Below are 56,913 nucleotides of genomic sequence, written 5' to 3' on the forward strand. Positions count from 1 at the left end.
AGCAACCATTTTGGCGGATTCATGCCCAACGGCATGACCGCCGTGATCGGTGCGATGCTCACCACAGTCTTCAGCTTCATGGGCACGGAAATCGTCACCATTGCCGCCGCCGAATCCCACAACCCCTCCAAACAGATCACCCGCGCAACCAACTCCGTGGTCTGGCGAATGGGCATTTTCTACATCGTCTCGGTGTTCCTGATCATCTCCATCGTGCCGTGGAACGACCCCATGCTGGTGCAGGTCGGCTCCTATCAGCGAGCCCTTGAGCTGATGAATATTCCCCACGCGAAAATGATCGTGGATGTCGTGGTGCTGATTGCCGTGGCCAGCTGCCTCAACTCGGCCATCTACACCGCATCACGCATGGTCTACTCCCTGAGCAAACGTGGGGATGGCCCTCGGGTACTGCAGAAAACCTCGTCCTCAGGGGTGCCCTTCATTGCGGTGCTGGCCAGCACGGCCGTCGGCTTCCTGACCACTGCACTCAATTACTTTGCACCCAACGAAGTCTTCTCCTTCCTGCTGGCCACCTCCGGGGCGGTTGCGCTGCTGGTCTATCTGGTGATTGCCGTTTCGCAACTGGTGCTGCGCAAGAAAATGAATGCCTCGGGTCAACCGATCGCCTTCAAAATGTGGTTCTACCCTTGGCTCAGCTACCTGGTGATTGCCTCCATCCTGAGCATTCTGCTGGTCATGCTGATTTTGCCCGAGCACCGCATGGAAGTGATCGCAACGGGTGCGCTGACCCTGTCCATCGTCTGCATCGGCGCCATCTTCAACGTCAGGAAGAAGCCAGTGCCAAGCGTTAGAATGGGCCAGGCCGATAACGCCTGAGGTTCATCCACCCACGAAGACACATGCCCCGTTCACCTCTTTGCGGCCCGCTCTCCACCACGAGCAGGCCGCTTTTTTTCGTTGAAAGGTCTGCACCCCGACACCCACACCCCACATGCCTGTTCGTCCCGTCAGGGCCTGCCGGGCAGGCGCCCGGTGTAAGATTCCATCGACCCTCGAACGGGGCCGATAACCACAAAAACAAGATGATATTGACCCTGTCGGCCGACTGCCGCGGGGCACGTCACTGAAGCAGTTGAGGAGCGGCGATAATGGCGACACTCCAAGCGGCGAAACCCGCTGCAGGACGTTCGGCAAATGAACAAACGCCTGTGAAAACCATAGGCTTTTTGATCATCCCCAACTTCACCACCATCGGCTTTGCCTCTGCCGTGGAAACCTTGCGCATGGCCAATCTGGCCGCCCGCAAAACGCTGTACCGCACGGTCATCATTGCTTCCAGCCTGGACCCGGTCATGGCCAGCAATGGCATGCGCGTGCTGCCCGACCACACCATCGCCGACGCCCCCAAACTCGATGTGCTGTTTGTCGTCGGGTCGAATCCGATCGTCTCCGATCACAGCAGCCGACCACTGCTCAATTGGCTGCGCAAGCTGGCCCATGACCAGGTGCCGCTGGGCGGGATCTGCACCGGCAGTCACTTGTTGGCGCGCGCCGACCTGCTCAAGGGCTATCGCTGCACGATTCACTGGGAAGATATCGAAGCACTGAAGGAGCGTTTCCCAGGGATCATCATTTCCAACCAGCTGTTCGAGCTGGACCGCGATCGCTACACCTGCTCCGGTGGCGTGGCCTCCATGGACATGACCCTGCAATTGATCGCACGCAACCAGCCCGACGGTCGTGACATCGCGGCCCACACGGCCGAGTTGCTGCTGTGCGATCGGGTGCGGGGGGCGCAGGAGCAACAGCGCGTGCCATTGCGGCAAAAGCTCGGCACTTCGCAGCCCAAGCTCAGCCAGATGGTGGCGATCATGGAAGCCAATCTCGAGGAGCCGGTGGGCCTTGAGGAGCTTGCGCGGTTGAACGAGGTGTCGGTGCGGCAACTGGAGCGCCTGTTTCACAAGCACTTGCAGCGCACGCCGAGTCAGTACTACCTGGAATTGCGCCTGGCACGGGCACGGCAGTTATTGCTGCGCAGCGAATCGCAGGTGCGGGATATCGCCCTTGCCTGCGGTTTTGTTTCGCCGGCGCATTTTTCCAAGTGCTATAGCCGGTTCTTCGGGGTATCGCCGATTGGTGAGCGCAAGCAGGTGGCGGCGGTGCATTGATTTGATGTTGACCTGACTGGCCTCATCGCGGGCAAGCCCGCTCCCACAGGTTCTGTAGTGAACACAGATTGTGTATCCACTGAAGATCCCTGTGGGAGCGGGCTTGCCCGCGATGGCGTCCGAGAGAACACCGACTGAATATCAGTCCTGCAACGCCTTGTACGCCGTCTCCCGGCTCGCCAGCATCGCAATCAACGCCACCGCCGCAGCCGCCAGCAGGTACCACGCCGGGGCCATTTTGTTGCCGGTCAGCTGGATCAGCCAGGTCGCGATAAAGGGCGCCGTGCCGCCGAACACCGCGTTGGCGATGTTGAAGCTGAAGGCAAAACCGCTGAAGCGCACGCGGGTGGGGAATATCTCGGCGAGGAAGCACGGCAAGGTGCCGTCATTCATCGCCAGGATCGCACCGAAGGCAATCTGGATCATCAGGATCACCACCAGCGGCTGATGCTCCAGCATCCCGAACAGCGGGAAGGTCAGCACCAGGAACAATACCGAGGCGGTCAACAGCATGGTCTTGCGCCCGAACCTGTCCGAGAGCTTGCCCATCAGGAAAATCAGCCCGATATAGGTCGCCAGCGACACCGTCGACGCGAGGAACGAATCGCTCTCGCTCATGCCCATTTCGGTGGACAGGTAGGTCGGCATGTAGCTGAGCAACAGATAGAACGCCACGGCATTCAGGCAGGTCGCACCGATCCCGATCATTACGCTGCGCCGGTGCACGGTCAGCAGTTCACGCACCGGAGCATGGGTGGCGCACTCCTTGGCCTCAAGACGTTTTTCCATCTCCAGGAACTTGGGCGTGTCTTGCAGGCTCATGCGGATATAGCGCCCCACCAGCCCGAACGGCGCCGCCAGCAGAAAGGGCAAGCGCCAGCCCCAGTCGTGCAGGTCTTCGACACTCATCCACGCATGCAGCCCGGCGACGAACAGCGCACCGAACAGCAGGCCGGCCGCCGTGCTTGCCGGGACAATGCTGGTGTACAAGCCGCGCTTGCCCTCGGGCGCGTACTCGGCAAGAAAGGCCGATGCCCCGGCGTACTCGCCTGACGCAGAGAAGCCCTGGAACAGGCGAATCAACAACAGCAAGGCCGGGGCCCACAGGCCGACATGGTTGTAGGTCGGCAGGATGCCGATGCAGAAGGTCGAGACCGACATGATCAGGATCGACCAGGACAGCGCGCTGCGTCGCCCGTACTTGTCGCCGAAGTGCCCCCAGACCAGGCCTCCCAGCGGACGGACGATGAACGACAGCGCGAACACGGCAAAGGTCGCCAGCAGCGCGGTGGCCTTGTCGGTTTGCGGAAAAAACGTCAGTGCGATGACGGTTGCCAGGTAGCCGTAGGCCGCATAGTCGAACCACTCGACGAAGTTGCCCATGAAGCTGGCACTGGCGGCGCGGCGCAGGGCCTTGCGTTCGGCGGTCTGTTCAAGTGCCTGTGCCTGGCTCGGCGACAGGCTTGCGGTTTGAGTGCTCATCGGGCACCTCCGGTGTCAGAGGTGCGGTTGTCGAAACGAAGCGTCGAGGCGTAGGACATGACAAAACCCTCTATTGTTTTACTTGGCAGGGTTAAGGCTCGGTAGATCTTGTGGCGAGGGAGCTTGCTCCCGCTGGGTGGCGCAGCCGCCCCATTGACTATGCGATTCTACGACTGCTGCGCAGCCGAACGGGAGCAAGCTCCCTCGCCACAAAGGCTCTATCAGCTTACTTCTTGATGATGTTGTGTTCAGGGCCATACGGGAATTTGGTGATGTTTTCCCCACCCTGTTCGTTGACGATCAGGATGTCGTGTTCACGATATCCACCGGCACCCGGAAGGCCTTCGGGCAGCATAATCATCGGCTCGATCGACACCACCATCCCCGGCTCCAGCACGGTGTCGATGTCTTCGCGCAATTCCAGCCCGGCTTCGCGGCCGTAGTAATGGCTCAGGGTGCCGAAGGAATGGCCGTAGCCGAAGGTGCGGTATTGCAGCAGGTCGTGCTCGAGGAAGATCTCGTTCAGTTGCAGTGCGATGTCGCAGCAACGCATGCCCGGCTTGATCAGTTTCAGGCCGGTCTCGTGCACCTTGACGTTGACCTCCCACAAGCGCAGATGCTCGTCGGAGCAGTGGTCGAGGAACAGCGTACGTTCCAGCGCGGTGTAGTAGCCGGCGATCATCGGGAAGCAATTGAGGCTCAGGATGTCGCCCTTGTTGACCTTGCGCGACGTCACCGGGTTATGGGCGCCGTCAGTGTTGATGCCGGACTGGAACCAGGTCCAGGTGTCCATCAGCTCGGAATCCGGGAAGGTGCGGGCAATTTCGCGCACCATCGCCTGGGTGGCGTGCAGGGCCACTTCGTATTCCGGCACCTGGTCACGCAGGGCCTCGACGATGGCGGCACCGCCGATGTCGGCGACGCGGGCGCCATGGCGGATGATCGCGTGTTCTTCGGCGGACTTGATCATGCGCATGCGCATGCAGGGTGCGGCGATGTCCACCAGCTCTGCTTGCGGGTAGCGGCTGGCCAGTTTGTCGCGATTGAGCAGGTTCAGATGGTCGAACTCGATGCCGATGCGCCCCGCCCGGGGCAATGCCTGCTGGATGGCGACGAAGTAGTTGTCGCGCTGCCAGTCGGTGTAGACGATGTTGTCGGTGCCGACGGTACGGCGCCATGGCTGGCCACCGTCGATGTTGGCGCTGATGGTCACGGCAGTGTCCTGGGTCACTACCAGCGCGTAGGGACGCCCGAAGGAGCAGAACAGGAAATCGCTGTAGTAGTTGATGTTGTGATAGGACGTGAAGACTGCCGCGTCGATATTGTTCTGCGCCAGATAAGCCCGCAACTTGGCCTGGCGGTTGGCGTATTCCTGAGCGGAGAAGGTCGGGCTGATTTTTTCACCGTTCTTGATCTGGATGGTTTTCGGCATTTGCATGTCTTTTATCCTTGTCATTGATTGAGCGACAGAAGGCGCCAATCTGGCGGGCCGCTGGAGATCATTCGAACAGATGCAAAGTGAGGTTTTTTGCGCGAATCCGACCTGTAGTTGGTCAGATCCGCTGTTTGCCAAAAGCCCCTTTTTTTGGCCACCCGGAAAACACGAAGCCCCCGCCAGGCGAGGTAAACCACTTGGCAGGGGCAGGAAATTCAGGATCGAGGATCGCGGCTTTTGTCGGCGGCGCTTCTATCGCGCTTCAGGCACGGGTTTGCTCGCGGCGACCTTGTACCCGGGTGATTGGAGTCGCGCCCATATGGTCGCGTGGGTGTACGCCGAAGTATTGGCGATAGCAGCGAAAGAAATGCTGCACGGAGACGAATCCACAGCCACGGGCGACCTCCGGCAGGGACTGTTCACCGCCTCGCAGCAACTGACGTGCCTGTTGCAGCCGCAAGTCCAGGTAGTGTCGGGATGGCGAGCAACCCAGGCTGCGCTTGAACAGTCGCTCCAGATGCCGCCTGGAAACGCACAGGGCGTCGGCCAGTTCGTCGATACCCAGGGTCTGGCTCAAGTTGTCGTTCATCAATGCCAGGGTTGCCTGAAGCTTTGCCGGCGCGTCATGCACGGGTAAAAGCGCTCGCGCCTGGCGTGCCGCGTGTTTTTCCATGCGCAGTATCAGGCCACGGCCATGGGTGCGGGCGAGCAGTTCGTGCATCAGCCCTTGCACGGCTTGCGGGCCGACACAGGTCAGACGCTCGCGGTCGACACAGAACGGCGCGGCCACGGGTGTCAGTTCGCTGAAAGCGGCAAAGGCCATCGACGCGGCCAGCTCAGGCAAACTGCAGCGAAAGCCATCCAGTGCGCCAATCTGCGCCAGCAGCCAGCCTGCCTTGCCCAATGCCCCCAGACCGACCGGCTGCGCCGCCCAGTGGGTCAGCTGCGCCAGCAGGTCCGGGTACTCCGCTTGCAGGTTCGGCTCATCTCCACCACAGAGGATCAGCACATCGAGCCCGTGTGCCTGATCCAGCCGCGCAGTCGTGGTTGTGATGCCATTGCTCGCGAGCAGTTGCCCTGCGCCCAGGCTAAGCACTTGCCACTGGCAAACGCTGCGCCCCGCCAACTGGTTGGCAAGTCGCAAGGGCTCCAGCGCATTGGCCAAGGCGTAAAAATCGAAGGCTGGCGTCAACCAGAAACCAATGTTCAGTGTCGGCGGCTGTGGCGAGTCGGGGACAGCCGGCGCCGACTGCAATCTTGAACAGGTCAAAACACTGATAGCCATCGCCGATCTCCACGCCACTTCAAACACTCAGGAATGCACCCGATTGTCGGCGCCTGGGATCATCGGCGGATGTCAGATTTCGACCCCTAAGTGTTCGCCACTACCGGAGTCGAGGGTGATGCGAAAACGGGCTTGTTCGCGAAGGCCGTGACCGATCCCGCGCGAGATCGGCTGCCTATAGCCTGTTTTTCTTTTTAGTGATCGCTTTCATGCGAGCCGTGGCTTTCTGCACGGTCGCCATCTTTTCCGGCCGTTTCATGCCGCGCCATTTGCGGATTTCTTCCCGGGTGCGTCCGCAGCTCACGCACATTTCGCTGTTGAGCTGGCACAGCGAAACGCAGGGGTTTTCAATGTCTTTAGCCATGCTTGCCGCTCATGTTGTGCGGTATTCCACTGTCAGGTGCGTGACCTCATGGACAGGCTTCAACGCACTGCGCACGTCGTCGGCAGACCACTGCGCCGGACCCTGCACGCTGACGATGGCCGCCCGCGCCTGCGGGCCCACGCGCCAGACGTGAAGGTCGGTGATGTTGAACTGCGCGGACTGCCCGAGCAGTTCACGGATCTCTTCGGCCACGTGCTCATCGGTCTTGTCCAGCAACACGCCAGCGGTGTCCTTCATCAGCAACCAGGCCCAACGGGCGATGACGACTGCGCCGACGATGCCGATGACCGGATCGAGCCACACCCACCCGAGGAACTTGCCTGCCAGCAGCGCGACGATGGCCAGGACCGAGGTGACAGCGTCCGCCAGCACGTGAACGTAGGCCGACCTGAGGTTGTTGTCTTCGCCGTGGGAGTGTCCGTGGTGATGATGACCATGATCGTGGGCATGCCCGTGATCATGGCCCGCGCCGCCCGCCAACAGCAGTGCACTGACGACGTTCACGATCAGGCCGACCACGGCAATCAAGGTTGCCGTGCCGAACTGCACCTGGGTCGGTTGCAGAAGACGCATGACCGACTCGACGCCGATACCCAGCGAGATCAGGCCGAGGATCAACGCCGAGGCGAATCCGCCAAGATCCCCCACCTTGCCGGTGCCGAAGCTGTAGGCGGAGTTTTCCGAATGCTTGCGCGCGAACGCGTAGGCAGCGGCCGCGATCCCCAGCGCCCCGGCGTGGGTCGCCATGTGGAAGCCATCGGCCAACAAGGCCATGGAGCCGGTGATGTACCCGGCGGCGATTTCGCCGACCATCATCACCAGGGTCAGGATCACCACCCAGAGCGTGCGCCGGGCGTTGTCGTCGTGACCGGCCCCGAGGAAGTTGTGGCTGTGAATATAAGCGCTCATGCGTGCCTCACTTCGAATAACGGCGGATGGCTTCGAGTAGCTCTTCGACGCCCTGTGCCCGCTCCTCGTCGGTCAGGCCCGGCCTGGCGACGTGCTCCCGGGCGTGGTCTTCGATGATTTCATCGAGCAAGCCGTTGATCGCCCCACGGGTTGCCGCCACCAGATGCAGGGTCTTGGCACAGTCCCCTTCACCCTCCAGCGCACGCTCGATGGCCTGTACCTGGCCCGCGATGCGCTTGACGCGTTTGAGCAATTCGTCTTTTCCAGCCCTGGTGTGACCCATAGCATACCCCCCTACCCTATATTGGCGAGCATGATGCGCCTGGCTGGCGATGTTGGCAAGGTGGGTCTGCGACCCTAAAAACATTGTGGGTTGAATGACGTATGGTCGACACAAAACCTGTGGGAGCGAGCCTGCTCGCGATGGCGGTGGGTCAGTCAACGATGATGTCGACTGACACGCCCTCATCGCGAGCAGGCTCGCTCCCACAACGATCTGATACCATTCAAAAAGTTACAGACCGAGTAGAAACCATGAATCGCCGCAAAAAAATCAAGCAGTTGCTGGAAGCTCACGCGAAAAAGGCCAATGCCAAACTGGCCCCGAAGAACAAGCCCAAGTACATCAGCAAAGCCGACCGCTTGAAGCTGGCGGCTGAAGCCAGTGATGACTCAACCGCTTCCTCCGAAAGCTGATCCCCGTCGCTGGAGCCCCACCGGAATTTACAACCCGGTGCTGCTCGGCGCTCCTTACCAGAACTTCCAGGTGTAGGTCGTGGCAAAGCGGTACTCGTTGTAGTCGTAGCCGTACTTCTGTTTCACGTCGATGTTGCGCAGGTCCAGCGCCAGGCCTTGCAGTGGCCCGCTCTGTATGACGTAGCTGAGCATCAGGTTGCGTTCGCTTTCCTGGTTGTCGCTCAGGTTGCCTCCACGGTCCCAGTTGGTGCCCTTGGTGTAACGGCTGTAGAACTTCAGCCCCGGTATGCCCATCCCGACAAAGTCATAGCCGTAGCGCGCCGACCAGGACTTCTCATCGGGGCGAATGAAGGCCAGCGACGACCAGTTCACCAGGTAAGGTTGCGGGATATAGCCGTTGAGCGTCGGGAAGACGCTGTCACCGAGCATGCGCTGGTAACTGACGCCAAACATGTGTGCACCCTTGAGCAAGGTGAACAAGGCGCCATACGCACGGTTATCGATCTCACCGTCCAGCGCATTGCCGTCTTCATTGTTATTGAAGTAGCGCAAGTCGGTCTTGAGTTTATAACCGCCACCCAGATCAGCCATGTGCGTCAGGCCGAAGTAGTGCTGCTGATAAATATCGTGCACCACGCCATAGAAGTAACTGGCTTGCAGGTTCTTGGTGATGTCGTAAGTGGCCCCGCCAAAATCCAGGCCATCACTGTCCAGATTATCGGTAGTTCCCCACTTATAGAGTTTCTCGTGGTTGGAAGACTCCCGGGTAACGGCCGACCAGAAACGGCCGCCGGTCAATGTCAGGCCATCGACATCCTTGGATTCGACCACAGCGCCCTGGTAGATGGTGTCCAGCTGCCGGCTGGTGTCATCGAACGCCACCGGCAGTTGCGGACGCATGTCACCGACCTTCAACTCGGTCTTGGCGTAGCGCATCTTCAGGGTCGCACCGGCGCGGCTGTAGTCATCGGCCGTCTGCTGCTGGCTGACGCTGAACGGCAACGAGCCGTCGTTGCCCGATGAATCCAGGCGCACGGCGTATTGCGCATCCACATCCAGGCCGATGGCCAGGGCCGTATCGGTATAGCCGGAGGTGAACTGCGCATCGAAACCCTGGGACCAACTATGCACTTCGGACGCCGGCGCATTGGTATTGGTGTAGTTGCGGTGCAAGTAGAAGTTGCGTGTGTCCAGCTTGAAGTGACTGTCATCAATCACATCGGCATGTGCCGTCAGTGGCGAACAGGTCAAACCCAGTACGCTGGCCATACCCAGCCCACGGCAAAGCCGGTTTCCATGAACCATCTCACATCTCCACGTTTGTATGTGCCTGGGCACTGTGCTTATAGGAGTTCAAGCAAAAGGATGTTTGGGTCAGGGTCGCGCCAGGGCCCCCTCGAACGTTGGCGTCAGCCCCGACAGCTCCAGCTTGCGCACGAAGTCCCCGAGTCGCTGCTGCTTGTAGGCGTCCACATCCAGGTCGCGGTAGTCGTAGAAACCCTGGCCATCGCGCAACCCGTTACGGCCGTTTTGCATGTTGTCGGCAATCACCTGCGGCGATTCGAAACGCGGTGCCAGCGCACCACTCAGATAGCGCGAGGCGTAGTAGAGAATGTCGCCGCCACCCCAGTCGATAAACTCGAGCAGGCCCAGCACCGAGAAACGCAGGCCAAAGCCGACGCGCACCGCCGTGTCGATATCCTCGGCACTGGCCACGCCCTCCTCGACCATCCGTGCCGCTTCATTCATCGCCAGCGCCTGGATGCGCGGGACGATGTAGCCGGCCACCGGATTGCACACCACCGGCACCTTGCCGATCCGCTTGAGCAGTTGCAGCAGGCGCTCGACCACCTGTGGGCAGGTCGCTTCGCTGCGGCTGACTTCCACCAGTGGCATCAGGTACGCGGGATTGAGCCAGTGCGCGTTAACGAAGCGCCCGGGCGTGCTGACCATTTCCGCCAGCTCGGTGACCAGGAAGGTCGAGGTCGTCGAAGCGATGATGGCGGACGCCGGGACATGCTCGCTGACCCAGGCGAACGTCTCCTGCTTGACCGCGATGACTTCCGGCACCGCTTCAAACACCAGGTCGCACTGGCGCAATGTCGCTGCGGCACGGGACTTGGCTTGCAGGGTCAGCCGGGACATCGCCACTTCCGCCTGCTCCGGCGCAAGCATGCCCAGGCTCACCAGCATCCGCAGTTCGCCGCGAACGTTGTTGCGCACGCGCTCGAAGTATTCGCGGCGCTCGTCCTCGGCACGCTCCTTGATGTCGATCAGAGTGACAGGCAGGCCCGCATGGATGAACGCCAGGGCTATGCCCTCGCCCATTCGCCCGGCCCCGACCACGCTGACATTTGGCAGCATGGCGTCCATCAGTTGCAGCCTCGGGTGAGCAGTTCTGTCATCTGCACCCGGTCAAGCCCGGCCAGCCCTAGGTTTTCCAGGGTACGGCCTTCGGCATAGAGGTCGCGCGCGGCCACCGCCGAAGCAATGCTCAGCAGGCCCTGTGCGACCGGCGTCGGCACACCGGCCCAGCGACCGACGGACACCAGGAAGGACAGGCCCAGGCGGGTGTCTTCGAGCATGTACCGGTGCTTTTGCAGGTCGATGTCTTCACGCCAGTCGCCGCTGTCGGTCAACTTGCCATGGGCGCCGCGCCCGTACATCCACTCGTCGCCTTCGGTGGTGTTGTAGTGATCGGCCAGTGGAAAGTGCGGCGCGCCGTAGTGCAGTGCCTCGCGTACCGCCATGCGCTCGGCATCGAGCTGGTTGGTCACGCGGCGAATCGATGGCTGGGTGCCTTCGTTATGAATGTCCCAGGACTCGAAATGCTCCAGGGGACCGGCGTTCATCATGATCAGCGGCGGGTGAATGATGGGGCCGGCATTCATCAGCGCACCGCTCAAGGCGTCTTCGATCGGTTCGACACTCGGATAGGCCTGGCGCAGCACCGCGAATGCCTGTTCCGACAGGTTGGCGGGGAACACGCCGGTCGGCAGGCGGGTCGCGTAGCCGCTGATCACCAGATCGCTGGCGCCGTGCTTGCGCACCAGGTACGGCAGTGTGCCGGTTTCAGCGAAGGCGACCTGGCTGCGGTTGCCCGCATCGGCCATGGCCTTGGCGAACACGTAGCTGCCAAAGGTGCCCGGCGGCAGGAACACCACTTGGCCGTCGCGCAGGTGCGGCGCGACGTGCCTGGCCAGGTCTTCGTGGGAGGTGGACGGCAGCGGGATGATGACCAGTTGCGCGTCGCCCAGGGCTTCGGCCAGGTTGTCGGTCAGCGACAGCTGGTCGCCCGGCTTGCCGACAGACAGCTGGCGAGTGCCCCGGTAGTCCTTGATGGTCAGGCTGCCGATGTCCAGCAGTTCCTTGAGCGCTGCGCCGTCACGCCGCCACAGGCGGGTCGCATGGCCTTTTTCGGCCATTTCTGCAGCAGCGGCGTAACAGCCGTGACCACCACCCAGCACAGTAATCTTCATGCAAAAGCTCCTCTTGTAAGAGACTCGATCCTATCGAGCCGTACCCCCGGCGACTTACCCGATTGCGCAACCGACTCACCCATTGCGCAAAAGCTTCAGTGCTTCTGGCGCCGCAGTGTGTCCGACGGCAGGCAGCCATAGCGTTGCCGGTAGGCACTGGAGAAATGCCCGAAGCTGTTGATCCCGTGACGCAACAGGATGTCGGTGACGGTCTCGCCGGCCCTGCCCTGCTTCAAAGACTCGTGGATGACGGCCAGGCGGCGGTCGCGGATGTAGTTCACCGGCGCCTGCTGGAGGAACTGGTTGAAGCCGTTTTGCAGGGTGCGCACCGAGACCCCGCACAGTTCGCTCAGGGTGGTCATGCTGATCGGTTCGTCGAGGTGCGCCTCGATGTAATCGCGCGCCTTCTTGACGTGGTGCGGCAGCGGCGCGCGGGAGTCGTTCAGAAGCTCCGCCGAGTAGTTGTGCGGCAGCTGCGTAAGCAGCAGTTGCATCAGGTATTCGGACAGGCTGCCGGCGATGCGCGAGCCGTCGACGCCGCTGCCGTACAGCCGGCAGATGTAGTCCAGGGTGTGGTAGAGGCTGACGGCGCCGGCGCCCAGATGATCGACACTGACATCGAAGATCACCGACTGCTGCAGGCTGCGGTCGAGCAGCCGTTGCAGCTGGGTTTCCAGGGCATCGCGGTCGATACGCAGGATCAGGTTGCGGCATTCGCCGTCAGTGACGATGCGGCTTTGCGCGAACGGCGAGGACACGCTCAGGCAGCCCGTGCGCATCGCCGCGCTGCGCCGCCCGTGGGCCACTTCGCACTGCCCCTGCAGGGTAATGCGAAACAGGTACTGGTCGGCGATGTCGCCGATGGTGACTTCCACCGGCGCGCCGTAACTCAGGTCGAGCAGCGCGGCATCGCCGAAGAACACGCCGTTGAGCCGGGTGTGAATGGGCTCGTCGCGCAGCAGGTTGAAGCTGTGTGGACACAGATACTGGCTGACCTTGTCCTTGATCTCGCGGTAGTCGGCCGAGCTGAGCAAGCTGTGCCGTTCCAGCAGGTGTACGTCATTGAGCATCAGGGTTTCTCCTGATCAGGCGCGTACAGGCCCGGCTCCGATCAAATCGGGCCAGGCCGGACGCAGATCATGGGCATCGTGAATCAGGCCTGGGACGGATACTCCCGGGCATGGCTTTCGCGGAAGCAGCGGCAGCCGCGCCAGAGCAGCAGCACGGTCAATGCCGATGCGCCGACGATCACCAGCGACATCGACGAACCCACCGCCGCCGGCGAGCCGAAATAGCGGTCGGTCAACAGTGCTACCAGCGTGGTCCCCAGCCCCAGGCCCAGTAGGTTGCTGATCAGCAGGAACACCGCCGAGACCTGGGCACGCACCTGATTCGGGGCGAGGATCTGCATGGCTGCGGTCGACGCCGGCATCGGGAACGAGGCGAAGAACATCGCCGGTACCAACAGGGTCACGGACAGCCACAGTTGGTCGACTTGCGGGAACAGCACGGCCGGCACCGCCATGCCGATGGCGCCGATCACACCGGTGCGCATCGCGGCGTCCTGATGACCGCGCTTGGCCAGATAGTCGGTGAGCCATCCGCCGAACAGCACCCCGGCGGTGTTGGCGAGCAACAGCACGGTGCCGAGCATGTAGCCGGCCTCGACCGGCGTCAGGCCGAACTTGCGGATGTACAGCGCCGGGCTCCAGCTCATCATGCAGAACAGGACCATGGCGTAGAACGAGAAGCCCAGGTAGTGGCAGGTGAAGGTGGCTCGGTGACGACCGAGGAAGCGCAAGCCATCGCTGAGCGCCACCTTCTTCGGCCGGCCCTGGGCATCAACCTGCAAGCCCTTGCGTGCCGGATCGCGCACGGTCAGCCAGATCATCACGCCGACCAGGATGCCGGGCAGGCCGACAATGAAAAACGCCAGCTGCCAGGCCTTCATCGCGCCCAGAACCGCGACCTCGATGGTGTTCATGTCCTTGAGCAGCGCGATCACGTAGCCGCCGACCAGGAAGGCCAGGCCGCCACCAACGAACGAACCGATCGAGTAGATACCCACCGCGCGGCCGAGTTTCTCCTTGGGGAACATGTCGCTGAACATCGAGTAGGCCGAAGGCGACAGCGCCGCTTCACCGACGCCCACGCCAATGCGGGCGAGGAACATGTGCAGGAAGTTCTTGCTCAGCCCGCAGGCGGCCGTCGTCAGACTCCAGAACACCACCCCGACAGCGATGATCTTGGGCCGCGAGAAGCGGTCCGCCAGATAGGCAATGGGCATGCCCATGAACGCGTAGAACAAGGAAAACGCCAGCCCGTGCAGCAAGCTGAACTGGGTATCGCTGAGCTGCAAATCGGCTTTGATCGGCTCGATCATCAGCGCGAGGATCTGCCTGTCCACAAATGAAAAGATGTAGGCAACCATGCACAGGCCCACCACATACCACTCGTAGAAGTAAGTCTTCTTTTGCTGCAGGACCGCGTTATCGACCTGGATATTCACTGGTTTTTTGCTCCTTTTTAATCCGCTCGGATGCTTGACCGGGCAACCGGTCAGGCGTGCTGTGTGCTGGGCGATGGAGGGCAGATTTCAGAAGCAATGGAAACGACGGTGGGCTCGGACATTTTCGGATCTCTTGTTGTTATGGATTGACGGCAAGGCGGGTTCGACGCAGCGGACCGCAGCGATGATGCGCATCGCTGCAGGTAAGGTAAGTCAGTGGATGACCGATCGGTATCAAGAGGAACAGCACCTGCTGCCAGTAAATCTCCAATCCGTACTGGGGATTTCTTTAGTCACAAAATCAGCCAGCCACCAAAATCACTGTGGGAGCGAGCTTGCTCGCGATAGCGTTTTGTCAGTCACTCAGAAGTTGAATGACCTGACGCCATCGCGAGCAGGCTCGCTCCTACAAGTTTAGAGGGTGTACACAAAATCCGGGGCAACCCCCGCACTCCTGTAGGAGCGAGCTTGCTCGCGATGAACGTTCAGACAACGCGGCTCATCCAGACAGCCCGCGTTATCGTTGACGTCCATCGCGAGCAGGCTCGCTCCTGCAGGTGGGTATTACGCCAGTTCATGCATAAGGCCGCGGATGACTTCGGCCAGAATTCCGATCCCTTCATGGATCTCCTGCACCGTCAGGCCCGCGTAGCCCAGAATCAGGCCGGCGGGTCGATCAGGCGCTGGTGACGGGGCATCGGCAAACAGCGGTGACAGCGGATACACCCCTACCCCACGCTCCAGCGACATCGCTTGCAGCCGTGCCTCGTCCCGGGCACGAAGCGCCGGCAACAGCAGTACGCCATGCAGGCCCGCCGCCATGCCGACCAGTTGTCCGTACTCCGCCAGATGCAGCTCAAACGCTTCGATCAATGCCTTGCGCCGCTGTTCGTTGCTGCGGCGCAGGCGGCGGACGTGGCGCTCGTAAGTGCCACTTTCGATCAAAGCGGCCAATACGTTTTGTTCCCAACGCGGTGAGTGGCGATCGGTCAGGCGCTTGGCTTCACGAAACACGTGGACCAGTTCCCGTGGCAGCACCAGATAGCCCAGCCTGAGCTGTGGCGACAGGGCCTTGGAGAAGGTCCCGACATAAATGACCCGCGCCTGCGTATCCATCGATTGCAGCGCGTCGATGGGGCGCTGGCTGTAGCGAAACTCGCCGCCGTAATCGTCTTCGATGATCCACGCACGATGTCGGTGCGCCCACCTCAGCAGTTCCTGGCGACGGGCGACGGAAAGCACCGCGCCCATGGGCAGCTGGTGTGAAGGCGTCACGAAGGCCAGGCGCACGCGATCATTTTCCGGCAGCGCGCCGGTATCCAGCCCGGCCCCGTCGACGGCGATGGGCAGCGCCGTCGCGCCCGTGGCCTGGAAGCTGTAGCGGGCCATGCGATAGCCAGGGTCCTCGCAGACGAATGCATCTTCCGGGTTCAAAAGCAGGCGCGCACACAGGTCCAGCCCCTGCTGCGAGCCATGCACCACGAGAATCTGATCGGCCTCGCAGGTCAGGCCCCGTGCCCGTCGCAGATACCCTTGCAACGCAGTGCGCAGGCGCGCCTCCCCTTCGGGCTGGCCATAGGCGAGGCTCGGCTGGCGCTTGACCAGTTCACTGCGGTAGGCGCGTTGCCAGCCCAGGGCCGGGAAATCCCTCGTGGCGACCGAGCCGTAGCGGAAATCAATGCGGGCACGGGGCGTGGCCATGCTGTAGGGCGTCATGACGGCAACCCGCTCGCCATAGCGCGACAGCACCGGCGGCAGCGCCGGCTGCTCACTGGCGCGCCCGGACGGAGCACCGGTCACGCTGGCGACCGTGGCCGCCTTGCCCTTTGTGGTGATGACAAAACCTTCGGCGGCCAGTTGCTCGTAGGCCGCCGTCACAGTGGTTCGCGATACGCCAAGCTCGGCCGCCAGGGCCCGCGTCGACACCAGCTTCGCACCTGCCGCCAGCGTGCCCTGCTCGATCTGCGCCCGCAGCCGGGCATAGATCCGGCGTTCCGCACCGCGAGTGGAAGCATCGGAACGGTTTGAAAACTGGCCCATGGGAAAACCTCGAAACTGGCACTTTTTGTCGGGCAGGTTGTGATTGACATTATGGGTACCCCGCCACGCCGATGAAATCCCCCGTTACAGGAGCGCGCATCTTGGACCTGACGATCACCACGATCCTTGTCACCTTCGCCGGCGTCTTTCTGATCTGTTTCATGAAAGGCGCATTCGGCGGCGGTTTTGCCATCGTTGGCATTCCGCTGCTGTCGCTGGTGATGGACCCGATCACCGCCGGTGGCCTGCTCGCGCCGTTGTTCATCGCCATGGACCTGTTCGGCCTGCGCTACTGGAAACTCTCCACCTGGTCGAAACCGGACCTGAAATTGCTGGTACCCGGGCTGGTGGCGGGAATCGGCATCGGCTACCTGTTCTTTCGGGTGGTGGACCACCGTCTGGTTGCCATAGCGATGGCGGCGATCACCCTGGTGTTTGTCGGCCTCTGGTTCAAGGCCGGCGGTGAAGTCAGGGTGCGCCCGCGCTCATCGCCCAAGGCCGTGGCCGCCGGCTTCACATCCGGCATCACGACGATGGTTGCGCACTCCGGCGGGCCACCGCTGGCGATCTACCTGCTGCCGCTGGGCCTGAGCAAGCAGGTGTATGCCGGGACGACCAGCATGTTCTTTACGGTGGGTAATCTGATGAAGGCCGCGCCCTGGTTGCTGCTGGCCAAACCGACGGGCAGCGTACTGAGCCTGATGGGCATCTGTCTGCTTGCGGTTCCCAGCGGGGTCTGGCTGGGCTGGCGACTGCATGCGCGCCTTGACCAGCGCCAGATGTACCGCGCCTGTTACGGCCTGCTCGTGGTGACGGCGGTGAAGCTGCTGTGGGATGGCGTTTCGGGCTATGTCGCCTCATAGACCATTATTACTGTGGGAGCGAGCCTGCTCGCGAAGAGGCCATCAGCTTCAACATCAATGTTGACTGACACACCGCTTTCGCGAGCAGGCTCGCTCCCACAGAAAGAAAGATTGCCGTTTCTAGAGCGAGGCCTGGATCTTTTTCGCCGCCGCCTCATCGACCCACGCGCGCCAGACTTCCGGGTGTTCCTTGAGGAATATCCTGGCCAGCTTCGGTGATTCGATGCGCTCGCTGGTCATGCGGGCCAGGTTCTGGTTCAACAGTTCGATGGGAATGTTGACCTTCTCCAGTACCGCGACCAGTTCGGGAGCCTGTTGGTGAAAGGTGCTGGAGAGGCCGACCATGGTGACGACGTTTTTGTCGACACCGGGTTTTTCCTCCAGGCGGACGGCATCGATCTGCCCCATCAGCGGGGTCGGCGACCAGTAGTAGAACAGCACCGGTTCACCGCGCTTGTAACTGGACAGGACCGCCGCATCCAGTGCCGCTCCGGTGCCCGGGCGGAAGTTGGTGAAGGTGTCTTGCAGACCGTACTCCTTCAACATCTCGGTGTTGTCCTGCTCACAGATCCATCCCGCCGGGCAGTTGTAGAAGCGCCCCTTGGAGGGTTCCTCGGAATCCTTGAAGACCGTCGGATATTTGCTCAGGTCGGCGACGGTCTTGAGGTCGGGTGCCTGGGCAGGCCGGTTGCGCTTCTTGTCCCCCTCGACCACATAACGCGGGACGTACCAGCCCTGGGTCCCGCCAACGATCGGCGCACCGACACCGATGACCTTGCCGGCGGCCGCGGCCTTCTTCCAGACTTCGCTGCGCTCCATCCATTCTTCGCCAAACACCTGGATGTCATTACCGGCCAGCGCAGTCTCGAGAATGATGGTGTTGCCCACCATCTGGTCTGTGGTGCAGCCGTAGCCGTCCTTGAGCACGATCATCATGATGTCGGTGAGCAGCATCCCGCTTTCCCAGTTCAGGCCGGCGAACTTCACCGGTTTACCTGAATCGCACCATCCCGAGGCCTGGCTTGTGGCACTGCCGGCGAGCAAGCCGAGGGTGAGTAATGAGGCCAGCAAACGCTTGCTGTTTTTCATGATCAGACGCTCCGAATCGTTTTTATTGGGGGCAGCGAACTGTGGTGCGAAAAGGTGAATCCATGGTTTTTGTCGTTATGGGTAAAACCTAAGCCAATGGCTCAACGGAGGTACGCCCGTAGAACAGCTGGCGGGCATAGGCGCTGAATTCGACATTGGGCTGATCGACATAGGCGAGCACCGCGTTGAGCCGCAATCTGTCCCCTTCCACCGGCGTCACCCGATGCAATGAATAGCGGCCACGGAACAAGGTCAGCGTACCCGGCACCTGGGGCAGAACCTCGATCTGTTGGGTGGTCGGCTCATCGAGGAAATCCCTTACCGCGTCGTAGCAATCGTCGTTTTCATTGCGCAGCATACGCACGTATTCGAAATCCCCACCGCTGTTCGCCGCCTGAAGCGACAGGGTGACGCTGAAGTCGGATCGATCGAAATGCCAGCCCAATTGCTGCCCTGCCGTGAAGCCTTGCAGGTTCAGGGCCGCCAGGGGGTCGGCATGGCGATAGAGGGTATCCAGGCCCAAAACGTCCTTGATGAAGGCGAGGACTTCGTCCGACTCGTAGATCCGGCGGATCCCATGGGCGGCAGGAATATCGGCATAGGCAACGGTGTCTTTTTCAGTGCTCATCAAGCGCCGCAACGGATGCTGCGGATCAACGCTTTCATCCTGAGGCTTGAAGTAAACCGTGTGGCTTTCCCGGAACTGGAACATGCGCGAGTGCAACGCCAGCGTCTGGTCCGCCATCGCGACAACCGAGGGTTCGCGAACGAAACCCGGGAAGATCGCCACGCCCTCTTGTCCCAGCAACGACTGGCTGTGAGCGACCAGTTCGAGATAAGCGGCACTGTTGCGATCGGTGATGGGATAAAGCTCCAGATCGACGATATCGCCCAGGGTTGGCGCAGGTGTGAAAGGCAGGGTGGTCATTGTTGTTGGTCTCCAGTGGCTCTGCGGGATCGAGATTGCATCGCCACCAAAAACAAGTCACGCTCATAATTTTCCGCAATTTTGTGAATTATTTTCAGGTCACTCGCCATGAGACTTACGCTCGATCACCTTGTGATGCTGCAAACCCTGTCGGAAGTCGAATCGATCACGGCGGTGGCCGAACGTTTATGGCTGACCCCCTCGGCCGTCAGCCACCGCATACGCGAAGCCGAGCGACGGCTGGGGGTGAGCCTGACGGAACGATCGGGGGGCAAAATGCGCCTCAGCCCCGCCGGCGTGCGCCTGGAGCGCGCGGCCAGGGACATCATCGCGATACTCAATGAGGCCGAATCCGAGGCCCGATCCATGGCCGGCGGCGTCACGGCGTTCGTCCGCATGGGCGTCACCTCCTACGGCCCGTTTCGCTGGATTCCGAAATTCATCAAGCACTATTCCAGCCTGCGCCCGGACATCGAAATCACCCTGGTGACCGTGCCCCGGGATGACGTCTACGCCAGCCTGATGCAGGGCAAGCTGGACGTGTCGATCATCGATGACGGCATGGTGCCCAGCGGTGTCGCCAAACTGCCGCTGTTTCGCGACGACCTGATTGCGATCATGGCCACCGACCATCCCCTGGCGGGCAGGAAAGCCATCTACGCGGAAGACTTCAAGACCTACAACCTGGTGACCTATTCCACCGACCGCGCCAGCGGCTGGGAATACGACCGTTTCTTCGCCCCCGCCAGCATCCTGCCGCGACGCATGATCACCGTTGAGTTGATCGAAGCCATCGTCGAACTGGTGCGCTCGGGCTATGGCATCAGCATCTTGCAACGGGACCTGGTGACCCCGAGCCTTGAGCGTGGCGAGCTGGCATGGGCAGCCCTGAACGACGGCCTGGACATCGCCTGGAACGCCATTGTTCGCCCATCGGAACGGGAAGACAGCGAGGTGAACAAAATGGTCGCGGAGCTTGATAGCTGGATCAAGCTGGCAGGCAAACCTGAGCACGGCTGATCCCTCGCGGGCCGTGCTCAGGTGTGCTGGCCGCTTGTATCTCAGTCGATGTAATCACCCACTACTTCGACAATCCGCCGAGCGATGTAGGGAGCGTGGGTTTCCAGTGCGAAGTGGCCGGTATCGAGCAACTCGACCACGGCGTTCGGGTTGTCGCGCTTGTAGGCTTCGGCACCAGGGGGAATGAAGAACGGGTCGCCCTTGCCCCAGATCGCCAGCGTCGGCACTTGCGCATCACGCAGGAACTGCTGGAACGCCGGATACAGCTTCAGGTTGTTCTGGTAGTCATAAAACAGGTCGAGCTGGATGTCCTTGTTCCCCGGCCGCTCCAGCAGCAGCGCGTCCAGATGATAAGCCTCGGGAGCAATGAGATCGGGATCGCTCACCCCTTCCACATACTGCCAGCGCGTGCCCTCCAGATGCAGGATGGCATCGTTGATCACCTGGCGATTGGCCGGCGACGGATCGGCCCAGTACTGGCGGATCGGCGCCCAGGCCTCCCCCAGCCCTTCAAGATACGCATTGCCGTTTTGCGAAACGATCGCGCTCACCCGCTCCGGGTAGGCCAGTGCCAGGCGCAGGCCGGTGGGTGCGCCGTAGTCGAAGAAGTACATCGCATAACGCTTGAGCCCCAGCACATCGACAAACTGGCGGAGCGTCTCGCCGATGGCATCGAAGGTGTACCGGTAATTGCGTTGCGCCGGGACTTCGGTGAACCCGAAACCAGGCAGATCCGGCGCGATCAGGCGGTACCTGTCCGCCAGCAGCGGGATCAGGTCACGGAACTGGTGCGAGGAGCTGGGAAACCCGTGCAGCAGCAACAAGACCGGCGCATCGGCAGCGCCTGCTTCGCGGTAGAAAACCTTGACGCCATCGGCTTCGGCGAATTTGTAGCTGATGCGAGTGTATTGGGAAGTGGTCATGGCCGGGGCCTCATGTAACTTGTTAAAGTTATTTTTACTGGTTACCTAAATCCATTTTGCACAGATCATGTAACTGGTCAAATAATTTTTATTGGTTACACTCTACCCGTCGACCCATCGAGCAATTGCCATGACCACCCTCCTCCCGCCCCTTGAACTGCCCACGCCACTGCTACTCGCCGACCACCCGGCGCTGGATCTGCTGAACACGCAAATGATGGTCGAGGGTCAAAGGCGCGACCTGCTGAACAGCGATGCCTATGCAGCGCAGTGGCTTGAGCAGATCGGTTTCGGTTCGGCGAGCGAAATGGTGCCGGGTGATGGGCAATTGCTCGCGCAACTGCGTGCGCTGCGCGACTGCATCGAGGACTTGCTCGCAGCCCGCCGGGAAAACCGCGTGGCGGATCCGGCGGCACTGAATGCCTTTCTGTTGCGAGCGGTGCCGCAACTGCTGTGGGAGGAAACGGGCGCGCCAGTACTGGATCGCTTCCGTCAGGGTGATGCCGCCAGCCAATCCCTGGGCCGGCTGGCCTATGCCGCCGCCGAGTTGCTGGCCCAAGGTGATTTCAACCTCGTGCGCAAATGCGAAAGCGCAGACTGCTCAATGATGTTCTATGACCGCACCAAGTCGCACAAACGACGCTGGTGCAGCATGGCCCTGTGCGGAAACCGGCATAAGGTCGCCGAGTTCCGCAAGCGGCGTCAGGGGGTTGCGGACTGAGGCCGGCAAGCTGCCCGATCAGATCGGATACGGCTCGATCCATTGTGCAATGGTGGTCGTTTCAATCTGCCGTTCACCATTGCAGTGCGCGCTCATGACAAGGTCTGCCGGTCCAGCCACGTGCGCGTGCCGGTGAACGCTTGCCGCAACCGCGCAGACGCGTCACTCGCGGCGCAAGGAACTTCCACACTCCAATGCACCTCGGGTGGCAGCGCGTCGAGCAACTCGCTCAAGGCCAACTGCCCCTGCCCCGGCGGCAAGCGACCCTCGCGGGCTTCACGGAGGATGCCCTCGCCGGTGGGGGCCTGTGCCGGCGCATCGCTCCATTGCACGCCATGGAGGTAACGCCGGTCCAGTTGCGCCACGGCAGCGGCATTGCCGCCGGAGCGGAACAGGTGCAACGCATCGAGCAACACGCCACCGTTGTCCTGGCCCGCCGCCGCGATCAACGCGACGGCCTGTTGCAGGTTGCCAATGTGACGCCAGCGCATGAACTCCAGGTCGACACGCAATCCATAACCGGCGGCCAAGTGGCACAGGGCAGCGAAATTGTCCACGAGCCGGGAAGGCTCCGGATCGTCGCCCGATACCGTCAGGCAGCGCGCGCCCAGTTGCGCCCCGGACTCCAGCAGCGATGCAAATCCGGCGACATCGACTTGCGGTTTCAGCTCGACGAATTCGATCTCGTTGACCGCCACGCCTTCACCATCCAGCGTGGCCTTCAACTGTTGCAGCGCCTGGCTGCCCGGCGCCAGCGGGTAAGCGATGCCTCCCGCCATTGCCGGGTGCAGACGCAGCCCCACCGAACTGAAACCTGCGCGTGCGGCCTCGCGTGCAAACAGCTCGGGCGCCAGCTCAAGCGCGGTGAGGTGCGCTACACCCAGGCCGTTCAATAGGTTGCCCTGCCGCCGCTGAGGTCGAACACAAAACCGGTGGTGAAGCTGCATTCGGGCCCGGCGATCCAGGTCACCATGTTGGCGATTTCCTCGATTTGCAGGAAACGCCCCATGGGAATCTTGGCCTTGCTCGCGGCGATGTGCTCGGGGGTCATTTCCGCCATCAGCCCGGTTTCCACCATGGCCGGCGCAATGCAATTGAGCAGTACGCCGTCCTGGGCCAGCTCCTTGGCCGCCGCCTTGGTAAAGGCGATGACACCCGCCTTCGCTGCCGAATAGCCGGAGATGTACTGCACGCCGTCCTTGCCGGCCATCGAGGCGACATTGACGATGCGCCCGTAACCCCGCTCGCGCATATGCGGTATGGCGGTGCGACAGCAATAGAACACCCCCGTCAGGTCGATGGCGATGACCTGGTCCCAGGCGGCTGTCGGGTACTCCCAGGAGGGCGCTACCGGCCCGTTGATCCCGGCATTGTTGACCAGGATATCGACGCGCCCCTGTTGGGCGACGACCTCCTTGAAGGCCACCTCCACAGAGGCCAACGAGGCGACGTTGACGGCCTGGCGCATCACCGGTTCAAAGCCGTTGGCGATGCTGTCCCAGCCATCGACCGCCAGGTCCCAGATGACGATCTGCGCGCCCGCGGTGTGCAAGCGACGGGCAATCCCCAGGCCGATGCCACGCATGCCGCCGGTCACGATGGCCGTCTGGCCTTCCAGGTATCGAGTCATCAGAGTGCTCCTTGTTGAACGGTTTGGATGTCGGGCAGGCGGTGCAGATCGCGCACCATGAACAGGTAACACAGGGCGCCCAGCACGGTGATCGAGGAGACGAAGGCCAAGGCCCAGACGAACGAACCCGTGGTCGTGACAATGACGCCGATGGTCAAGGGGGTCACGATGCCGGCCGCATTGGCGAACAGGTTGAAGACACCGCCGCTCAAGCCGAGCAGGCCCTTGGGGGCGATATCGGAGACGATCATCCAGGCCAGCGCCGACATGCCCTGGGCGAAATACGCCACGCACAGGATGGCGATCACCAGCGCGTCGGATTCCACGTAATTGGCCAGCACGATCACCGAGGCGGTCAAAAGACCCGCGATGACCGGCAGTTTGCGCGCGACATTCAGCGAGTAGCCGCGGCGCAGCAAGGCGTCCGACAGCCAGCCGCCGGCCAGGGTCCCCAGGGAAGCCGCGATGAATGGCAGCACCGCGACCCAGCCCACCTTGAGCCAGGGCATGTGGCGCTCGGTGACCAGATAAGTGGGGAACCAGGTCAGGAAGAACACATTGGTGGAGTTGCAGGCGAACTGCCCCAGGCAAATGCCCAGCATGTTGCGATGCTTGAGCAACGCAGGAATCTGCGACCAGGAAAACCGCGTGGCCTTCTGGCCGCCATCGACCACCCCGCCGCCCTGGGCAATGTAATCAAGCTCGGCCTGATTGGCCGTGGTCGACTCGTGGGGCTCGTGGTACTTGCGCCACCAGACCAGGCCATAGAGAACCCCGAGGATGCCCACGGCCATCAGCAGAAAGCGCCAGCCATAGGCGTGCAGGACCCAGAACAGCAGCGGCGTCAAAAACGCCAGCCCGACGTATTCGGCGAAGGTATAGATGCCCGTCGCCCGGGCGCGCTCACTCTGCGGGAACCAGGTCGCGACGACCCGGCTGTTGGTGGGAAAGCACGGCGCTTCGGTAGCCCCGACCAGCAAGCGAAAACCCAACAGCGACAGAAAGCCCTGGGCCAGGCCCTGCAGGCCGGTGAACACCGACCACAACGTCAGCGCCAGCCAGTAGGTGAACTTGGTGCCCAGCCGGTCGATCAGGATGCCGCCGGGAATTTGCGCGGCCGCGTAGGTCCAGGAAAATGCTGAAAAGATCAGCCCCATCATGACCGCGTTCAGGCCCAGGTCGGCACTGATGCTGGGCGCGGCGATGCCCATGACGCTGCGGTCCAGGTAGTTGATCATGGTGCCGCCGGAGATCAGCGCCAGGATCAAAAACCTCGTGCGGGTCCGGGTACTTTGCTCCGCCGGACAGGCGAGCGTTGCCGCTGCGAATCTATTCTCGGTCGTCATCGGTATGTTCCTTTTTATTATTGGAGGTCTTGCCGGCAGCACGCTGCCCAAACCAGGTTCAACGCTCGCCAAAGCCGAACAGCCGCCGTGGCGTGTCCCACATCACCTTCTTCCTCACACTGAAATCGGGCATCAACTGCTCTGCCAGCTTGAGCAGCGGCCCGTAGTCCACGCGCGATTGCTCGCGAATGAACGGCCAGTCCGAGCCCCACACACACGCATCCGGGCCGAAGGCCTGGAGCAGCGCGCGTACGTAGGTTCCGGCTTGCTCATCGAGATGATCGTGAGCGGCAAACTTCTGCATGCCCGAGATTTTCACGCAGGCCCGGCCGCTGCCGGCCAGCCCCAGCAGCGCCTTAAACCCCGGCTGCGCGAGGCCCTCGCGGACATCGGGACGGCCACAGTGGTCGATCAGCAAGCGCGGCGCCGTCGACTCGATCAGGCCCAGCAGCTCGACCAGCTGGTTGCCCTGGACCTGGATCTGGGCGAACAGGTCCAGTTCGGCGAGCCGGCCGAAAAGTCCAGCCGCATCCTTCATGACGGCCAGGCCTTCCAGCGCCGGATTGAACGCAATCCCCACCACGCCCTGCTCCTTGAGCGCGGCCAATTCATCCAGGGCGGTGTCAGGTTCGACCACGGCAATGCCCTTGAAGCGGCCTTCGCCGTGGGCCAGTGCATGCAGCAGGCAGCGATTGTCCGTGCGGTAACCGCTGGTGGGCCCTACCAGCAAGGCGTGTTGCACCCCGTAGGCGTCCATGACCCGGCCGAACTGTTCCAGCGTCGCGACCTCCTGTCCGGACGGTGCATAAATCGTGTCGGCGCGATAAGCGAACCGCGCCGGGTCAAACAAATGGTTATGGCAATCGATCTTGAATTCGTCGTAGATGCTCAAGCCTGCTCCCGCCAAGCGTCACTGCGCTTGCTCACTGATCTTTGTTATTGTTCGCCGCGCCGGGCGATTCGATGCAGTGAAGATACGACCAGGCGGTCAATAGCGCTCATACCGAGATCGCTCGAACAATAACCAAAGGTTAATGATCCATGCCCTACGGCGAAGGCCCCGACGCCCACACGATGATTTTCAAGCTGCGGCACATGGAAGTGTTCCGCGCGGTGATGCTCACCGGCTCGATCAGCGGAGCAGCGAAAATGCTCTACGTCTCGCAGCCGGCGGTGAGCAAGCTGATCACTTACATCGAGAGCCGGCTGGTCTATCGCCTGTTCCAGCGCATCAACAATCGCCTGGTGCCCACCACCGAGGCGCTGATCCTGTACCGGGAAGTCGAGCGTGTTTACCAGGCCGCACTGGCCGTCAACGAATGTGCGCTGTCCCTGGCCAACGGGCCTCACCGTCAGTTGCGCATCTGTTGCAGTGCGTCACTGTCGACGGTGGTCATCCCGTTCGCCCTGGCCCGGCTCAAGCGCGACATGCCATCGCTGAACATCGAATGGCAAACGACGCTGATGCGCGACATGCCCAACCAGATCCTGTCGAAGAAGGTCGACCTGGCGATCTCGGCATTGCCGCTGATCCACGACCACTTGCACTCACGGGCCTTCATGCGCGCGCACATGGTCTGCGTGATGCCGGCCGATCACCCCCTGGCCCACCGCCCCTCACTGTCACTGCATGAACTGGTCGACCAGCCGCTGCTGCTGTTTCGCCCCGACATGCCTTTTGGCCAGTTGCTGGCCGATGAAATCGAGCGCCAGGGCCTGCACCTGAGCTCGATGCTGAACTTCACCAACGCCAACGAAGCGGTCGCGCTGGTCAAACAAGGCATGGGCCTGACCATCATCGATGAATTCGTGGCCCAGGACAGCGGCCTGAAGGTCGTGCCATTGGTTGAGCCGATTCATTTCGATATCAGCTTTGTCTACTCGCGGTTCGAACCGCTCTCCGAACCCGCCATGCAACTCATGCAGGTGCTGTATCGCCAGGCCGCCAAACTGGGGCGGTTGATTCCAGGCTTCGAATTGCCCAGCGTCGACTGATCACCCGGCCGTTTTCACAGGAGCGCCGGTTTCCCAGCCGCCCCAGTCAAGACGATCTGCATCGAACGCAATACGCTCGGCAGCCATGCCAGTGGCAGCAAAGCCAACAATATCGACAAGCCCGACACACACCGTGTCGGGCCGCTCGATAGCCTTTGCCACCCCCACTACTGGAAGCCTTCATCATGAAAAGCTTGAACATTGAGCACTACAAAACCGCCAGCGTGAACGAACATTCGACCCTCGGCAGCACCGTCACGGCGCTGGGCACCTACGGCATTTATCTCGCCCTGGCCGTCATCTACTTCTGGTTCGGCGGCATGAAATTCACCCACTACGAAGCCACCGGCCTGGTGCCGCTGGTGAGCAACAGCCCTTTGCTGGGTTGGGTGTATGAGATTTTCAGCGTCGATTTGTTCTCGGCCCTGCTGGGTGTCCTGGAGGTCTCGATTGGCGTTCTGATTGCCGCACGCCTGCTGTCGCCCAAGCTCTCATTGATCGGTGGCGCGCTGTCCGCCGGGTTGTTTTTCACCACATTGAGCTTCATGTTCTCGACCCCTGGCGTGATCGAACCCGGCCTGGGCTTTCCGGGCATTTCCGTAGCGCCGGGCCAGTTCCTGCTCAAGGACATCGGCCTGCTTGCCGCCTCTGTGTTTGTCGCCGGCCACTCCCTGGCGGCACTGGAAACCCGCTGAACCCATCAGGGTGCTGTCGATATGGCCTGAAGCAGTTCGAGTGCCCAGGCCATTTTCCCGTCACTGCCTTGCCGCCGGATCCTTCATCCAGTCCCGCGGGCTGTAACCGGTCTTGCGCCGAAACGCACGTGCCAGCGCCGAAGGGCTTTCATAACCGACCTCGGTGGCGATCAGCGCGATCGGTCGCCCTTCACGCAAGCGTTTCTGAGCCAGGCTGATCCGCCAGCTCAACAGGTAATCGGCAGGCGTCTGCCCAATCACGGTACGGAAATGTACCGCGTAGGCGGCGCGCGACATGTTCGACGCGCTGGCCAGTTCCGCAATCGACCAGCCATGCTCGGGCGTGTTGTGCATCTGCACCAGAGAGCGCGACAGCCGCGCATCCGCCAGCCCGGCCATCATGCCGGTGTGCAACTGGTGATGATCGAGCAGATGGCGAAACAACAGGACGATCAATAGTTCGAACAAACGGTTGAGCGCGACCTCCCTGCCGCAATGCCCTGCCGCCGCCTCGGCGAACATCCATTTCAATACATCGGCCAGCAGCGGCAATTCATCCAGTGACAGCACCAGGCAGTCGGGCAGCGAAGCCGTCAGCGGGTTGTCTGTCCCGCCCTCGAATTCCATGGAAGCACACAGCAGCTGCGCACCCTCGGGGGCACCGCCCAACAGCTGATGCCGGCTGGGTCGCGGAAGAAAAATCAGGCTGGGCCGGGTCAGCAAGACTTCCTGGCGATCGGGTCCCCGCAAGGTCATGGCGCCGGCCTGCAGCAAATGGAGATACCCTTGCTGCCCGGCCCCGCCGTATGACGCCTTGCCGCAAAGCCTGCCGTTGTAAAACAGGCTTGCGCGCACACCGAACTGCGACAGCAACGTGGACAGGCGATCCATGGCAATCACTTGGCAAGAGAGAGATGCACCGATCATAGCACCGGCCTTCCGGAGCCCATCGACACCGGCCAGAAGCGACGCTATCGAGACCCCGCCGGGCTGGAATTGCCCACTGCCACGCCCTCCACCGTTTGCCCGTAAAAGCATTGTTCCCCGTGGTGAAACGCATTGGCGGTGCTCGCCAGATTACCGTTGAACCGCGGATCCTGCGGGCGCTCCTGGCTGTTGATGTAGGCGGCGACGTCCCAGGCCTGTTGGGGATTGAGCTGGATGGGTTTGCCCAGCGGCATGTTCTCGAAGATGAATTGCGCGGCGGTATTGATGCGATGCATGCCGGCCCCCCAGTTATAGGAATCGTCACCCCATAGCGCGGGCATGACTGGTACGTCGGCCATTTTGGTGCCCTCTCCATTGGTGCCATGGCAGACAGCGCAGTGCTGCACGTAAACCTGGCGTCCCTGGTCGGGAGAAGGGGGTGACGCTGGCGCGGGCAGGCTGGCGAATCCGCGTCCGGGCATGTTCTGCCGAGCACTGGCATTGGTCTTCTGCGCTATCGGCTCAGGCGGCTGGAATGACTTGTCGTTACCGCCCAGTTGCAGCTGAGCGTCCGTCAGCTCAGGAACTGCCGTGTCGGCCATCCCGGACTTGTCCAGTAATCCCCCCATCAGCAACCAGTACGAATAGGCGGACAGGGCCACCACTTCCGGCGAATCCAGCGCAGGGGCCTTGCCGTTCATGGAGTAGTTGAAACAGCCCTGGAGGCGTTCGGCGAAGGTGTCGACGTGATTGTCTTTGGCCCGGAAGGACGGATAGGCGAGCCACGCCGCCCACATCGGCGCCGAAAAGGCTTTTGCGCCGTTGCCGAGATGGCAGTTGGTGCAGTTGAGCTGGTTGCCGACGTAACTGCCTTTGAGTTGCTGGGTGTTGACGAACAACTCATAGCCTCGGCGCACCTTGTCGCCGAAATCGCCCTTGGGGATGGTGGTCAGCGCCCTGGGCGTGAAGTCCACAGCAGCGGCATCTTTGGTCTGCGCCCGGACTTCCACGCTCATGTCCGGCTGCGCCGCCATGGCCTGCCAGGAAAAGGCTGCGCACACCGCCATCAACCCACGCAATGTCATCGCCCGCTGCTCCTTATCGAATGCCCGAGAGGTAACCGGCCAAGGCATCGATCTCGTCCGCGCTCAACTTCATGGCGATGTTGCCCATCAGGTTGTCGGGATCGCCGCTTCGCTGCCGGTTTTTCCAGGCCAGGAGTTGCTCCTTCAAGTAGGCCGGCTGTTGTCCGGCCAGGCGCGGAAACGGACCGCCGCCCACGGCGCTCGGGCCATGGCAGCTGTAGCAAGCCGGAAGATTGCGCGCCAGGTCGCCCTGGTAGTAAAGCTGCTGTGCAGCTGTGGTCTCGATCGGCTGGCCACGCAAGAGTAACTTGGGCGTCGTGCCTTGACCGGCGAAATAAGCTGCGACTTGGTTGCGTAACGACGCATCGCTGTAGCCCTGGGCAATGGCCGACATCACCGGATTGCTGCGTCGCCCGGCGATGAAGTTCTCGATCTGGGCACTGATGTAGGTGGTCGAGAGTCCGGCGAGCACCGGCCCCTGGGCGGTTCCTTCACCGCTTGCGCCATGACAGGCAACACAGGCCTGCACGGGTGGCGGTATTTCCACAGCGCCTGCCTGCGCCACCACCCCTGCGCCCAGAAGCACGATCACCTTTGCAATCGGCATGTCGCCTCTCCGCCTTGTAGGAGCGAGCTTGCTCGCGATGGACGTTAACGATAACGCTGGAAGCCTGATTCCCCGCGGTGCTCTTGCGTCCATCGCGAGCAAGCTCGCTCCTACACAGGTTCAACCATGGGTGCCTGTCAGTTCGACGTAGCTCGACTCCCCACCACCCGTCGCACCCGACAACCAGCCCCAGACAAAGCTCAGCGTAGTACGTCCTGCCGCATCCACGCCTACCGTGCCTCGCGACCAGCCGGCCAGCATTTCACCCTCGTTCGTCAGGCAATGGAAAAGCAGCTCGATGGAATCGGGGCCCGTCACCCGCCCCACCTGATTGCCCATGCGGATACGACCGCCCTGGTAAGTGCTCGAAATGGCATTTTCCTCGACGCGGTAATGAAACACCGTGCCTGCCCCGGAAAGCCCTTGAGGGTTGCCCGCTACCGTGAAACGCCGATCGTGCAAACGTGCGCTGACTTGAGAAAAAGGGGTGTCCATGAATTTCGCGTCCTTTGGTTGAGAGATTCCATTTGAGCCCCCCATTGTGGCCTGAATCGGCGGCTGGCTGACGGCCGATGGCGAACAATTCCGATACACCTGCCAAGGGGCCAGACGATTAGTCGCACAGATGACATAATCGCCTTCCGTTCATATCAGAGCCGCATAAATGACCGTCGAAAGCTACGACCAGCTCGCGATTTTCTCGGCTGTGGCCCAAGAGCGCAGTTTCACTCGCGCCGCTGCCCGGCTTGGCATGTCTCAACCGGCCTTGAGCCGGGCCATGCGTCAGTTGGAGGAGCGGCTGGGGGTAAGGTTGCTGGCCCGCACGACAAGAAGCGTCTTGCCCACGGAAGCGGGCGAACATCTGCTGCGGGTGATCGCGCCCCGCTTTGAAGAGATCGACACTGAGCTGGCGTTGCTCAGCGAGTTTCGCGACAAGCCGGCGGGCAAGTTGCGCATCACCGCGGGTGAGCATTCGGCGATCACGGTCCTGCATCCGGTGCTGGGGAAACTGTTGCCGGACAATCCCGACCTCAACATCGAAATCATCGTCGACTACGGTTTTACCGACATTGTGGCGCAGGGTTTCGACGCCGGTGTACGGCTGGGTGAACAGGTGGCCAAGGACATGATCGCCATGCGCATCGGCCCCGATATGCGCATGGCTGTCGTGGGTTCCGCGGCCTATTTCGCCCGCTATCCGAAGCCCCTCATCCCCAGTGACCTCATGGCGCACAACTGCATCACCCTGCGCATGCCCACTCACGGCGGCCTCTATCTCTGGGAGTTCGAAAAAGGCGGCCAGGAACTGAACGTGCGGGTCGAAGGCCAACTGGTGTTCAACAACATCAGCATGCGCCTTGAAGCCGTACTCCAGGGATTGGGGTTGGCCTACATGCCGGAGGACCTGGTCCAGGAACATGTGGCGCAAGGCCGGTTGATACGCGTGCTCGAGGACTGGTGCGAACCGTTCTCCGGCTACCACCTCTATTATCCGAGCCGGCGCCAGAGTTCACCGGCCTTCACATTACTGCGCGAAACCCTGCGCTATCCGGGTTGATTGGCCTGCACGCTGTCCAATGCTTCGCCGGCACGCTTGGCCGCAGCGGCATCGCCCTGGTCGGCCAGCAACTGGATCAATTGACGCAACTGCGCGGCAGTCAGGCCAACCCGCAAGCTGGCCGCCATGTGCGAGCGCAGTTGTGACTCAACGCCGGGCGTGACGGCCAATGCGGCGACGGTGGCCAGCTCGCGACTTTGCCAGTCCAGGTTATCGCGCTCGAAAATGTCGCCGAACAGGTGCGTCTGCAAGTACTGATTGATCACAGGGACGAAGTCGAACAATGGCCCCTGGACAGGCGCACCGGCGATTCGCGTCTGGTTGGCCTTGCCCGCCACAAGCAGTGCTTCGGCGGTGGGTATCACGCGACCGGGCTCGCGTCCCGGATCGTCCTGAACGCCGCGCTGCTTGCGCGCCTCGACCACCCTCATCAATTCACCGAGCGCATTGAGGCTGCGCGGGAAACCGCTGTAGGCGTAGAGCTGCACCAGGATTTCCTTCGCCTCGCTGACACTCAGGCCGGCATCCAGCCCTCGATTCAAGGCGGCATTGAGCGCGGACATATTGCTCGTGGCCATCGCGGCGGCAATCAACGGGATGGCCTGCTGCCTGGCCGATAGGGTTTGTGAAACGGGTGGCACAACGGGCATGGCCGGTGGCGCCAGTTCGCCGTGAGCGTTGTACTGCTCATCGGTGACCTTCTCCAGCCATTGCACATTCTTGCCATCCACGGAGCCGGTGATGGCCAGGTGCGTCATGGCGCTTGCCGGTGCCGCGCCATGCCAATGCTTGACGCCCGGAGGGCAGACGATTACGTCGCCCGGACGGATCTGCTGCACAGGCTTGCCCCATTCCTGGACCAGGCCGACGCCGGAAGTGACCACCAGCCGTTGTCCCGCCGGATGGGTATGCCAGGCCGAACGCGCACCTGGTTCGAAGCTGACATAAGCGCCGGAAGCATTGATTTCTTCAGTGGCCGCAAACAGGGGATCGACGCGCACCTGTCCGGTGAAAAAATCCGCCGGTCCCGCCATCGAAGCCTGGGTGCCCGCCCGGCTGATCTGTTGCTCGGCCCGGCGGGACTCACTGGCGTTGCTCGCACCCGCGGCATCGGCAAAGGGCGCCGCAGCGCAGACTGCGATGCCTATCAAGGTATTTTTCATGAGGACCTGTCCCTTCAAGTCAGAGTGTTCTGGCGTAAAACGCGGTCAACTGGCCCATGGCAACGTCCACGTACTTCGGCACCCAATAGGTCTCGATATGGGTCGCGCCATCGATGGTGAACAGTTGCTTGTCCTGTGTACCCGTGGCCTTGGCAAAGGCTTGCTGCGACATGTACAGGCTGTCGGCCTTGCTGCCGGCGATCATCAACAACGGCTTGTCGATCAGTTCGATCTGGTTGGTGGCGTCGAAGCGCATCAGGTCCAGCAGGCTGCTCTGGGTGTATCGGAACGTAGAGTTGGGGTGGGCGTGCGTCTTGCCGTAGTACTCGAAGCCCTGGCGATACAGATCAAACGGCAACCTGGCGATCTGCTCATCGGTCAGCTTGGCATCCCCCACGTAAAGGACCTCCCCGCCTGCCGCTTCCTGGGCACGGGCCGCCGAGGCCTGTTGCAGACGTTCCTCAATGGTGGACAGCTGCGAGTCCTGGTAACCGTTACGGCGAACCAGTCCGGAGTTGAACATGCTCAGGGTGGCGATCGAGCGGAAGCGCTTGTCGGTTTGCGCCGCCGCCAATGAGTAGCCGCCACCGCCGCAGATACCGAGCAGGCCCAGGCGCGCGCTGTCGACACCGGGATAGCTGGCAATGAAGTCCGCCATGCCATGGATGTCTTCGATGCGGTTCGCAGGTTTGTCCACATTGCGCGGCTCACCGCCACTGGCCCCTTGATACGCCGCATCCGCCGTGATCGTGATATAGCCCTGATCCGCCAGACGCTGGGCATACAGGCCCGCGACCTGCTCTTTCACCCCGCCATTGGGGTGCGCCACGACGACCACCGGGTACTTTTTCGAGCGGTCATAGTTGGCCGGGGTGTAAACGTTCGCGGCAATGTCCAGGCCATCGAGTTTGTAGGTGACCGGGTGGATGTTGACCTTGCCCGGTTCGTTTTTCGTCAGTGCACCGCCGTAGGCCAACGTGAACGGATTCTGCTTGTAGTCCGCGGCTAGCGCTTCGCCGCCTGACATGCCGAGCATAGCGGCCATCAGCGTGGCCTTTAACGTGGTTCGCATCATGGCTCTCTCTCGATTTGATATCCGGGAGAGGCAAATTACCTTTCAAGCATTGATCGATAAACGGCGCCAATCACATAGCACTGATATCAAAATCACATAAATCGATGCCGGATAGTCGATGGGAAATATCAACCCGATGCGTTTCTACGCTATTGGATTTACTAAAGCGGGCAGCCCGGTCGACACCCTGCTGGATGTCGACGGCCCCCTTACAGTGACCTTGCGCAGCTTCATCGCCCCGTCAGCTTGAACCTCTCCGCATTGCTCGCGGGCGTTGCCACGTCGGGTGATAAATGGTCATGGGCCTGCACAAAAGGCTGAGGGTTGTGGTGGCTGTACGGCCAGCAAGTCAGGCCGGAGTCGATCACCGTCACTGGCGATGGAGCCGCCAGTTCTTCCAGGTGATGGATGATGTCATCCGGTTTGAGCACCAGTACGTCGCTGTCCAGGGAGTCCAGGACCATCTCGGCGGTATTGCCGATCAAGGTACCGCTCAGCCCCGTACGCCCCACGCTGCCGATTACCGTAAGCGCCGCTTCAAGCTTGTGCGCCAGATACGGAATCAACACCTCCGCCGGGCCCTCCTCGATATGCAGGCGTGAGTCGCTGATGTTGAATTCGGCCTGAAACCTCAGGCACTGCTCCCGATAGAACGCGCGGATGCTGTCCTTGAGTTGAAAGATGGGGTCGCTCGACGAAAGCATGGGATAGGGATGGGCGCTCATCATGTGCAGCGTGCCACCGACCAGTCTGGCGATGTCATAACCGTGGCTGACGATGCCCGAATGCAGGACGTGATGCTCCACGTCGCTGCTGCCGACGTCGACGGCGGAGAGGATGATGCCGCCAGTCCAGGGCCTGGCGGTTTTCACGATCAACACCGGGCTTGGGCAGTATCGCAACAGCTTCCAGTCATCAGGGGTCAGGAAGGCCTTGACCAGCGGGTTGTCGGGCAGGTGCTGCTTGATCACCAGCCCGCACCCCTCCGCCTGTTGTGCGGCAATGATGGTCTTGTGTGGGCTGCCCAGCCAGGCGTGCTGGGCACTGACGCTGTAGCCTTCGAGCAAGAGGGCATTCTGCAGGTCGCTCAACCAGGAAGAATGATGATTGCCCTTTTCGCAGGCCAGTAAATGTAAGTGTGATCGGGTGGTGTTCGCGATCATCCTGGCTCTACCGAGAATCAAATCCCCGGAGTGCCGGGGATCTACGACCACCAAAGTGTTACGAATTGTGTGCATAAGCGTCTTCCTGTGGGGTTCCCTTGCAGTTACACACAGAGACTTAGTTGCAATACCGCAGGAACACTGTCCACGAACTTTTACTTATTAATATTGTTCCGGCAAATTGAACGCGGCCGAACCCGCCGCGCTAAAACCTCGCGGAAAAGCACACATTTTCCTTGTGGCATTCATTGAATTTCTCCCCGAAACCCGGGCTGTGCGCTCGACTTACGGGGCGGCTATTATGATGGTAATTTCGCCAGAAGTTTCAGCAGCTGGTCGGCCAAGTTAGTTGATTTTTATCTAAGGATCACGTTTGGCAGACCCGATTCGCTCTTATGAAACACTAGCGTTTTTCGGATTATTGACAGTTCAAACTTTCAAATTGAACTAGCGGAAAAGAAAACAGCAACAACTTGCAGGAGCGAAGTTCGCAAACGCTCGCTCCTGCATAGTCGCCTTCAATCGTAGAACGGCTCGACCAGCGCCCGGCTGCCGACAAAAAAACTGTCCGCCACCAGTCGCAACGGCTGCAAGTCCAGGTCGCTGGCCTTGTCGTTGATCAACTGTTGGAAATGCCGATACACCGCCGCGTACTCGCCCTCCTCCGAGACGGTTTGGCGTACGCCGTCGATGCTCAACAGGGCGCCGCCGTTGTCCAGGCGCAGGACGCCCTCGGCGCAGCGAATTTCGATGCTCCAGAGTTCGTCATGACCGTGGTCGAAATCGAACTCCGCGCGGACATCGAGGTGGCGCGCGTCGGACATGTTGATGGAGGCGGCAATCGGTGACTGGCAGTTGCTCGGTACACGCAGTTCGGCGGACTCGACGAACAACGGCAGCGGCAGCAGATGGGTGACAATCGACAGTGCGTTGATACCCGGGTCGAAGACACCCAGGCCGCCGGGTTGCCAGATCCACGCTTGGCCGGGGTGCCACTTGCGCACGTCTTCCTTCCAGTCGATCTGCACGCTTTGCAGGGTGCGGCTGGTCAGCCAGTCGCGGGCGGCCTCGATGCCCGGAGCGTAGCGTGAATGCCAAGCGAACAAGCCGCTGACGCCCTGCTCCTCGGCCTGGCTTACCAACGCCATCGCTTCACCCAGGGTGGCGCATGGCGGTTTTTCCACCAGCACATGCTTGCCCGCCGCCAGTGCCTGTTGCACCAGGGCGAATCGCCCTTGCGGGGGTGTGCAAAACGCAATCGCATCGACCTGCAAGCCGCTTTCCAGCAGTTCGCCCAGGGACTTGAAATTCTCCACCCCGGGGCAAGGCTGGCCCTGGGTTGCGACGGCCACCAACTGGAACGCGGGGTTGGCGCTGATGGCTGGAACGTGTTGATCCTGGGCAATCTTGCCGTAACCCACCAGACCGAGACGGATCGGATGCATCGGTGACTCCTGATTATTGTTTTGACAGGCGAGCGGGCGAGATTACCGCTTGTACGGCGGGGAAGTCATTGATCAACTTCGCATCTCAGTAATCGGGAAACTGATCGCGGTAACACACCGGCGAGCTGTACTCGCGCTCCTCATCGAAATCCTCTTCCACCCACGCCAGCTTTTTCACCGCGGGCAAAGCCTGCGCTCGGCAACACAAGTCCCGTAAAAGCAGAAGCCGCAAAAGCTGCGCCCGGGATCGACCGCTCAAACCGAAGTGACCGCATTGGCGTCTGCTGCGCAACCGGGCCCAAGCCGCTTGTTTGTGCGCCATGCTCGTCACCCCCTCCACTCTCGCGGGCTGAGCCCGGTTTTGCGGCGAAATGCCCGCGCCAGCGCCGAAGGGCTTTCATAGCCGACTTCTTCGGCGATCAGCGCAATCGGCTTGCCCTCGCGCAGGCGTTTCTGCGCCAGGCTGATCCGCCAGCTCACCAGATAATCCCCCGGCGCCTGGCCGACCACGCGCTTGAAGTGCTCGGCGAAGCTGGCCCGGGACATGTTCGCCAGCGCCGACAGCTCGGCCACGCTCCAGGCCTTGCCCGGTTCTTCGTGCATCAGGCTCAAGGGCCGGGCCAGCCGCGAATCCGCCAGCCCGGCCATCATCCCCGGTTGCTGGTTGCGCGTGCTCAGGATGTACCGCAGCAGCTGAATCACCAGCAGTTCGAACAAGCGGTCCATCACCGCTTCGCGGCCGCAGGTGCCGTCGAACGCCTCGTTGAACAACCACTCCAGGGTGCTGGCCAGGGTCGGGATTTCATCGAGCTTGAGCACCAGGTACTCCGGCAGCGCCGTGGCCAGGGCATTGCCCGAGCCGCCATCGAAATTCAGTGACGCGCACACCAGTTGAGTGCCGGACGCCTCTGTGGCGAACAGGCGATGACGGTAGGGCCTGGGAAAAAAGATCAGGGTTGGTTCGCTCAGGTGCAGCTCGCGCTCATCGGCGAGTTTCAGGGTGACCTCGCCGGCCTGCAGCAAATGCAGATGGCCGCAGGTCTGGCTGCCATCGAAGGCCGTGGTGCCGCAGAACGTACCGCTGTGAAAGGTGCCGGCGTTGACGCCGAAATGCGCGAGCAAGGTGGACAAGCGATCCATGAGGATTCCCCTGGAAGCAGTTCTGGACGATCTGTCGCATATCGTCGACGATTTGCACCCAATTGACCAGCCCGAATCACTAGCATGACCTCCGTACCCAGCGCCTGTCGCGCTGCACCCTCGGAGAATCACCATGACCCGCATTGTCCCTGTAAGCCTGGAACACACCACCGACGCCACCCGCCCACTGCTGGAAGGCCTGCAAAAGAAAATCGGTTTCCTGCCCAATGTCTTCCGGGTACTGGCCCACGCCCCTGCGGTGCTGGCTTCCTACCTGCAAAACTCGGCGGCACTGGGCAAGACTTCCCTGAGCGCTACCGAGAAGGAAGCGATCTCACTCGCCACCTCGCAGGTCAACGGCTGCGACTATTGCCTGGCAGCGCACACCCTGTTCGCCGGCAAGGCCGGGCTGTCCGGCCAGGAGATTCTCAGTGCCCGTGAAGGCAAGCTCGACGCCTTCGCCCTGCTCGCCCGCCAGATCACCGAAAGCCGCGGTCACCTGACCAGCGACCAGATCGCCGCCGCCCGCGCCGCCGGGATCAATGACGGGAAAATCGTTGAAGTGATTGCACACGTGGCCTCGCAGACGCTGACCAACTACCTGAACAACGTTGCGCTGACCGATATCGACTTTCCGGCGGCCAGCGCCCTGTAAAGACGCCTACCTCCTGTAGGAGCGAGCCTGCTCGCGATGAACGCAAGGACGCTGCGGGGCATCAGGCCTCCAGCGTCATCGTTCACGACCATCGCGAGCAGGCTCGCTCCCACAGTTATCAAATTCTGGAGACTGACAATGAACACCGTAACCCTGTACACCACCGAGACCTGCCCCTACTGCCGCAGCGCCAAGTTCCTGCTGGCCAGCAAAGGCATTGCCATGCACGAGATCAACGTCCAGCGCACGCCGGGCAAGCTTGAGGAAATGCTCGAACGCAGCGGGCGCCGCACCGTGCCGCAGATATTCATTGGCGACACGCATATCGGCGGCTTCGACGACTTGGCCAGGCTCGATCGCCAGGGTGGGTTGATGTCGATGCTGGCATGAGCACTGGCAATGCCACTAGCCAATGTGGGAGCGAGCCTGCTCGCGATGGCGGTGCATCAGTCACATCAGTACTGAATGTGCCGACGCTATCGCGAGCAGGCTCGCTCCTACAGGGGTTATGCCTCGATCACAAAATCGAGCGCCTCCCTTGCACCATCCGCTGAGTTTTCAGGTATTGGTTTTCAGCTTGGTCCACAACCGCGTGGTCAACCGCGCAATCGAGGCCGGCAGGTCTTCGACGGTGAACAGCTTGTCCATCACCGCTTTCGGCGGGTAGATCGCCAGGTCCTGTTTCACCTCGGGCACCACCAGGGCATCGGCCGCGCTGTTGGGGTTGGCGTAGTGGATGCTGTTGCTGATGTTGGCAATCACCTCTGGCTGCAACAGGTAGTTCATGTAGCGGTAGCCATTCTTCTCGTGGGGTGCGTTTTTCGGCATCACCACCATGTCGAACCACAGGGTCGATCCTTCGTCCGGAATCGAATAAGCGATATCAATGCCGTTTTTCGCCTCCCTGGCGCTGGCCGCCGCCTGCACGATGTCGCCATTGAAACCAATCACCGCGCAGACGTTGCCGTTGGCCAGGTCGCTGATGTACTTGGAGGCATGGAAGTACTGCACATACGGGCGGATTTTCAGCAGCGCCTGCTCGGCTTTCTTGTAGTCCGCAGGCTCATGGCTATGGGGCGGCAGGCCAAGGTAGTTCAGGGTGATCGGCAGCACCTGGGTCGGGTTGTCGATGATCGCCACGCCGCATTCGCTGAGTTTCTTGATGTTGGCTTCGTCGAAAAACAGGCTCCACGACTTGGTGACATCGGCGTTGCCAAAGATCGCCTTGATCTTCTCTACGTTGTAGCCGATGCCGGCGGTGCCCCACATGTACGGATAGCCGTACTGGTTGCCGGGGTCGTTGACCTCGAGCTTCTTCATCAGCGTCGGGTCGAGGTTCTTCCAGTTCGGCAATTGGCTCTTGTCGAGTTTCTGGATGGCGCCGGCCTTGATCAGGCGCGACAGGAAATGGTTCGACGGACTGACCACGTCATAACCGGTGTTGCCCGTCATCAACTTCGACTCCAGCACTTCGTTGCTGTCGTGGATGTCGTAGGTGGCCTTGATCCCCGTCTCCTTGGTGAAATTGGCCAGGGTGTCGTCGGCGATGTAGCCGTTCCAGTTGGAAATGTTCAGGGTTTCGTCAGCGTAAGCGGCTGCACAACAAGTTGAGAGAAGTGCCAGCAGGGAAACTGTTTTGACGCGCATGGTCGATCACCTTCGTGCGGAAGTGCTTTTGTTGTTGTTTCAGATTTCTGTTTTGGCCCGGGCCGTCTCGACGCGCATACGCAGCATGGCACCGATGTCGAGCAGCGGCTTGGGCGGCAGCCAGCCGGGCCGGGCGCGCTCGATGACCGATTGCAGCAGGGACGATTCACCGCCCGACGCCAGCTCCGCGAGCAGTCGGCCCCACAGCGTGCCGCGCGCCACGCCGGAACCGTTGCAGCCGGCCACGGCGAACACGCCCTCCTCGACCTTGGCGAAGTACGGTTGCCCGGAGCGTGACGCACTGAGGTGGCCGGTCCAGGTGTACTGGATGTCCTGCTCGCCCAGCATCGGGAAGCGCCGCTGTAACCCCTGCACATGGTGCTGGCGACGGCTCGCCAGCTCGCTGAGCGACAGGTCGCGGGAGCGATACTCGGCGGTGTTGCGGATCATCACCCGCCGGTCCGGCGTCAGGCGCACCGTGGCCCCCAGTGGCCGGGTCGATAGCACGCCCCAGGGCTCGACGGCGCCGATGGCCTGGAATTCTTCGTCGCTCAGCGGCCGGGTCAGGCTGGCGCTGAGTTCCATGGCAAAGGTGCCGCTGTCGCTGATGCCGGAACGCGGAATGAAGGCGTTGAGGCAGACCAGCACCTGCCGGGCTTCAATGCAACCCTGATGGCCGTTGGCGCGAATCCGCCCGTTGCCCAGGCGTTCCATGCCAAGAATTTCGGTGTTCTCGAACAGCGTGACCTGTGCCGGAAGCGCATCGAGCAAGCCCTTCACGTATTTCGCCGGTTGCAGCAAGGCATTGCCATTGCCGCACCAGATCCCGGCCTGGTAATGGCGGGTACCAAGCTGCTTCGTCAGTTGCTCACCTTGCAGGAAATGCGCGCTGGCCCCTACCGCCCGCAGGGTCTGCAACTTCGCCTCGACATCGGCCAACTTGCGCGGATCGCTCACGGCAAAGAAGTAGCCCGATTCGCGAAAGTCGCATTCGATGCCATGCCGGGCAATGCGCTTGCGCACCTCATCGCTGGCGGCACGGGAAATCGAGGTATCGACCTGGAAGCCGGTGAACCCCGCGCTGCCTTGCAACTCGGCCGCGACCGGGTTTTCGTGGGCCACCACAAACCCGGAATTGCGTGCCGACGCACCTTGCGCAGCGCGTTGCCTGTCGACGATCACGATGCGGGCCTGGGGATGCATTTCGGCGAGTGAGTGGGCGGCGCACAGCCCGGTGATGCCGGCGCCGATGACCAGCCAATCGGCCTGTTGCGTACCGCTCAAGGCATCGCGCGACGGAGAGTCCCCGGCCTGCGCGATCCAGCCACATCTGTTTTCCATGCATCACCTCGTTGACGTTCGTTCCGCGACCATCTTTCGTATGAATCCATCGCATGGATGGTTTTGGAAAGTGATCGCCAGAGCTAGAATCTAAAGGCTTCCAGAACCTGCAACCAACGTTATTAATTCATTCAGGCATTCTGAAAACGCATGGATAAAATTCGCCACGTTCCCTCGCTGCAAGGCTTACAGGCGCTGGTCGAGGTTGCCGACTCGGGCAGCTTCACCCAGGCGGCGCAGACGCTGTGCCTGACCCAGAGCGCCGTCAGCCGGCAAATCCAGCAACTGGAAAGTCATTTCGGTGTGGCGCTGTTCGTGCGCAGCAGCCGCAGCCTGCGCCTGACGCCGGAGGGTGAACAGGTGCTCGCCAGTGCGCGCAACATCCTCGACCAGCTCAAAACCCTCGAAGACCGCATCGCGCCGCAAAAGCGGCCATTCCGCCTGCGCATGCACGTGTCGTTGGCGGTGCGCTGGCTGCTGCCAAAATTGAGCGATTTCTACCGCCATTACCCGGAGATTTCCCTGGCGATCGAAACCGTGGCCACGGAAGTCGTGGAACCGGCCGGCGACAGCGATGCGTACATTCTCTATCTGCCCGAGCCCTCCACTGCCCCGGATTGCCTGACGCTGTTCGAGGAAGCCTTGATCCCGGTGTGCGCGCCCAGTCTGGCACTGGCAGCGCTGGATGATCTTGCGGACTTTGCGTTGCTGCATCGCTCGGCGGACCGCAATGACTGGCGGTATTGGCTGGCCGCCAACGGTGGTCATCCGCTGGAGGCGTTTCGGCATATTCCCTTCAACCTCGACGAACTGGCGCTGGATGCCGCCGCCCGTGGGCTGGGCGTGGCCATGACCGACATGACCCTGGCGAGGGAATCGATTGAACGGGGTGTGCTGCACATTCCGTTCGGCCAGCCGTTGAAAACCCGCGGGATTTACTCGTTGTGCCTGCAGCCTTCAGCGGCGTCGCATCCGGCGTGCGGGGCGGTGATGCAGTGGTTTGCGCAGCAGGCTGTGACGCCTGCATAACCCGTGGGATTTGGCCCCCCAATCAACTGTGGGAGCGAGCCTGCTCGCGATAGCGGTGCATCAGTCACATCAGTACTGAATGTGCCGACGCTATCGCGAGCAGGCTCGCTCCTACAGGGGAGTTGTGCCTGGCAGTCAATCGTCTTCGTGCAACTTGATCCCCCGCGCATGCAGCAAAGGCGGCACCACCAGCACCAACAGCGTCAGGGCCATGAAAAACGCCGAAATCGGCTGCGTGAGGAAGATCATCCAGTCGCCCTCGCTGATGGACAGGGCATTGCGCAACTGTTTCTCGGCCATCGGCCCCAGCAGCATGCCCACGATCACCGGCGCGACCGGGAAATCGAAGCGGCGCATCAACACGCCGAACCAGCCGATGGCCAACATCAGCAGCAGGTCGAAGGATGAATGACGCATGCCGTACACGCCGATGGTGGCGAACACCAGGATCCCGGCATTCAGGTACGGCCTGGGGATTTGCAGCAACTTGACCCACACCCCCACCAACGGCAGGTTCAGCACCAGCAGGATGACGTTGCCGATGTACAGCGAGGCCACCAGGGTCCAGACCAGCTCGGCGGAGGTTTCAAACAGCAGCGGCCCCGGTTGCAGGTTGTAGTTCTGGAATGCCGCCAACAGGATCGCCGCGGTGGCCGACGTCGGGATGCCCAGGGTCAGCAAGGGCACCAGCGAGCCGGTGGCGCTGGCGTTGTTGGCCGCTTCCGGGCCGGCGACGCCTTCGATGGCGCCCTCGCCTTTATTGGCGGAAAACTCTTTCGGGTATTTGGAGAGCTTGCGTTCGGTGGAATAGGACAGAAAGGTCGGGATCTCCGCGCCGCCAGCGGGAATCGAACCGAACGGAAAGCCGATCAGCGTGCCGCGTAGCCATGCGGGCACCGAACGCCGCCAGTCAGCGCGGGTCATCCACAAAGAGCTCATCCGATGCCGGCCTTCCATCTGTTCCTGTTGATAGAGCAGGCTGTAAAGCGCTTCGCCGACGGCAAACAACCCCACCGCCACCAGCACCACTTCAATGCCGTCCACCAATTCCGGAACACCCAGGGTGTAGCGGGCGATCCCCGAAGTCGAGTCCAGGCCGATCAGGCCGACTGTCAGCCCGATCCCCAGCGATGCGAAACCGCGCAGCATGGAAGCACCGAGCACCGCCGACACCGTAGTGAAGGACAGCACCAGAATCGCGAAATACTCCGCCGGGCCGAAATTGAGCGCCAACCTGGCCACCACCGGTGCGAACAGGGTCAGCAATATCGTCGCTATGGTCCCGGCCACGAAAGAGCCGATGGCGGCCGTGGCCAACGCCGGTCCGGCCCGTCCGTTGCGGGCCATCCGGTTGCCTTCCAGGGCGGTGACCATGGAAGAGGATTCACCGGGCGTGTTGAGCAAAATCGAGGTAGTGGAACCGCCGAACTGCGCGCCGTAATAGATCCCGGCGAACATGATCAGCGCCCCGGTGGGATCGACCTTGGCGGTGATCGGCAGCAGCAGGGCCACCGTCAGCGCCGGCCCGATGCCGGGCAAGACACCGATGGCGGTGCCGAGCAGGCAACCGATAAAACCCCACATCAGGTTGATCGGCGTCAGCGCCGCGGAAAAGCCCATCAGCAGGCTTGAGAGAATGTCCACGCTGTCGATCTCCTTGAGCCCGGTCAGATCCAGGCATTGACCAGCGGCGGCAGGGAAACCCCCAGCCCGGCGTTGAACAGCCAGTAAATCGGCAGGGTCAAGGCAATGCCGATGGCCAGGTCACGCAGCGGATGACGGCTGCCAAAGCCCCGTGCCGAACAGGCAAACAGCAACCCGGCGGCCAGCACGAAGCCGATCAGGTTGATCAGCACCGCCACCCCCACCAGCCCGCCCGTCACCCAGGCCGCGCCGGTCTTGCCGCCCGGGACCACACCTTGGCTGGTGTCCAGTTCGCGAAAACCGCCGGTGAGCGCCTGATAACTGAGCAGCACCCCCACCACGCCCAGAAACCCGGCAACGAGATAGGGATACACGTAAGCCGGCAGGATCACGAACCCCATCTCGGGTGGAAAGCGCCAGGCACCCACGGCCAACACCGCGCTGAGGGCGATCAGGCCAAGGCCGATCGCCAATTGCGCCGGCACCACAGCACGTGGCGCGGTCATCTCAAAGCAGCCCGACCTTGACCAGCATCGCCCGCAAGCGCACGTGCTCTTCGTCGACGAATTTGCCGAAGTCATCACCGGTCAGCACGCTCGGCGTCCAGGCATTGGTTTGAATGTTTTCCTGCCAGACCTTGCTGTTGCTGGCGGCCACCACCGCGTCAGTCACTTCCTTGCGCTGTTCGGGGGTGAGGCCGGCGGCGCCGTACACGCCACGCCAGTTGCCGATGATCACGTCGTAGCCGCTTTCCTTGAGGGTCGGCGCGTCGATCCCCGGCACACGCTCGGGCGCACCGATGGCCAGCACGCGGATCTGGCCGTTCTTGATGTATTGACCCAGCTCGGCGTAGCCCCCGGTGAGCACCTTGATCTGGCCGCCCAGGGTCTGCGCCACGATTTCGCCCCCGCCGCCGGTGGCGATGTAATTGACCTTGTTGACCGGCACATCGAGTTTGCCCGCCAGCTCGGCGATGCCGATGTGATCGATCGAACCCTTGGAACCACCACCAAAGGTGACGCTGGTGGGCTTGGCCTTGAAGTCCTTGATCAGGTCATCGAGGGTCTTGTAGGGCGAGTCCTTGCGCACGGCAATCACGTTGTATTCGGTGAACAACCGGGCAATCGGCGTCACGTCCTTGAGGGTAATTTGCGGTTTGTTCTGTTCGATACCCGCGACCATGATCGCGCCGACCACCAACAGTGCATCCGGGTCACCCTTGGTGCTGTTGGCGAACTGCGCCAACCCCAGGGTTCCGCCGGCGCCGCCCTTGTTTTCAAAGGTGGTGGACTTGGCCACGTTGGCCTCGATCAGCGCCTTGCCCAGTACCCGCGCGGTCTGGTCATACCCGCCGCCCACGGAGCCGGGGGCCATGAACTTGACGGTATCCAGTGCGAGCGCGGGGGTGGCGAGTGCAGCGGCGGTCAGGCCAACAGCGAGGTAACGATTGAAGCGGCTGAACAAAGCGGACATGGCGTATCTCCCTGGTTCATTGTTTTTATGGGTGCCGGTTGGGTATCGGCCTGCGGATAAGCGTAGGCCATTGTTTCGCTTCTGTAGGAGCGAGCTTGCTCGCGAAAAACCAGAAGGCCCCGCCGGGCGTCAGGCTGCCCGCGTCATCGTTCACGACCATCGCGAGCAGGCTCGCTCCTACAGGGGGTGCGTCGAATACAAAAAATGGTGGTCACCTCAATCCACTGTGGGAGCGAGCCTGCTCGCGATGGACGTCAACGTTAACGCGCGCTGTCTGAATGACCGCGTTGTCCGGACGTTATTCGCGAGCAGGCTCGCTCCTACAGGGGATCAGGTACATCCGACCTTCATTACAAACTTGTCACCGAGTTGTCAGCATCCTCAGCACCCTCGCTCCCTACAGTGAGCCCGTCAGTCACACGCACCGACTGACACCTCTCCCACTGATGAAGACAAGGGTCGACACCATGAAACCATTGAGCAAACTCTGCCTGATCGCCGCCAGCCTGATCATGTTCGGCGCAGGTTCGGCCATGGCCGCTACAACGACCGCACCGGTCAAGGCCAACAACGTCGTGCTGGTGCACGGTTCCTGGGCCGATGGCTCCAGCTGGTCGGACGTGATCGCGCGTTTGCAGGCCGCCGGGCTGCACGTCACTGCCGTGCAAAACCCGCTGACTTCGGTGGCCGACGATGTAGCCGCCACGAAACGGGTACTCGATCAGCAAGACGGTCCGACAGTTCTGGTCGGCCACTCTTACGCCGGTACCGTGGTCAGTGAAGCCGGGGTAGATCCGAAGGTCAGTTCGCTGGTGTATGTGGCCGCGCGCGCGCCGGATGCGGGGGAGGACTTCGTCGCACTTTCGGCCAAATACCCGACCATGCCGGTGCGCGCCGGCACCGAAGAACACGACGGTTACGTCAGCCTCAAGCAGGACGCCTTCCTCAAGTACTTCGCCAGCGACGTGCCCCACGACAAGGCCATGCAACTGTTCGCCGAGCAGCAACCGATCGCCAAGACCCTGTTCACCGACCGCACCACGGCAGCCGCCTGGCACACCAAACCTTCGTGGTATGCGGTGTCCAGCCTCGACCAGACCATCAACCCGGACCTCGAACGCTTCCTCGCCAAGCGCATGGGCGCGACCACCATCGAGCTGCCGTCAAGCCACCTGTCGTTGGTCTCCCACTCCAAAGAGATTGCCGACCTGATCCTCGCTGCCGCCGGTCGCCAGCCGTAACCGGCGTCCATTAATGACAACTTTGTAATCGACTTGTTGGTCGGCTGTCCGGATTGCCTGAGTAATCTGAACTCACTGCCAGGCACCTTGCCGACAGCCCGACACCTGAATAGAGAGACTCATCATGAAACTGTATATCCTCGGTTTTGCCGCCCTCCTCGCCACCGGCTCGGCGTTTGCCGACACCCAGAGCAGCGCGCCTGTCATCCACGACAAGGACGGCGCCTTCGTCCACCTCGACGTGGCCAAGGTCGTCGGCGAAACCGACATTTCGCAACAATGCGGCATCATCCCCGCCCAGCTGAACTACCTCGATCACCAGGGTCGTCAGCATGAACTGGACTACCTGGTGCAAGGCAGCGGTTGCACCAATGAGCATTGATCGTCATCCCGATGTATCGACGGGTGATCGGGCTACACTGGCGGCACGGGCAGGCCGCTGTAGCCCGCCTGCCCGTCAATGAAATGTGCTGGCCCCGAATCTGGTAGGACCCCATGAATATTCTCGTCGTCGAAGATGAACCCAAGGCCGGCAACTACCTGCTAAACGGCCTGCAGGAGCTCGGCTATACCGTGAGCCTGGCGCGCGACGGGGTCGATGGCCTGCACCTGGCGCTGGAACATGACTTCGACGTGATCGTGCTGGACGTGATGATGCCGAAGATGGATGGCTGGGAAGTCCTGCGCCGCCTGCGCAAGGAAGCCGATACCCCGGTGCTGTTCCTCACCGCCCGCGATGACATCGCCGACCGCGTCAAGGGCCTAGAGCTGGGCGCCGACGATTACCTGATCAAGCCGTTTTCCTTCGCCGAACTGGTGGCGCGCCTGCGCACCCTGACCCGCCGTGGCCCCACTCGCGAAGAAGAGCAACTGCAAATCGAAGACCTGCAGATCGACGTGCTCAAGCGCCGCGTGACCCGCGCCGGCACGCGCATCACCCTGACCAACAAGGAGTTCGCCCTGCTGCACCTGTTCGCCAGCCATCAAGGCGAGGTGCTGTCGCGCTCGATGATCGCGTCACGGGTCTGGGACATGAACTTCGACAGTGACACTAACGTGGTGGATGTCGCGGTCCGTCGCCTGCGTATGAAAATCGACGACCCGTTCCCGCTCAAGCTGATCCACAGCGTGCGCGGCATCGGCTACCGCTTCGATACGCAACCATGAGCGCCCTGTCGCGGTTGCACCACTCCCTGACGCTGCGCCTGGCGCTGGTGTTCGCGTTTCTGGCGTTTGTCTCGCTGACGGCGCTCGGCGTGGCGCTGTACCACGACCTGGAACACGAGTTGATCCGCCGTGACGACGCGGCACTGGTGACGCGCATCGATCAGCTGCGCACCTTTCTCAACGACAGCAACACCCTGGAGCTGATCCGCAGCAAACCGTCACTGTTCCAGAACATGCTCGGTAATCGCGAAGCGCTGCTGAGCATCGGCGTACCCGGGCAACCGCCGTTGCTGGTGGTCAATCCGGGCAATCTCCACATGCCGGCCCTGGCACCAATGCCGATGGACCACCCGCTGACTCTTGGCGACGTGCAGCACTTGCCCAACGTCGACGGCGTGCCCTTTTCCGCGTTGGCGGCCATTATCGAGTCCGATGATCAGGGCAGCCTGGAAGTGGTCACCGGGCGCCTGATGACCGAGCGCACCGCCGTGCTCGCCCGTTACCGGCTCAACGTCTACCTGTTCGCCAGCGTGGCGGCGATTCTGCTGGCGTTGTCCGGCTATGTACTGGTGGATCGCGGCTTGCTGCCCGTGCGGCTCCTGGCCCGGCATGCCCACGGTATCGGCATCGGCAATCTCACCGAACGCCTGGATAGCCGGGGCGCACCCCGGGAGCTGCTGCCGATGATCGACGCCTTCAATGCCATGCTCGACCGCCTGGGCAAGGGCTTCGTGCAATTGGGCCAGGTATCGACCGACATGGCCCATGAACTGCGCACGCCGATCAACAACCTGCTGGGCGAAACCCAGGTCGCCCTGCAGCAGAACCGCAGCATCGAAGCCTATCAACAGTTGCTCGCCTCCAACGTCGAGGAACTGGAACGCCTGGCGCGGATGCTCGACAACATGCTGTTCCTGGCCCGCACCGACCCCGCCAGCGCCTTGAGTCAACGCCAGGAACTGGACGCGGCCGAGGAAATGGAGCGCATGGCCGATTATTTCGAGGGGCTCGCGGCGGAAGCCGGCATCCACATCGATGCCCAAGGCAGCGGTTTGATCTGGGCCGAGCCGATGCTGCTGCGCCGCGCCATGGCCAACCTGTGCTCCAACGCGATCAAGTACGGTGCGCCCGATACGCCATTGCAGATTCTCGCCACCCCCTCGGCCGAGGGCATCCGTCTGCAGGTACGCAACCACGGCCAGACCATCCCCGCCGAACACCTGCCCCGCCTGTTCGAGCGTTTCTACCGCGTCGACCAGTCCCGCGAGCGCTCGGCGCAGTCCAACGGCCTGGGTTTGTCGATCGTGGCGACGATCATGCAGTTGCATAACGGGGCGTACAGCGTCAGCAGTGTGGATGGGGTGACCTGTTTTGAGCTGTTCTTTCCGGCGCGACGACAGGGCGAGTGACAACTGCCGCTATCCTGCAAACAACGAACAATCTGTGGCGAGGGAGCTTGCTCCCGCTGGGGCGCGCAGCGGCCCTGAAAGAAGGACTGCTGCGCAGTCCAACGGGAGCAAGCTCCCTCGCCACAGGTTTAATGCAAGGCTTGGTATCCCCCTGACTGCACACATCCGTCCAATAATCCCTCATGGACGCAAGTCATGACCTAACCTCATAGGCTGGGTAACAAACAACCTGCCGGGCACGCCTATGCGCAATGCATTGAAGTGGATGAGGGTCGTGGTTTTCGCACTGTTTGCGGCGAATGGCGCACTGCTGTCGGCGGCGCCCATGTCGGACACGTCTGCCGCCAGCGTAACGGCCGCCTCCGCCAGCATCTCCGACAGCAATCTGCAGGAGCTGCAACTTCGGCTCAACAGCCTCAAGCAGCAGGTTTCCCAGGCCAGTAATTACAGTCAGCTGGAGGCCCCGCAGGACCTGCTCCAGGCGTTGATCCAGGAAATCACCCGGATGTCGGCACTGCTGCTGCCCATTCAGACTCAACTGCAATCGCAATTGAGTGTGCTGGGACCGGCACCGGTTGGCGAGGCCGCGCTGGAGAAGTCCGACATTACCCGGCAACGGGTTGACCTCACCGAACAGAAAAGACAGATCGATTACAAGCTCAGTACGCTGGCGACGCTCAAGGACAGCGGGACCGAACTGCTGACTCAAATCGCCGTCATCCGTCGCGGCCTGCTGGAAACCGAAGTGACCCAGCAGACCTATAGCATCCTCAACCCCTGGTTCTGGGCACCGCTATTGAACCCACCCGAGGATGATCGCCACCGCCTCAATGGCTTCCTGCAACAGATTGGCGCCAGCCTCGACGCCGCCTGGCAGCCGGGCCAGCGTTTCTACACCAGCGTGTTGCTCACACTGGCCCTGGCCCTGTGGTTTGTCGGTCACCGGCTCACCGACCGCGCGCTGACGTGGCTGTGCATTCATCGCATGCCTGAAGGTCGGCTGCGGCGCAGCTCCCTGGCGTTGTCTTCGGTCATCGCCACGGTGCTGGCGGCCTGGCTTGCCCTGCAATTGCTGTTTTATGCCCTGACGCGCCAGCTGCCGCTGACACCGCAACTGGCGGGGTTCTCCCAGGATTTCGAAAAGATCGTCTACACCTGCGTGCTCATCACCGGCCTGAGCCGTGCATTGCTGTCCACCAAGCACCCTTCGTGGCGGCTGCCGGCCATTGCCGATCCGGTGGCACTGGCAATCAAACCCTTCCCCATTCGCCTGGCCTGGGTTTTGCTGATTCTGGTGGCGTTGGCGCAAATGACCAATGTCACCGGCATGAGCTTTCCGACGGTGATCTCGGTCAGAGGCTTCGTCGCACTGATCATCTCCGGGATGATCGGTTCGCTGCTGCTGCGCGTCAGCAGAATTCGCCGGGAACTGGTCGCGACGGGCGAGTCCCCCGAAGCGGGCACGACGCTGGCCGGGGTCATTTATGCTTTCGCCAGCATTGCGGTGGTGGTGTCCCTGCTGGCGCTGCTGATCGGCTACATCTCCCTGTCGCGCTTCATCACTTACGAACTGGTCTGGCTGTTCATCATTTTTTCCGGCTTCTACCTGCTGATCCAGTTGCTCAAGGACGGCTGCGAATACGTGTTTTCCCCCAAGCATCCCAGCGGCAAGGCCATTAAACAGTTGCTGGGCATCGGCGATCCGCGCCTGGAGCAGATTTCCATCGTCCTGTCCGGGGTCGGCCGGGCCGCGCTGGTGCTGATCGCGTTCATTTCACTGGTGGTGGGTGGGGTCGGATCGACGCTTGGGCAACTGGCGACCAATACCCTGGCGATACTTGGCGGCGACGGGCTGCGCAAACTCAACATTGTCCCAGGCAACCTGCTGCATGCCGTGCTGGCACTGTTCATCGGCATCTACCTGACCCGCACGTTGCGCCGCTGGCTGGACAACGAATTCCTGCCGAAAACCGAGATGGACCCGGGCATGTGTGCCTCCCTCAGCACACTGTTTTCCAACATTGGCTACGCGCTGGTGATCCTGCTCGCGCTGTCGTCGCTGGGGGTGCAATGGACCAATCTGGCGTGGATCGTCAGCGCCTTGTCGGTGGGGATCGGTTTCGGCCTGCAGGAGATCGTCAAGAACTTCGTCTCCGGCCTGATCCTGCTGACCGAACGCCCGGTGAAAGTCGGCGACCTGATCAGCATCAGCGGGGTCGAAGGCGACATCCGCCGGATCAACGTACGCGCCACGGAAATCCAGCTGTCCGACCGCTCGATCGTCATCGTGCCCAACTCACAGCTGATCTCGCAGAACCTGCGCAACGTCACCCTCGGCGGCAACGCCCAGGGCGTGGCGATACTGGAACTGATGTTCCCGCTGGACATCGACCCGGAACAAGTGCGCAACCTGCTGTACGACACCTACACCGAGCACGAATCCATCCTCGAAAAACCGGCGCCCTTCGTGCGCTTCAGCCAACTGAAGCCCGAAGGCATCACCTTGACCATCACCGGTTACGTCAGCAGCCCGCGCACGGTCGGGTCGATCAAGAGCGAGCTGCTGTTTGAAATTCTCAAGCGGCTGAGTGCCGCCGGGATAGAGCTGGCGAAACCGCCTACGGCGTGAAAAACCAAACCAAGGCGGCCGGACAGCCAACCTGATTCGGGCAAACACACCTGATCCCCTGTGGGAGCGAGCCTGCTCGCGATGGACGTCAACGATAACGCGCCCTGTCTGAATGACCGCGTTGTCTGGACGTTTTTCGCGAGCAGGCTCGCTCCCACAATGGGAACGCCGCAGGCTATGGCATCAATGCGCGATGCACACCGACTTCAGTTCGGTGTAAGCCTCGATCACAGCACGACCGAACTCGCGGCCCATGCCCGATTGCTTGACGCCACCGAATGGCATCGCCGGGTCGAGCAGAACGTGGGCGTTGACCCAGACCGTGCCGGCTTCGATGCGTGGCACCAGGTTCATGGCCTTGCTCAAGTCGTTGGTCCACAGGCTCGCGGCCAGGCCGTAGCGGTTGTCGTTGGCCAGCGCGATCACGGCGTCTTCGTCATCGAACGGCATCACACCCAACACCGGGCCGAATACTTCTTCGCGAGCCACGGCCATGCTGTGGTCGATGTCGGCGAGGATGGTCGGCTGGACGAAGAAGCCGTCGCCTTCCAGCAACTCGCCACCGGCCACCACCCGCGCGCCTTCCCGGCGAGCCAGTTCGATATGCTTGAGCACGCTTTGCTGCTGCTTGCGCGACACCAGCGGGTTGATCGCCGCGTCACAGTTCATGCCGGCGCCGATCGGCATGGCCGATACCGCTGCCGCCAGGGCTTCGACGAACTTGTCGTGGATCGAGCGATGTACATAGAAGCGCGACGCTGCGGCGCACACCTGGCCGTTGTTCAGCAGGCCGCCAAGGATCGCGCCCTGCACGGCTTTCTCGATGTCGGCATCGGCCAGCACGATCATCGGGTTCTTGCCGCCCAGCTCCAGGGAGAAGCGCGTCATGTTTTCCATGCACGCCACACCCACGCTCTTGCCCACGGCGGTGGAGCCGGTGAAGGACACTTTGCTTACCAAAGGATGCGAGGTCAGCACGCCGCCCACCGAGGCGCCGCCACCGGTGACCACGTTGAACACGCCCGCCGGAATGCCGGCTTCCAGCGCCAGTTCAGCCAGGCGCATGGCGGTCAGCGGGGTTTCCATCGCCGGCTTGATGATCACGGTGCAACCAGTGGCCAATGCCGGCATCAGCTTCCAGGCGGCGATCAGCAGCGGGAAGTTCCACGGCACGATGCCGACCACCACACCCACTGGCTCGCGCTTGGTGAAAGCGGTGAATTTGGCACCCGGCGGTAGCGGGATCGACACATCGAAGGTCTGCCCTTCGATCTTGGTGGCCCAGCCGGACATGTAGCGCATGAACTCCACGGTGGCGTTCAGATCCAGCGCGCGAGCCATGTTGATCGACTTGCCCTGGCTCAGGGTTTCCAGCTGCGCCAGCTCTTCGGCGTGCTCTTCCACCAGGCGGGTGAAGTTGAGCAGGATGCGCTCACGGTCGGCCGGACGCAGCGAAGACCAGACACCGGACTTGAAGGCCTTGTGCGAAGACTGTACCGCTTGCTCGACGATGGCCAGCGGCGCATCGAGGGTTTCGCACAGGGTTTGCCCGGTAGCCGGGTTGACCACGGCAATGCTCTCGCCCTCGGCAAACACCCACTGGCCATCGATGAAGCAGCCGTGACGGCGATCAAGGAATGCAGCCACCTGCGGCAGAATTTCAACGTTGCTCATAAATCACCTTCATTCAAATGTTGGAGCGAGCCTGCTCGCGAAAACGCCCTCAGGGGCGGTGCAAGGCTCAAGGCAAGCCAGCTCCAGCAGGGTTGATAAGCCAGATATCCGGCCGCTTAGTGTTGTTCTTTGAGATAGCACACCACCGCCTGACGATCGTCGGCGGAGGCCAGGCCCATGTAAGGCATGTAGGTGCCCGGCACGAAAGCCTGGGGTTGAGTGATCAGTTGCTCGATGTTCTCGGCCTGCCAGTCGATGTTCTTGCTGCGCATGGCCTGGGAATAGTTGAAGCCTTCCAGCGAACCGGACTTGCGCCCCACTACACCCGCCAGATTCGGCCCCATCATCCCGACCGCGCCCTTGGACACCGAATGGCAGACGCCGCATTCATTGGCGAACACCTGCTCGCCACGACTCTGGACCGGCGCGCAATCGGCAGCGACAGCGGCCTGGGCCAGGGTGAAGGTCAACAAACCAAAGAGAGAAAAACGCAGGGCGGTAAACATAAGAAACGACCTTGAAAATCCACGCGCTCGCCAGCAACGAACGCCAACACAGAAAGCACCGGGACAACGGAGCCCCGGCAGGTTGAAAAGGATTGTCGGCGGTCGGCGAAACGCAGGTTTTTCCCTGCGTGCCAGTTGTGTTGGCGGGGCTGCCAGATCGCTCGGCTGCTTGCTCACACAACCTTGTTGTCATGGAAACCCTGTGGGAGCAAAGCTTGCTCGCGATAGCGTCAGCCCTGCCAACGCGGCGGCGTCTGACCTTCCGCTATCGCGAGCAAGCTTTGCTCCCACAGATGAAGTGATCGCGTTGCCCGGACGTTTTTCGCGAGCAGGCTCGCTCCTACAGGTCATTGTCAGCGCCTGGAGTCAAGCCATAAAACAATAGAACCTCATCGAACTCGTCCTTTGATAATCTTGAATCCCTTAGTTCATTAATCGCTGTTAACAGAGTCAAATCCTGCTTTTGCGATACTTCACGCCTTGAAACCACAAAACCATCAATAGGAAGATTGAGTATCTGGAACTTGTATGGATATAACTTCATGACAGTCCTTTCCATCACTGTTCTGATCAGTGCCAGAACAACCATGCCGAATGGGCTTTGAATCCCTGCCCGCCTCTCTGAAACCTTCGGCCCCAAGCGGGCAAGCACTGATTTCCAACTCTTCGTCGTAGTTGAAAAAGCTGTCACGCAAAAAGTCATTCGTCATTGCTGAATACCCGTCGGTTAGAAAAGTTGTCTCTCCTATGGTTATTAATTTTTTAATGAAGTTACAAGCAGGTATTTTTTAAACGTAGGAAACTTCATGCAACATTAATAGATAGTTCTCACAAGAAAACAGGAACTGCTATTCACCCAAAACCGTGACACAGGTTACTTGTCGAATCAGGCAACTGTAGGAAGCAGTAAGAGCTTTCCTTCGCCGTCACAAAAGCGCCTCGTTTTTACCGACGTTCTTCCCAATCAAAAACGACGAACGGTAATTTCAACCGCACCACCATTCCCCTGTAGGAGCTGCCGCAGGCTGCGATCTTTTGATCTTGATCTTCAGGACCGTCAGGTCGCCAAAAAATCGCAGCCTTCGGCAGCTCCTACAGAGAACGCAGTCCGACAAGCCTCTGTGCTATCACCTCGCCATGCAATCTGGCATGCACAACCAACTAATTGGCAAACAGGCAAAAGGCCAAAAAAAACGCGGCCCTTAGTATCTAAAAAGACCGCAACCCTGCGCCTTAGAACAAGAACGGATGTCATGCCATGCTCAAGTCTCCCTTGCTTCGACTTTCCACGCTCGCGCTGATGATCAGCGCCGGGCAGGCCGGAGCGTATGAACTGTACTCAGACAGCGACACTCACCTGAACGCCACGCTGGAAGCGGTTTTCGGCATTTTCCACAGCCAGGAAAACTACGCCCTGTCGGGTCGTCTCGATGAAGGTTCGTCGTCGTGGCGCGAGGGTTACATCAAGTACGGCCTGGCCTTCGACAAGGGTTTCGCCGGTGCCGGTACCACCTATGGCGCGGCGAATCTGTTGAGTTCCGGTTCCTGGGGCGACGGTGATGCCGCAGGCTTCAGCGACGGTACGGAACGCACCACCAAGTTCGAAGACGCCTATCTGGGCTGGCGTTCGGCCGATCTTTTCCCGGTACTGGGTGCCGATGGCATCGACCTTTCGTTCGGTCGCCAGAACATCGTGGTGGGTGACGGTTTCCTGATCGACGGCGACGCGCTGAACATGGGCAAGGGCCTGGCCGACGGTGAGTTCAACCGTGGCGGCGCCTATTGGCTGGCCGCGCGCAAGGCGTTCGACGAGACCGCCGTGTTGCGCATCGGCGGCAAGGAAGGCTGGCGTGGCGACCTGATGTGGCTGAAATCCGATAACCGCGCCCAGGCCAAGACCGAAATGGTCGTCGGCACCCTGGAGCATGTGTCCGACGTCGGCACCGTGGGCCTGACCTACATCGACACCACCGACGTCGACGAAGAATTCGCCTCGCCGATCCAGCTCGAACGCGACGGCATGAAAACCTACAGCCTTCGCGCCACCGGCAATGCCGGGGTCAAGGACCTGTTCCTCTCCGGCGAATACGCCAAGCAGGACAAACCTCACACTTCCAGCGAAGACGGTTGGTATCTGGAAGCCGGCTGGACCTTCTCCGACGTGAACTGGGCGCCCTACGTCAGCTATCGCTACAGCCGCTTCTCGGAAAACTACGACACCCTGTTCTACGGTTTCAGCCGCGGTTTCGGTACCTGGTTCCAGGGTGAAGTGGCGGGCAACTATGCCGGTCCGTTCAACAGCAACTCGCGCATCCAGCAGGTCAAATTCACCGTCTCGCCACTGGAGAACGTGACCGTCGGCCTGATGCATTTCAACTACGACACCATCGACCGCGACCTGGGCAATACCGACGGTCACGAAACCGACCTGTACGCCGAATGGCACGTCAACGATCACCTGAGCATCATGCCGCTGATCGGCCTGTTCCAGCCGGACAAGAGCTTCGAGCAGGGCGGCACGCAGCTGGGCAACAACGACAAGAACCTCTACAGCCAGGTGATTTTCGCCACGACGTTCTAAACCAACACGCGACCCCCTGTAGGAGCGAGCATGCTCGCGATGAACGCCCAGACAACGCGGGCATCCAGACAGCCCGCGTTATCGTTGACGCCCATCGCGAGCATGCTCGCTCCTACAAGGGCGGGTTCGTTTTCAGGAAAAGGGCCTTTCCAATGCACAGAAAATTTCTGACGATCCAAAGCAAGATCGCCCTGC

General features: G+C 61.4%; 53 protein-coding genes and 1 pseudogene (1 of these 54 cut by a window edge). 18 read left to right on the forward strand and 36 right to left on the reverse strand.

The window, feature by feature from the left end:
* Together gabP and ABTV29_RS19965 are read left to right on the forward strand one after the other, a co-directional pair.
* On the forward strand, positions 1-837 hold the 3' portion of the coding sequence (gene gabP, locus ABTV29_RS19960; protein WP_433766404.1) for a GABA permease. The gene continues 558 nt to the left of window position 1, outside the view; the window shows 837 of its 1,395 coding nt (coding positions 559-1,395); its start codon lies beyond the left edge, outside the window; it ends in the stop codon at positions 835-837.
* A gap of 272 nt (positions 838-1,109) precedes the next feature.
* A complete protein-coding gene (locus ABTV29_RS19965; protein ID WP_433766405.1) occupies positions 1,110-2,129 on the forward strand; it encodes a GlxA family transcriptional regulator in 1,020 nt (339 codons plus the stop codon).
* A 141-nt stretch (positions 2,130-2,270) separates the two neighbouring features.
* On the opposite strand, the gene ABTV29_RS19970 is transcribed toward ABTV29_RS19965, so the two are convergent.
* The 6 genes from ABTV29_RS19970 to ABTV29_RS19995 form a co-directional block, all read right to left on the reverse strand.
* Entirely contained in the window at positions 2,271-3,611 is a 1,341-nt protein-coding gene (locus ABTV29_RS19970) for an MFS transporter (RefSeq protein WP_433766406.1), read from the reverse strand.
* 226 nt (positions 3,612-3,837) lie between these two features.
* A complete protein-coding gene (locus tag ABTV29_RS19975; protein ID WP_433766407.1) occupies positions 3,838-5,049 on the reverse strand; it encodes a M24 family metallopeptidase in 1,212 nt (403 codons plus the stop codon).
* 259 nt (positions 5,050-5,308) lie between these two features.
* The gene (locus ABTV29_RS19980; RefSeq protein ID WP_433766408.1) at positions 5,309-6,331 is read right to left on the reverse strand and encodes a GlxA family transcriptional regulator; all 1,023 of its coding nucleotides are present in this window, start codon (positions 6,329-6,331) and stop codon (positions 5,309-5,311) included.
* Positions 6,332-6,506: 175 nt separating this feature from the next.
* A complete protein-coding gene (locus tag ABTV29_RS19985) occupies positions 6,507-6,695 on the reverse strand; it encodes a DUF1289 domain-containing protein (protein WP_433766409.1) in 189 nt (62 codons plus the stop codon).
* A 9-nt stretch (positions 6,696-6,704) separates the two neighbouring features.
* Positions 6,705-7,625, reverse strand: a complete 921-nt coding sequence (dmeF, locus tag ABTV29_RS19990; protein WP_433766410.1) for a CDF family Co(II)/Ni(II) efflux transporter DmeF — start codon at positions 7,623-7,625, stop codon at positions 6,705-6,707.
* A gap of 7 nt (positions 7,626-7,632) precedes the next feature.
* On the reverse strand, positions 7,633-7,908 hold the full coding sequence (locus tag ABTV29_RS19995) for a metal/formaldehyde-sensitive transcriptional repressor (RefSeq protein WP_433766411.1): 276 nt from the start codon (positions 7,906-7,908) through the stop codon (positions 7,633-7,635).
* A 251-nt stretch (positions 7,909-8,159) separates the two neighbouring features.
* Between ABTV29_RS19995 and ABTV29_RS20000 the strand changes: the two genes are divergently transcribed.
* Positions 8,160-8,321 (forward strand): DUF2986 domain-containing protein, encoded by a 162-nt coding sequence (locus ABTV29_RS20000; RefSeq protein WP_433766412.1) that lies wholly within the window; start codon positions 8,160-8,162, stop codon positions 8,319-8,321.
* A gap of 54 nt (positions 8,322-8,375) precedes the next feature.
* Here the strand turns inward: ABTV29_RS20000 and ABTV29_RS20005 are convergent, their stop codons facing one another.
* From ABTV29_RS20005 to ABTV29_RS20030, 6 genes are all read right to left on the reverse strand, one after another.
* A complete protein-coding gene (locus ABTV29_RS20005; RefSeq protein ID WP_433766413.1) occupies positions 8,376-9,626 on the reverse strand; it encodes an OprD family outer membrane porin in 1,251 nt (416 codons plus the stop codon).
* A gap of 69 nt (positions 9,627-9,695) precedes the next feature.
* Complete coding sequence (locus ABTV29_RS20010) at positions 9,696-10,694, reverse strand: 3-hydroxybutyryl-CoA dehydrogenase (RefSeq protein ID WP_433766414.1); 999 nt, start codon at positions 10,692-10,694, stop codon at positions 9,696-9,698.
* The gene (locus tag ABTV29_RS20015) at positions 10,694-11,800 is read right to left on the reverse strand and encodes an NAD/NADP octopine/nopaline dehydrogenase family protein (protein WP_433766415.1); all 1,107 of its coding nucleotides are present in this window, start codon (positions 11,798-11,800) and stop codon (positions 10,694-10,696) included. The genes ABTV29_RS20010 and ABTV29_RS20015 overlap by 1 nt, the downstream gene beginning before the upstream one ends.
* A 95-nt stretch (positions 11,801-11,895) precedes the next feature.
* Positions 11,896-12,870, reverse strand: coding sequence for an AraC family transcriptional regulator (locus tag ABTV29_RS20020; protein WP_433766416.1), 975 nt, complete (start codon positions 12,868-12,870; stop codon positions 11,896-11,898).
* Positions 12,871-12,953: 83 nt separating this feature from the next.
* Entirely contained in the window at positions 12,954-14,309 is a 1,356-nt protein-coding gene (locus ABTV29_RS20025) for a spinster family MFS transporter (RefSeq protein ID WP_433766417.1), read from the reverse strand.
* 564 nt (positions 14,310-14,873) lie between these two features.
* Positions 14,874-16,349 carry a PLP-dependent aminotransferase family protein gene (locus ABTV29_RS20030; RefSeq protein ID WP_433766418.1) on the reverse strand — a complete coding sequence of 492 codons (1,476 nt, stop codon included), beginning with the start codon at positions 16,347-16,349 and terminating at the stop codon, positions 14,874-14,876.
* A gap of 101 nt (positions 16,350-16,450) precedes the next feature.
* Between ABTV29_RS20030 and ABTV29_RS20035 the strand changes: the two genes are divergently transcribed.
* The gene (locus tag ABTV29_RS20035; RefSeq protein ID WP_433766419.1) at positions 16,451-17,212 is read left to right on the forward strand and encodes a sulfite exporter TauE/SafE family protein; all 762 of its coding nucleotides are present in this window, start codon (positions 16,451-16,453) and stop codon (positions 17,210-17,212) included.
* A 120-nt stretch (positions 17,213-17,332) separates the two neighbouring features.
* On the opposite strand, the gene ABTV29_RS20040 is transcribed toward ABTV29_RS20035, so the two are convergent.
* Both ABTV29_RS20040 and ABTV29_RS20045 read right to left on the reverse strand, forming a co-directional pair.
* Entirely contained in the window at positions 17,333-18,301 is a 969-nt protein-coding gene (locus ABTV29_RS20040) for an ABC transporter substrate-binding protein (protein WP_433766420.1), read from the reverse strand.
* Between the two features lie 88 nt (positions 18,302-18,389).
* Positions 18,390-19,229 carry a HalD/BesD family halogenase gene (locus ABTV29_RS20045; protein ID WP_433766421.1) on the reverse strand — a complete coding sequence of 280 codons (840 nt, stop codon included), beginning with the start codon at positions 19,227-19,229 and terminating at the stop codon, positions 18,390-18,392.
* Between the two features lie 108 nt (positions 19,230-19,337).
* On the opposite strand from ABTV29_RS20045, the gene ABTV29_RS20050 reads away from it, so the two are divergent.
* Positions 19,338-20,249: a LysR family transcriptional regulator gene (locus ABTV29_RS20050; RefSeq protein WP_433766422.1), complete on the forward strand. Its 912-nt coding sequence runs from the start codon at positions 19,338-19,340 to the stop codon at positions 20,247-20,249.
* Positions 20,250-20,290: 41 nt separating this feature from the next.
* On the opposite strand, the gene ABTV29_RS20055 is transcribed toward ABTV29_RS20050, so the two are convergent.
* Entirely contained in the window at positions 20,291-21,172 is an 882-nt protein-coding gene (locus tag ABTV29_RS20055) for an alpha/beta fold hydrolase (protein ID WP_433766423.1), read from the reverse strand.
* 130 nt (positions 21,173-21,302) lie between these two features.
* Between ABTV29_RS20055 and ABTV29_RS20060 the strand changes: the two genes are divergently transcribed.
* The gene (locus ABTV29_RS20060) at positions 21,303-21,893 is read left to right on the forward strand and encodes a CGNR zinc finger domain-containing protein (RefSeq protein ID WP_433766424.1); all 591 of its coding nucleotides are present in this window, start codon (positions 21,303-21,305) and stop codon (positions 21,891-21,893) included.
* A gap of 92 nt (positions 21,894-21,985) precedes the next feature.
* Here ABTV29_RS20060 and ABTV29_RS20065 read toward each other — a convergent pair whose 3' ends face one another.
* Genes ABTV29_RS20065 through ABTV29_RS20080 form a run of 4 tightly spaced genes read right to left on the reverse strand, consistent with a single transcriptional unit; the run spans position 21,986 to position 25,761 of the window.
* Entirely contained in the window at positions 21,986-22,786 is an 801-nt protein-coding gene (locus ABTV29_RS20065) for a sugar phosphate isomerase/epimerase family protein (RefSeq protein WP_433766425.1), read from the reverse strand.
* A complete protein-coding gene (locus tag ABTV29_RS20070) occupies positions 22,783-23,523 on the reverse strand; it encodes an SDR family NAD(P)-dependent oxidoreductase (RefSeq protein WP_433766426.1) in 741 nt (246 codons plus the stop codon). Before ABTV29_RS20070 ends, ABTV29_RS20065 begins: the two co-directional genes overlap by 4 nt.
* Positions 23,523-24,869 (reverse strand): MFS transporter, encoded by a 1,347-nt coding sequence (locus ABTV29_RS20075; protein ID WP_433766427.1) that lies wholly within the window; start codon positions 24,867-24,869, stop codon positions 23,523-23,525. The genes ABTV29_RS20070 and ABTV29_RS20075 overlap by 1 nt, the downstream gene beginning before the upstream one ends.
* Positions 24,870-24,927: 58 nt before the next feature.
* Positions 24,928-25,761: an amidohydrolase family protein gene (locus ABTV29_RS20080; RefSeq protein ID WP_433766428.1), complete on the reverse strand. Its 834-nt coding sequence runs from the start codon at positions 25,759-25,761 to the stop codon at positions 24,928-24,930.
* A 149-nt stretch (positions 25,762-25,910) separates the two neighbouring features.
* Here ABTV29_RS20080 and ABTV29_RS20085 point away from each other — a divergent pair, with 149 nt between their 5' ends.
* Both ABTV29_RS20085 and ABTV29_RS20090 read left to right on the forward strand, forming a co-directional pair.
* Positions 25,911-26,864: a LysR family transcriptional regulator gene (locus ABTV29_RS20085; protein WP_433766429.1), complete on the forward strand. Its 954-nt coding sequence runs from the start codon at positions 25,911-25,913 to the stop codon at positions 26,862-26,864.
* Positions 26,865-27,049: 185 nt separating this feature from the next.
* The gene (locus ABTV29_RS20090) at positions 27,050-27,559 is read left to right on the forward strand and encodes a YkgB family protein (protein ID WP_433766430.1); all 510 of its coding nucleotides are present in this window, start codon (positions 27,050-27,052) and stop codon (positions 27,557-27,559) included.
* Between the two features lie 60 nt (positions 27,560-27,619).
* On the opposite strand, the gene ABTV29_RS20095 is transcribed toward ABTV29_RS20090, so the two are convergent.
* The 4 genes from ABTV29_RS20095 to ABTV29_RS20110 form a co-directional block, all read right to left on the reverse strand.
* The gene (locus ABTV29_RS20095) at positions 27,620-28,450 is read right to left on the reverse strand and encodes a cupin domain-containing protein (RefSeq protein ID WP_433766431.1); all 831 of its coding nucleotides are present in this window, start codon (positions 28,448-28,450) and stop codon (positions 27,620-27,622) included.
* An 80-nt stretch (positions 28,451-28,530) separates the two neighbouring features.
* A complete protein-coding gene (locus ABTV29_RS20100) occupies positions 28,531-29,571 on the reverse strand; it encodes a c-type cytochrome (RefSeq protein ID WP_433766432.1) in 1,041 nt (346 codons plus the stop codon).
* A gap of 13 nt (positions 29,572-29,584) precedes the next feature.
* On the reverse strand, positions 29,585-30,178 hold the full coding sequence (locus tag ABTV29_RS20105) for a c-type cytochrome (protein WP_433766433.1): 594 nt from the start codon (positions 30,176-30,178) through the stop codon (positions 29,585-29,587).
* Between the two features lie 120 nt (positions 30,179-30,298).
* The gene (locus tag ABTV29_RS20110; protein ID WP_433766434.1) at positions 30,299-30,673 is read right to left on the reverse strand and encodes a hypothetical protein; all 375 of its coding nucleotides are present in this window, start codon (positions 30,671-30,673) and stop codon (positions 30,299-30,301) included.
* Positions 30,674-30,842: 169 nt separating this feature from the next.
* Here ABTV29_RS20110 and ABTV29_RS20115 point away from each other — a divergent pair, with 169 nt between their 5' ends.
* Complete coding sequence (locus ABTV29_RS20115) at positions 30,843-31,736, forward strand: LysR family transcriptional regulator (RefSeq protein WP_433766435.1); 894 nt, start codon at positions 30,843-30,845, stop codon at positions 31,734-31,736.
* Here ABTV29_RS20115 and ABTV29_RS20120 read toward each other — a convergent pair.
* From ABTV29_RS20120 to ABTV29_RS20140, 5 genes and pseudogenes are all read right to left on the reverse strand, one after another.
* On the reverse strand, positions 31,724-32,899 hold the full coding sequence (locus ABTV29_RS20120) for a (R)-mandelonitrile lyase (RefSeq protein ID WP_433766436.1): 1,176 nt from the start codon (positions 32,897-32,899) through the stop codon (positions 31,724-31,726). The genes ABTV29_RS20115 and ABTV29_RS20120 overlap by 13 nt on opposite strands.
* 19 nt (positions 32,900-32,918) lie before the next feature.
* Positions 32,919-33,974: an alpha/beta hydrolase gene (locus ABTV29_RS20125; protein ID WP_433766437.1), complete on the reverse strand. Its 1,056-nt coding sequence runs from the start codon at positions 33,972-33,974 to the stop codon at positions 32,919-32,921.
* Positions 33,975-34,357: 383 nt separating this feature from the next.
* A pseudogene (locus tag ABTV29_RS20130) lies at positions 34,358-35,212 on the reverse strand (universal stress protein); the annotation flags it as partial.
* A gap of 443 nt (positions 35,213-35,655) precedes the next feature.
* Positions 35,656-36,582 (reverse strand): Gfo/Idh/MocA family protein, encoded by a 927-nt coding sequence (locus tag ABTV29_RS20135; protein WP_433766438.1) that lies wholly within the window; start codon positions 36,580-36,582, stop codon positions 35,656-35,658.
* A gap of 327 nt (positions 36,583-36,909) precedes the next feature.
* Positions 36,910-37,722 (reverse strand): cupin domain-containing protein, encoded by an 813-nt coding sequence (locus ABTV29_RS20140; protein WP_433766439.1) that lies wholly within the window; start codon positions 37,720-37,722, stop codon positions 36,910-36,912.
* A gap of 133 nt (positions 37,723-37,855) precedes the next feature.
* Here ABTV29_RS20140 and ABTV29_RS20145 point away from each other — a divergent pair, with 133 nt between their 5' ends.
* Both ABTV29_RS20145 and grxC read left to right on the forward strand, forming a co-directional pair.
* On the forward strand, positions 37,856-38,377 hold the full coding sequence (locus ABTV29_RS20145; protein WP_433766440.1) for a carboxymuconolactone decarboxylase family protein: 522 nt from the start codon (positions 37,856-37,858) through the stop codon (positions 38,375-38,377).
* Between the two features lie 138 nt (positions 38,378-38,515).
* Positions 38,516-38,767, forward strand: coding sequence for a glutaredoxin 3 (gene grxC / locus ABTV29_RS20150; protein WP_433766441.1), 252 nt, complete (start codon positions 38,516-38,518; stop codon positions 38,765-38,767).
* Positions 38,768-38,935: 168 nt separating this feature from the next.
* Here the strand turns inward: grxC and ABTV29_RS20155 are convergent, their stop codons facing one another.
* Both ABTV29_RS20155 and ABTV29_RS20160 read right to left on the reverse strand, forming a co-directional pair.
* The gene (locus ABTV29_RS20155) at positions 38,936-40,024 is read right to left on the reverse strand and encodes a polyamine ABC transporter substrate-binding protein (protein WP_433766442.1); all 1,089 of its coding nucleotides are present in this window, start codon (positions 40,022-40,024) and stop codon (positions 38,936-38,938) included.
* A gap of 39 nt (positions 40,025-40,063) precedes the next feature.
* Positions 40,064-41,365 (reverse strand): NAD(P)/FAD-dependent oxidoreductase, encoded by a 1,302-nt coding sequence (locus ABTV29_RS20160; protein ID WP_433766443.1) that lies wholly within the window; start codon positions 41,363-41,365, stop codon positions 40,064-40,066.
* Positions 41,366-41,515: 150 nt separating this feature from the next.
* On the opposite strand from ABTV29_RS20160, the gene ABTV29_RS20165 reads away from it, so the two are divergent.
* Positions 41,516-42,394, forward strand: coding sequence for a LysR family transcriptional regulator (locus ABTV29_RS20165; RefSeq protein WP_433766444.1), 879 nt, complete (start codon positions 41,516-41,518; stop codon positions 42,392-42,394).
* A gap of 135 nt (positions 42,395-42,529) precedes the next feature.
* On the opposite strand, the gene ABTV29_RS20170 is transcribed toward ABTV29_RS20165, so the two are convergent.
* From ABTV29_RS20170 to ABTV29_RS20180, 3 genes are read right to left on the reverse strand one after another with little or no spacing between them, the layout of a single operon-like run.
* The gene (locus tag ABTV29_RS20170) at positions 42,530-44,038 is read right to left on the reverse strand and encodes a tripartite tricarboxylate transporter permease (RefSeq protein WP_433766445.1); all 1,509 of its coding nucleotides are present in this window, start codon (positions 44,036-44,038) and stop codon (positions 42,530-42,532) included.
* 23 nt (positions 44,039-44,061) lie between these two features.
* Positions 44,062-44,544 carry a tripartite tricarboxylate transporter TctB family protein gene (locus ABTV29_RS20175; RefSeq protein WP_433766446.1) on the reverse strand — a complete coding sequence of 161 codons (483 nt, stop codon included), beginning with the start codon at positions 44,542-44,544 and terminating at the stop codon, positions 44,062-44,064.
* 1 nt (position 44,545) lies between these two features.
* Positions 44,546-45,511, reverse strand: a complete 966-nt coding sequence (locus ABTV29_RS20180) for a tripartite tricarboxylate transporter substrate binding protein (protein ID WP_433766447.1) — start codon at positions 45,509-45,511, stop codon at positions 44,546-44,548.
* Between the two features lie 467 nt (positions 45,512-45,978).
* On the opposite strand from ABTV29_RS20180, the gene ABTV29_RS20185 reads away from it, so the two are divergent.
* From ABTV29_RS20185 to ABTV29_RS20205, 5 genes are all read left to right on the forward strand, one after another.
* Entirely contained in the window at positions 45,979-46,752 is a 774-nt protein-coding gene (locus ABTV29_RS20185; protein ID WP_433766448.1) for an alpha/beta hydrolase, read from the forward strand.
* A 124-nt stretch (positions 46,753-46,876) separates the two neighbouring features.
* On the forward strand, positions 46,877-47,134 hold the full coding sequence (locus tag ABTV29_RS20190; RefSeq protein WP_433766449.1) for a DUF2790 domain-containing protein: 258 nt from the start codon (positions 46,877-46,879) through the stop codon (positions 47,132-47,134).
* A gap of 113 nt (positions 47,135-47,247) precedes the next feature.
* A complete protein-coding gene (locus ABTV29_RS20195; protein WP_433766450.1) occupies positions 47,248-47,919 on the forward strand; it encodes a heavy metal response regulator transcription factor in 672 nt (223 codons plus the stop codon).
* Positions 47,916-49,328 (forward strand): heavy metal sensor histidine kinase, encoded by a 1,413-nt coding sequence (locus ABTV29_RS20200; protein WP_433766451.1) that lies wholly within the window; start codon positions 47,916-47,918, stop codon positions 49,326-49,328. Before ABTV29_RS20195 ends, ABTV29_RS20200 begins: the two co-directional genes overlap by 4 nt.
* A 244-nt stretch (positions 49,329-49,572) precedes the next feature.
* Positions 49,573-51,957: a DUF3772 domain-containing protein gene (locus tag ABTV29_RS20205; protein ID WP_433766452.1), complete on the forward strand. Its 2,385-nt coding sequence runs from the start codon at positions 49,573-49,575 to the stop codon at positions 51,955-51,957.
* A 183-nt stretch (positions 51,958-52,140) separates the two neighbouring features.
* Here ABTV29_RS20205 and ABTV29_RS20210 read toward each other — a convergent pair whose 3' ends face one another.
* From ABTV29_RS20210 to ABTV29_RS20220, 3 genes are all read right to left on the reverse strand, one after another.
* Positions 52,141-53,631: an aldehyde dehydrogenase family protein gene (locus ABTV29_RS20210; RefSeq protein ID WP_433766453.1), complete on the reverse strand. Its 1,491-nt coding sequence runs from the start codon at positions 53,629-53,631 to the stop codon at positions 52,141-52,143.
* 116 nt (positions 53,632-53,747) lie between these two features.
* Positions 53,748-54,137, reverse strand: coding sequence for a c-type cytochrome (locus ABTV29_RS20215; RefSeq protein ID WP_433766454.1), 390 nt, complete (start codon positions 54,135-54,137; stop codon positions 53,748-53,750).
* A 340-nt stretch (positions 54,138-54,477) separates the two neighbouring features.
* Entirely contained in the window at positions 54,478-54,828 is a 351-nt protein-coding gene (locus tag ABTV29_RS20220; protein WP_433766455.1) for a hypothetical protein, read from the reverse strand.
* A gap of 567 nt (positions 54,829-55,395) precedes the next feature.
* Between ABTV29_RS20220 and ABTV29_RS20225 the strand changes: the two genes are divergently transcribed.
* A complete protein-coding gene (locus ABTV29_RS20225; protein ID WP_433766456.1) occupies positions 55,396-56,718 on the forward strand; it encodes a hypothetical protein in 1,323 nt (440 codons plus the stop codon).
* Positions 56,719-56,913 lie beyond the last annotated feature (195 nt).

This window comes from Pseudomonas putida (genome assembly GCF_050989985.1).
In the GTDB taxonomy this organism is placed as follows: Bacteria; Pseudomonadota; Gammaproteobacteria; order Pseudomonadales; family Pseudomonadaceae; genus Aquipseudomonas; species Aquipseudomonas putida_AI.

Coding starts and splice junctions, on each gene's coding strand:
- ABTV29_RS19965 (WP_433766405.1), top strand. CDS start 1,110: ATGGCGACACTCCAAGCGGCGAAACCCGCTGCAGGACGTTCGGCAAAT.
- ABTV29_RS19970 (WP_433766406.1), bottom strand. CDS start 3,611: ATGAGCACTCAAACCGCAAGCCTGTCGCCGAGCCAGGCACAGGCACTT.
- ABTV29_RS19975 (WP_433766407.1), bottom strand. CDS start 5,049: ATGCAAATGCCGAAAACCATCCAGATCAAGAACGGTGAAAAAATCAGC.
- ABTV29_RS19980 (WP_433766408.1), bottom strand. CDS start 6,331: ATGGCTATCAGTGTTTTGACCTGTTCAAGATTGCAGTCGGCGCCGGCT.
- ABTV29_RS19985 (WP_433766409.1), bottom strand. CDS start 6,695: ATGGCTAAAGACATTGAAAACCCCTGCGTTTCGCTGTGCCAGCTCAAC.
- dmeF (WP_433766410.1), bottom strand. CDS start 7,625: ATGAGCGCTTATATTCACAGCCACAACTTCCTCGGGGCCGGTCACGAC.
- ABTV29_RS19995 (WP_433766411.1), bottom strand. CDS start 7,908: ATGGGTCACACCAGGGCTGGAAAAGACGAATTGCTCAAACGCGTCAAG.
- ABTV29_RS20000 (WP_433766412.1), top strand. CDS start 8,160: ATGAATCGCCGCAAAAAAATCAAGCAGTTGCTGGAAGCTCACGCGAAA.
- ABTV29_RS20005 (WP_433766413.1), bottom strand. CDS start 9,626: ATGGTTCATGGAAACCGGCTTTGCCGTGGGCTGGGTATGGCCAGCGTA.
- ABTV29_RS20010 (WP_433766414.1), bottom strand. CDS start 10,694: ATGGACGCCATGCTGCCAAATGTCAGCGTGGTCGGGGCCGGGCGAATG.
- ABTV29_RS20015 (WP_433766415.1), bottom strand. CDS start 11,800: ATGAAGATTACTGTGCTGGGTGGTGGTCACGGCTGTTACGCCGCTGCT.
- ABTV29_RS20020 (WP_433766416.1), bottom strand. CDS start 12,870: ATGCTCAATGACGTACACCTGCTGGAACGGCACAGCTTGCTCAGCTCG.
- ABTV29_RS20030 (WP_433766418.1), bottom strand. CDS start 16,349: ATGGGCCAGTTTTCAAACCGTTCCGATGCTTCCACTCGCGGTGCGGAA.
- ABTV29_RS20040 (WP_433766420.1), bottom strand. CDS start 18,301: ATGAAAAACAGCAAGCGTTTGCTGGCCTCATTACTCACCCTCGGCTTG.
- ABTV29_RS20045 (WP_433766421.1), bottom strand. CDS start 19,229: ATGACCACCCTGCCTTTCACACCTGCGCCAACCCTGGGCGATATCGTC.
- ABTV29_RS20050 (WP_433766422.1), top strand. CDS start 19,338: ATGAGACTTACGCTCGATCACCTTGTGATGCTGCAAACCCTGTCGGAA.
- ABTV29_RS20055 (WP_433766423.1), bottom strand. CDS start 21,172: ATGACCACTTCCCAATACACTCGCATCAGCTACAAATTCGCCGAAGCC.
- ABTV29_RS20060 (WP_433766424.1), top strand. CDS start 21,303: ATGACCACCCTCCTCCCGCCCCTTGAACTGCCCACGCCACTGCTACTC.
- ABTV29_RS20070 (WP_433766426.1), bottom strand. CDS start 23,523: ATGACTCGATACCTGGAAGGCCAGACGGCCATCGTGACCGGCGGCATG.
- ABTV29_RS20075 (WP_433766427.1), bottom strand. CDS start 24,869: ATGACGACCGAGAATAGATTCGCAGCGGCAACGCTCGCCTGTCCGGCG.
- ABTV29_RS20085 (WP_433766429.1), top strand. CDS start 25,911: ATGCCCTACGGCGAAGGCCCCGACGCCCACACGATGATTTTCAAGCTG.
- ABTV29_RS20090 (WP_433766430.1), top strand. CDS start 27,050: ATGAAAAGCTTGAACATTGAGCACTACAAAACCGCCAGCGTGAACGAA.
- ABTV29_RS20095 (WP_433766431.1), bottom strand. CDS start 28,450: ATGGATCGCCTGTCCACGTTGCTGTCGCAGTTCGGTGTGCGCGCAAGC.
- ABTV29_RS20100 (WP_433766432.1), bottom strand. CDS start 29,571: ATGACATTGCGTGGGTTGATGGCGGTGTGCGCAGCCTTTTCCTGGCAG.
- ABTV29_RS20105 (WP_433766433.1), bottom strand. CDS start 30,178: ATGCCGATTGCAAAGGTGATCGTGCTTCTGGGCGCAGGGGTGGTGGCG.
- ABTV29_RS20110 (WP_433766434.1), bottom strand. CDS start 30,673: ATGGACACCCCTTTTTCTCAAGTCAGCGCACGTTTGCACGATCGGCGT.
- ABTV29_RS20115 (WP_433766435.1), top strand. CDS start 30,843: ATGACCGTCGAAAGCTACGACCAGCTCGCGATTTTCTCGGCTGTGGCC.
- ABTV29_RS20120 (WP_433766436.1), bottom strand. CDS start 32,899: ATGAAAAATACCTTGATAGGCATCGCAGTCTGCGCTGCGGCGCCCTTT.
- ABTV29_RS20125 (WP_433766437.1), bottom strand. CDS start 33,974: ATGATGCGAACCACGTTAAAGGCCACGCTGATGGCCGCTATGCTCGGC.
- ABTV29_RS20135 (WP_433766438.1), bottom strand. CDS start 36,582: ATGCATCCGATCCGTCTCGGTCTGGTGGGTTACGGCAAGATTGCCCAG.
- ABTV29_RS20140 (WP_433766439.1), bottom strand. CDS start 37,722: ATGGATCGCTTGTCCACCTTGCTCGCGCATTTCGGCGTCAACGCCGGC.
- ABTV29_RS20145 (WP_433766440.1), top strand. CDS start 37,856: ATGACCCGCATTGTCCCTGTAAGCCTGGAACACACCACCGACGCCACC.
- grxC (WP_433766441.1), top strand. CDS start 38,516: ATGAACACCGTAACCCTGTACACCACCGAGACCTGCCCCTACTGCCGC.
- ABTV29_RS20155 (WP_433766442.1), bottom strand. CDS start 40,024: ATGCGCGTCAAAACAGTTTCCCTGCTGGCACTTCTCTCAACTTGTTGT.
- ABTV29_RS20160 (WP_433766443.1), bottom strand. CDS start 41,365: ATGGAAAACAGATGTGGCTGGATCGCGCAGGCCGGGGACTCTCCGTCG.
- ABTV29_RS20165 (WP_433766444.1), top strand. CDS start 41,516: ATGGATAAAATTCGCCACGTTCCCTCGCTGCAAGGCTTACAGGCGCTG.
- ABTV29_RS20175 (WP_433766446.1), bottom strand. CDS start 44,544: ATGACCGCGCCACGTGCTGTGGTGCCGGCGCAATTGGCGATCGGCCTT.
- ABTV29_RS20180 (WP_433766447.1), bottom strand. CDS start 45,511: ATGTCCGCTTTGTTCAGCCGCTTCAATCGTTACCTCGCTGTTGGCCTG.
- ABTV29_RS20185 (WP_433766448.1), top strand. CDS start 45,979: ATGAAACCATTGAGCAAACTCTGCCTGATCGCCGCCAGCCTGATCATG.
- ABTV29_RS20190 (WP_433766449.1), top strand. CDS start 46,877: ATGAAACTGTATATCCTCGGTTTTGCCGCCCTCCTCGCCACCGGCTCG.
- ABTV29_RS20195 (WP_433766450.1), top strand. CDS start 47,248: ATGAATATTCTCGTCGTCGAAGATGAACCCAAGGCCGGCAACTACCTG.
- ABTV29_RS20200 (WP_433766451.1), top strand. CDS start 47,916: ATGAGCGCCCTGTCGCGGTTGCACCACTCCCTGACGCTGCGCCTGGCG.
- ABTV29_RS20205 (WP_433766452.1), top strand. CDS start 49,573: ATGCGCAATGCATTGAAGTGGATGAGGGTCGTGGTTTTCGCACTGTTT.
- ABTV29_RS20210 (WP_433766453.1), bottom strand. CDS start 53,631: ATGAGCAACGTTGAAATTCTGCCGCAGGTGGCTGCATTCCTTGATCGC.
- ABTV29_RS20215 (WP_433766454.1), bottom strand. CDS start 54,137: ATGTTTACCGCCCTGCGTTTTTCTCTCTTTGGTTTGTTGACCTTCACC.
- ABTV29_RS20225 (WP_433766456.1), top strand. CDS start 55,396: ATGCTCAAGTCTCCCTTGCTTCGACTTTCCACGCTCGCGCTGATGATC.